This window comes from Photorhabdus stackebrandtii (assembly GCF_011189495.1).
Classification (GTDB): Bacteria; Pseudomonadota; Gammaproteobacteria; order Enterobacterales; family Enterobacteriaceae; genus Photorhabdus; species Photorhabdus khanii.
This window is the reverse complement of sequence record NZ_PUJV01000020.1, coordinates 1-55,808: the sequence shown is the minus strand read 5'-3', so window position 1 is coordinate 55,808 and position 55,808 is coordinate 1. Positions and strand designations below refer to the sequence as shown.

61 protein-coding genes and 2 pseudogenes (1 of these 63 running past the window's edge) are annotated in these 55,808 nt (G+C 43.3%); 36 read left to right on the top strand and 27 right to left on the bottom strand.

What is annotated here, in order from left to right:
• The 12 genes in view from vasI to tssB are tightly spaced (at most 23 nt apart) and all read right to left on the bottom strand, a layout consistent with a single transcriptional unit that may run on beyond the window.
• A protein-coding gene (gene vasI / locus C5470_RS15790) for a type VI secretion system-associated protein VasI (protein WP_036846003.1) crosses the window boundary here: on the bottom strand, positions 1-261 show its beginning. The gene continues 390 nt to the left of window position 1, outside the view; only the first 261 of its 651 coding nucleotides appear in the window; its start codon is at positions 259-261; the stop codon falls past the left edge of the window.
• Positions 258-1,058: a helix-turn-helix domain-containing protein gene (locus tag C5470_RS15785; protein ID WP_036846001.1), complete on the bottom strand. Its 801-nt coding sequence runs from the start codon at positions 1,056-1,058 to the stop codon at positions 258-260. The genes vasI and C5470_RS15785 overlap by 4 nt, the downstream gene beginning before the upstream one ends.
• The gene (tssH, locus tag C5470_RS15780; RefSeq protein ID WP_166290569.1) at positions 1,055-3,685 is read right to left on the bottom strand and encodes a type VI secretion system ATPase TssH; all 2,631 of its coding nucleotides are present in this window, start codon (positions 3,683-3,685) and stop codon (positions 1,055-1,057) included. The genes C5470_RS15785 and tssH overlap by 4 nt, the downstream gene beginning before the upstream one ends.
• 10 nt (positions 3,686-3,695) lie before the next feature.
• On the bottom strand, positions 3,696-4,466 hold the full coding sequence (gene icmH, locus C5470_RS15775; RefSeq protein ID WP_166290567.1) for a type IVB secretion system protein IcmH/DotU: 771 nt from the start codon (positions 4,464-4,466) through the stop codon (positions 3,696-3,698).
• Positions 4,466-5,818, bottom strand: coding sequence for a type VI secretion system baseplate subunit TssK (gene tssK, locus C5470_RS15770; protein WP_023043438.1), 1,353 nt, complete (start codon positions 5,816-5,818; stop codon positions 4,466-4,468). Before tssK ends, icmH begins: the two co-directional genes overlap by 1 nt.
• A gap of 2 nt (positions 5,819-5,820) precedes the next feature.
• Positions 5,821-6,387 carry a type VI secretion system lipoprotein TssJ gene (tssJ, locus tag C5470_RS15765; protein ID WP_166290565.1) on the bottom strand — a complete coding sequence of 189 codons (567 nt, stop codon included), beginning with the start codon at positions 6,385-6,387 and terminating at the stop codon, positions 5,821-5,823.
• Complete coding sequence (gene tagH, locus C5470_RS15760) at positions 6,387-7,673, bottom strand: type VI secretion system-associated FHA domain protein TagH (RefSeq protein ID WP_036836719.1); 1,287 nt, start codon at positions 7,671-7,673, stop codon at positions 6,387-6,389. The genes tssJ and tagH overlap by 1 nt, the downstream gene beginning before the upstream one ends.
• 5 nt (positions 7,674-7,678) lie before the next feature.
• Positions 7,679-8,731 carry a type VI secretion system baseplate subunit TssG gene (tssG, locus tag C5470_RS15755; protein ID WP_023043435.1) on the bottom strand — a complete coding sequence of 351 codons (1,053 nt, stop codon included), beginning with the start codon at positions 8,729-8,731 and terminating at the stop codon, positions 7,679-7,681.
• Positions 8,695-10,542, bottom strand: coding sequence for a type VI secretion system baseplate subunit TssF (gene tssF / locus C5470_RS15750; RefSeq protein WP_166290563.1), 1,848 nt, complete (start codon positions 10,540-10,542; stop codon positions 8,695-8,697). Before tssF ends, tssG begins: the two co-directional genes overlap by 37 nt.
• Before the next feature lie 2 nt (positions 10,543-10,544).
• On the bottom strand, positions 10,545-10,985 hold the full coding sequence (gene tssE / locus C5470_RS15745; RefSeq protein ID WP_166290561.1) for a type VI secretion system baseplate subunit TssE: 441 nt from the start codon (positions 10,983-10,985) through the stop codon (positions 10,545-10,547).
• 6 nt (positions 10,986-10,991) lie between these two features.
• A complete protein-coding gene (tssC, locus tag C5470_RS15740) occupies positions 10,992-12,470 on the bottom strand; it encodes a type VI secretion system contractile sheath large subunit (protein ID WP_036845982.1) in 1,479 nt (492 codons plus the stop codon).
• 23 nt (positions 12,471-12,493) lie between these two features.
• The gene (gene tssB / locus C5470_RS15735) at positions 12,494-12,991 is read right to left on the bottom strand and encodes a type VI secretion system contractile sheath small subunit (protein WP_046974843.1); all 498 of its coding nucleotides are present in this window, start codon (positions 12,989-12,991) and stop codon (positions 12,494-12,496) included.
• Positions 12,992-13,926: 935 nt separating this feature from the next.
• Between tssB and C5470_RS15730 the strand changes: the two genes are divergently transcribed.
• Positions 13,927-14,445 carry an Hcp family type VI secretion system effector gene (locus C5470_RS15730; RefSeq protein ID WP_021323277.1) on the top strand — a complete coding sequence of 173 codons (519 nt, stop codon included), beginning with the start codon at positions 13,927-13,929 and terminating at the stop codon, positions 14,443-14,445.
• Positions 14,446-14,654: 209 nt separating this feature from the next.
• Here C5470_RS15730 and C5470_RS23755 read toward each other — a convergent pair whose 3' ends face one another.
• The gene (locus C5470_RS23755; RefSeq protein WP_422631081.1) at positions 14,655-14,777 is read right to left on the bottom strand and encodes a DUF1090 family protein; all 123 of its coding nucleotides are present in this window, start codon (positions 14,775-14,777) and stop codon (positions 14,655-14,657) included.
• Positions 14,778-15,079: 302 nt separating this feature from the next.
• On the opposite strand from C5470_RS23755, the gene C5470_RS15720 reads away from it, so the two are divergent.
• From C5470_RS15720 to C5470_RS15710, 3 genes are all read left to right on the top strand, one after another.
• Positions 15,080-15,922, top strand: coding sequence for a 23S rRNA (adenine(2030)-N(6))-methyltransferase RlmJ (locus C5470_RS15720; RefSeq protein ID WP_166290559.1), 843 nt, complete (start codon positions 15,080-15,082; stop codon positions 15,920-15,922).
• A gap of 110 nt (positions 15,923-16,032) precedes the next feature.
• Positions 16,033-17,385: a glutathione-disulfide reductase gene (gene gorA, locus C5470_RS15715; RefSeq protein ID WP_207627015.1), complete on the top strand. Its 1,353-nt coding sequence runs from the start codon at positions 16,033-16,035 to the stop codon at positions 17,383-17,385.
• Between the two features lie 395 nt (positions 17,386-17,780).
• On the top strand, positions 17,781-19,172 hold the full coding sequence (locus C5470_RS15710; protein WP_166290555.1) for an amidohydrolase: 1,392 nt from the start codon (positions 17,781-17,783) through the stop codon (positions 19,170-19,172).
• Positions 19,173-19,283: 111 nt separating this feature from the next.
• Here C5470_RS15710 and mobB read toward each other — a convergent pair whose 3' ends face one another.
• Together mobB and mobA are read right to left on the bottom strand one after the other, a co-directional pair.
• Entirely contained in the window at positions 19,284-19,802 is a 519-nt protein-coding gene (gene mobB, locus C5470_RS15705) for a molybdopterin-guanine dinucleotide biosynthesis protein MobB (RefSeq protein WP_166290553.1), read from the bottom strand.
• Positions 19,799-20,389, bottom strand: coding sequence for a molybdenum cofactor guanylyltransferase MobA (gene mobA / locus C5470_RS15700; RefSeq protein WP_036845968.1), 591 nt, complete (start codon positions 20,387-20,389; stop codon positions 19,799-19,801). Before mobA ends, mobB begins: the two co-directional genes overlap by 4 nt.
• 228 nt (positions 20,390-20,617) lie before the next feature.
• Between mobA and C5470_RS15695 the strand changes: the two are divergent.
• The 5 genes and pseudogenes from C5470_RS15695 to spfP form a co-directional block, all read left to right on the top strand.
• Positions 20,618-20,809 (top strand): annotated as a pseudogene (locus C5470_RS15695) (DUF1040 family protein); the annotation flags it as partial.
• A 15-nt stretch (positions 20,810-20,824) separates the two neighbouring features.
• Complete coding sequence (locus tag C5470_RS15690) at positions 20,825-21,817, top strand: serine/threonine protein kinase (RefSeq protein ID WP_036845965.1); 993 nt, start codon at positions 20,825-20,827, stop codon at positions 21,815-21,817.
• 20 nt (positions 21,818-21,837) lie between these two features.
• Positions 21,838-22,461, top strand: coding sequence for a thiol:disulfide interchange protein DsbA (gene dsbA / locus C5470_RS15685; protein WP_166290551.1), 624 nt, complete (start codon positions 21,838-21,840; stop codon positions 22,459-22,461).
• Positions 22,462-22,840: 379 nt separating this feature from the next.
• Positions 22,841-25,630 (top strand): DNA polymerase I, encoded by a 2,790-nt coding sequence (gene polA / locus C5470_RS15680; RefSeq protein ID WP_166290549.1) that lies wholly within the window; start codon positions 22,841-22,843, stop codon positions 25,628-25,630.
• 520 nt (positions 25,631-26,150) lie between these two features.
• Complete coding sequence (spfP, locus tag C5470_RS23945; RefSeq protein ID WP_445375908.1) at positions 26,151-26,207, top strand: small protein SpfP; 57 nt, start codon at positions 26,151-26,153, stop codon at positions 26,205-26,207.
• Between the two features lie 70 nt (positions 26,208-26,277).
• Here the strand turns inward: spfP and yihA are convergent, their stop codons facing one another.
• Entirely contained in the window at positions 26,278-26,910 is a 633-nt protein-coding gene (gene yihA, locus C5470_RS15675) for a ribosome biogenesis GTP-binding protein YihA/YsxC (RefSeq protein ID WP_036846551.1), read from the bottom strand.
• A 306-nt stretch (positions 26,911-27,216) separates the two neighbouring features.
• Here yihA and ppiA point away from each other — a divergent pair, with 306 nt between their 5' ends.
• On the top strand, positions 27,217-27,786 hold the full coding sequence (ppiA, locus tag C5470_RS15670) for a peptidylprolyl isomerase A (protein WP_166290547.1): 570 nt from the start codon (positions 27,217-27,219) through the stop codon (positions 27,784-27,786).
• Between the two features lie 110 nt (positions 27,787-27,896).
• Here the strand turns inward: ppiA and C5470_RS15665 are convergent, their stop codons facing one another.
• Positions 27,897-28,247 (bottom strand): YcgJ family protein, encoded by a 351-nt coding sequence (locus C5470_RS15665; RefSeq protein WP_166290545.1) that lies wholly within the window; start codon positions 28,245-28,247, stop codon positions 27,897-27,899.
• A gap of 245 nt (positions 28,248-28,492) precedes the next feature.
• Here C5470_RS15665 and C5470_RS15660 point away from each other — a divergent pair, with 245 nt between their 5' ends.
• Together C5470_RS15660 and argD are read left to right on the top strand one after the other, a co-directional pair.
• On the top strand, positions 28,493-29,068 hold the full coding sequence (locus tag C5470_RS15660; protein ID WP_036845957.1) for an aminodeoxychorismate synthase component II: 576 nt from the start codon (positions 28,493-28,495) through the stop codon (positions 29,066-29,068).
• 122 nt (positions 29,069-29,190) lie between these two features.
• Positions 29,191-30,402 carry a bifunctional acetylornithine/succinyldiaminopimelate transaminase gene (gene argD / locus C5470_RS15655; protein ID WP_166290543.1) on the top strand — a complete coding sequence of 404 codons (1,212 nt, stop codon included), beginning with the start codon at positions 29,191-29,193 and terminating at the stop codon, positions 30,400-30,402.
• A 49-nt stretch (positions 30,403-30,451) separates the two neighbouring features.
• On the opposite strand, the gene crp is transcribed toward argD, so the two are convergent.
• Positions 30,452-31,084 (bottom strand): cAMP-activated global transcriptional regulator CRP, encoded by a 633-nt coding sequence (gene crp, locus C5470_RS15650; protein WP_004240730.1) that lies wholly within the window; start codon positions 31,082-31,084, stop codon positions 30,452-30,454.
• Positions 31,085-31,405: 321 nt separating this feature from the next.
• Between crp and C5470_RS15645 the strand changes: the two genes are divergently transcribed.
• Complete coding sequence (locus tag C5470_RS15645; protein ID WP_036845953.1) at positions 31,406-31,813, top strand: OsmC family protein; 408 nt, start codon at positions 31,406-31,408, stop codon at positions 31,811-31,813.
• Between the two features lie 121 nt (positions 31,814-31,934).
• Here C5470_RS15645 and C5470_RS15640 read toward each other — a convergent pair whose 3' ends face one another.
• Genes C5470_RS15640 through C5470_RS15630 form a run of 3 tightly spaced genes read right to left on the bottom strand, consistent with a single transcriptional unit; the run spans position 31,935 to position 34,020 of the window.
• Positions 31,935-32,804, bottom strand: a complete 870-nt coding sequence (locus C5470_RS15640) for a phosphoribulokinase (RefSeq protein ID WP_036845952.1) — start codon at positions 32,802-32,804, stop codon at positions 31,935-31,937.
• A 20-nt stretch (positions 32,805-32,824) separates the two neighbouring features.
• The gene (locus tag C5470_RS15635; RefSeq protein WP_036845946.1) at positions 32,825-33,043 is read right to left on the bottom strand and encodes a YheU family protein; all 219 of its coding nucleotides are present in this window, start codon (positions 33,041-33,043) and stop codon (positions 32,825-32,827) included.
• A complete protein-coding gene (locus tag C5470_RS15630) occupies positions 33,040-34,020 on the bottom strand; it encodes a hydrolase (RefSeq protein WP_132356121.1) in 981 nt (326 codons plus the stop codon). The genes C5470_RS15635 and C5470_RS15630 overlap by 4 nt, the downstream gene beginning before the upstream one ends.
• 104 nt (positions 34,021-34,124) lie before the next feature.
• Between C5470_RS15630 and C5470_RS15625 the strand changes: the two genes are divergently transcribed.
• Positions 34,125-34,733, top strand: a complete 609-nt coding sequence (locus tag C5470_RS15625; protein WP_166290541.1) for a LysE family translocator — start codon at positions 34,125-34,127, stop codon at positions 34,731-34,733.
• A 27-nt stretch (positions 34,734-34,760) separates the two neighbouring features.
• Here the strand turns inward: C5470_RS15625 and murP are convergent, their stop codons facing one another.
• Together murP and murQ are read right to left on the bottom strand one after the other, a co-directional pair.
• Positions 34,761-36,212, bottom strand: a complete 1,452-nt coding sequence (gene murP / locus C5470_RS15620; protein WP_166290539.1) for a PTS N-acetylmuramic acid transporter subunit IIBC — start codon at positions 36,210-36,212, stop codon at positions 34,761-34,763.
• Positions 36,213-36,245: 33 nt separating this feature from the next.
• Positions 36,246-37,151: an N-acetylmuramic acid 6-phosphate etherase gene (murQ, locus tag C5470_RS15615; RefSeq protein WP_152963705.1), complete on the bottom strand. Its 906-nt coding sequence runs from the start codon at positions 37,149-37,151 to the stop codon at positions 36,246-36,248.
• Between the two features lie 224 nt (positions 37,152-37,375).
• On the opposite strand from murQ, the gene C5470_RS15610 reads away from it, so the two are divergent.
• Positions 37,376-37,612 (top strand): hypothetical protein, encoded by a 237-nt coding sequence (locus tag C5470_RS15610; RefSeq protein ID WP_036845932.1) that lies wholly within the window; start codon positions 37,376-37,378, stop codon positions 37,610-37,612.
• A gap of 36 nt (positions 37,613-37,648) precedes the next feature.
• Here the strand turns inward: C5470_RS15610 and C5470_RS15605 are convergent, their stop codons facing one another.
• Positions 37,649-38,128 (bottom strand): Hcp family type VI secretion system effector, encoded by a 480-nt coding sequence (locus tag C5470_RS15605; RefSeq protein ID WP_036845929.1) that lies wholly within the window; start codon positions 38,126-38,128, stop codon positions 37,649-37,651.
• 452 nt (positions 38,129-38,580) lie between these two features.
• Between C5470_RS15605 and C5470_RS15600 the strand changes: the two genes are divergently transcribed.
• From C5470_RS15600 to C5470_RS15575, 7 genes are all read left to right on the top strand, one after another.
• Positions 38,581-38,787 carry a hypothetical protein gene (locus C5470_RS15600; protein WP_036845927.1) on the top strand — a complete coding sequence of 69 codons (207 nt, stop codon included), beginning with the start codon at positions 38,581-38,583 and terminating at the stop codon, positions 38,785-38,787.
• Between the two features lie 42 nt (positions 38,788-38,829).
• A complete protein-coding gene (locus tag C5470_RS15595) occupies positions 38,830-39,543 on the top strand; it encodes a hypothetical protein (RefSeq protein WP_036845924.1) in 714 nt (237 codons plus the stop codon).
• A gap of 8 nt (positions 39,544-39,551) precedes the next feature.
• Positions 39,552-39,761 (top strand): hypothetical protein, encoded by a 210-nt coding sequence (locus C5470_RS15590; RefSeq protein WP_070974822.1) that lies wholly within the window; start codon positions 39,552-39,554, stop codon positions 39,759-39,761.
• Between the two features lie 259 nt (positions 39,762-40,020).
• Positions 40,021-40,227, top strand: coding sequence for a hypothetical protein (locus C5470_RS15585; RefSeq protein WP_036845918.1), 207 nt, complete (start codon positions 40,021-40,023; stop codon positions 40,225-40,227).
• 43 nt (positions 40,228-40,270) lie between these two features.
• Complete coding sequence (locus tag C5470_RS23750) at positions 40,271-40,543, top strand: hypothetical protein (RefSeq protein ID WP_422631080.1); 273 nt, start codon at positions 40,271-40,273, stop codon at positions 40,541-40,543.
• Positions 40,544-40,765: 222 nt separating this feature from the next.
• The gene (locus C5470_RS23745; protein WP_422631079.1) at positions 40,766-41,077 is read left to right on the top strand and encodes a hypothetical protein; all 312 of its coding nucleotides are present in this window, start codon (positions 40,766-40,768) and stop codon (positions 41,075-41,077) included.
• Positions 41,074-41,499 carry a DUF1240 domain-containing protein gene (locus C5470_RS15575; protein ID WP_339916761.1) on the top strand — a complete coding sequence of 142 codons (426 nt, stop codon included), beginning with the start codon at positions 41,074-41,076 and terminating at the stop codon, positions 41,497-41,499. Before C5470_RS23745 ends, C5470_RS15575 begins: the two co-directional genes overlap by 4 nt.
• Before the next feature lie 143 nt (positions 41,500-41,642).
• Here C5470_RS15575 and C5470_RS23740 read toward each other — a convergent pair.
• Positions 41,643-41,990 (bottom strand): annotated as a pseudogene (locus tag C5470_RS23740) (IS30 family transposase); the annotation flags it as partial.
• A gap of 509 nt (positions 41,991-42,499) precedes the next feature.
• Between C5470_RS23740 and C5470_RS15570 the strand changes: the two are divergent.
• The gene (locus C5470_RS15570) at positions 42,500-43,390 is read left to right on the top strand and encodes a LysR family transcriptional regulator (RefSeq protein ID WP_166290537.1); all 891 of its coding nucleotides are present in this window, start codon (positions 42,500-42,502) and stop codon (positions 43,388-43,390) included.
• A gap of 189 nt (positions 43,391-43,579) precedes the next feature.
• On the opposite strand, the gene C5470_RS15565 is transcribed toward C5470_RS15570, so the two are convergent.
• Complete coding sequence (locus C5470_RS15565; RefSeq protein WP_166290535.1) at positions 43,580-45,505, bottom strand: ABC transporter ATP-binding protein; 1,926 nt, start codon at positions 45,503-45,505, stop codon at positions 43,580-43,582.
• A 127-nt stretch (positions 45,506-45,632) separates the two neighbouring features.
• On the opposite strand from C5470_RS15565, the gene kefG reads away from it, so the two are divergent.
• The 4 genes from kefG to slyD all read left to right on the top strand — a co-directional run bounded on the left by kefG (position 45,633) and on the right by slyD (position 48,879).
• Positions 45,633-46,184 carry a glutathione-regulated potassium-efflux system ancillary protein KefG gene (kefG, locus tag C5470_RS15560; protein WP_166290533.1) on the top strand — a complete coding sequence of 184 codons (552 nt, stop codon included), beginning with the start codon at positions 45,633-45,635 and terminating at the stop codon, positions 46,182-46,184.
• A 2-nt stretch (positions 46,185-46,186) separates the two neighbouring features.
• On the top strand, positions 46,187-48,031 hold the full coding sequence (kefB, locus tag C5470_RS15555; protein WP_166290531.1) for a glutathione-regulated potassium-efflux system protein KefB: 1,845 nt from the start codon (positions 46,187-46,189) through the stop codon (positions 48,029-48,031).
• Positions 48,015-48,218: a YheV family putative zinc ribbon protein gene (locus C5470_RS15550; protein WP_166290529.1), complete on the top strand. Its 204-nt coding sequence runs from the start codon at positions 48,015-48,017 to the stop codon at positions 48,216-48,218. Before kefB ends, C5470_RS15550 begins: the two co-directional genes overlap by 17 nt.
• 88 nt (positions 48,219-48,306) lie before the next feature.
• Positions 48,307-48,879 carry a peptidylprolyl isomerase gene (slyD, locus tag C5470_RS15545; RefSeq protein ID WP_166290527.1) on the top strand — a complete coding sequence of 191 codons (573 nt, stop codon included), beginning with the start codon at positions 48,307-48,309 and terminating at the stop codon, positions 48,877-48,879.
• Positions 48,880-48,997: 118 nt separating this feature from the next.
• Here the strand turns inward: slyD and C5470_RS15540 are convergent, their stop codons facing one another.
• Positions 48,998-49,216: a protein SlyX gene (locus C5470_RS15540; protein WP_166290525.1), complete on the bottom strand. Its 219-nt coding sequence runs from the start codon at positions 49,214-49,216 to the stop codon at positions 48,998-49,000.
• A 250-nt stretch (positions 49,217-49,466) separates the two neighbouring features.
• Here C5470_RS15540 and fkpA point away from each other — a divergent pair, with 250 nt between their 5' ends.
• The 9 genes from fkpA to C5470_RS15495 all read left to right on the top strand — a co-directional run.
• Complete coding sequence (gene fkpA / locus C5470_RS15535; protein ID WP_166290523.1) at positions 49,467-50,231, top strand: FKBP-type peptidyl-prolyl cis-trans isomerase; 765 nt, start codon at positions 49,467-49,469, stop codon at positions 50,229-50,231.
• Between the two features lie 285 nt (positions 50,232-50,516).
• Positions 50,517-51,242 (top strand): helix-turn-helix transcriptional regulator, encoded by a 726-nt coding sequence (locus C5470_RS15530; RefSeq protein WP_166290521.1) that lies wholly within the window; start codon positions 50,517-50,519, stop codon positions 51,240-51,242.
• Positions 51,242-51,637 (top strand): sulfurtransferase complex subunit TusD, encoded by a 396-nt coding sequence (gene tusD / locus C5470_RS15525; RefSeq protein ID WP_152963711.1) that lies wholly within the window; start codon positions 51,242-51,244, stop codon positions 51,635-51,637. The genes C5470_RS15530 and tusD overlap by 1 nt, the downstream gene beginning before the upstream one ends.
• Before the next feature lie 9 nt (positions 51,638-51,646).
• The gene (gene tusC / locus C5470_RS15520) at positions 51,647-52,006 is read left to right on the top strand and encodes a sulfurtransferase complex subunit TusC (RefSeq protein WP_166290519.1); all 360 of its coding nucleotides are present in this window, start codon (positions 51,647-51,649) and stop codon (positions 52,004-52,006) included.
• A gap of 20 nt (positions 52,007-52,026) precedes the next feature.
• Positions 52,027-52,314: a sulfurtransferase complex subunit TusB gene (gene tusB / locus C5470_RS15515; protein ID WP_166290517.1), complete on the top strand. Its 288-nt coding sequence runs from the start codon at positions 52,027-52,029 to the stop codon at positions 52,312-52,314.
• Between the two features lie 135 nt (positions 52,315-52,449).
• Positions 52,450-52,824: a 30S ribosomal protein S12 gene (gene rpsL, locus C5470_RS15510; RefSeq protein WP_011144815.1), complete on the top strand. Its 375-nt coding sequence runs from the start codon at positions 52,450-52,452 to the stop codon at positions 52,822-52,824.
• 96 nt (positions 52,825-52,920) lie between these two features.
• Positions 52,921-53,391: a 30S ribosomal protein S7 gene (rpsG, locus tag C5470_RS15505; protein ID WP_023044363.1), complete on the top strand. Its 471-nt coding sequence runs from the start codon at positions 52,921-52,923 to the stop codon at positions 53,389-53,391.
• Positions 53,392-53,471: 80 nt separating this feature from the next.
• A complete protein-coding gene (fusA, locus tag C5470_RS15500) occupies positions 53,472-55,580 on the top strand; it encodes an elongation factor G (protein WP_166290515.1) in 2,109 nt (702 codons plus the stop codon).
• 74 nt (positions 55,581-55,654) lie between these two features.
• Positions 55,655-55,808, top strand: a 154-nt coding sequence (locus C5470_RS15495) for a GTP-binding protein (RefSeq protein ID WP_242688278.1), incomplete at its 3' end; no start/stop codon positions are given.

The window sequence follows — 55,808 nt, the reverse complement described above, 5'->3', positions numbered from 1 at the left end:
ATGATCAGTTCGTTTCATTTCCTGTTCCATTGCCTGTCTCCAGGCTGGGCCGGTTTTTTCTAACGGTATAACGGCAATGTTATCCACTTTATCCAATAGACGGTCATAGCAATCGAGCCTGATCAGCGGTGAAGGCTCTGAGCGGCATTGCAACAAGGCCGAGAGTGGAGGCTCTGTTGTCGTTTCCTGAGCTGGCCGAATATCAGCAGGTGCGCCCGTCAGAGAGGCGATTAATGAACTGACAAGTAACAAGAAACTCATAATTTACACCTGTATTTTGCCAGTTTGTAAGTCAGTGTACGTGGTGCAATGCCCAAGCTTTCAGCAATCTGTTTGGTATTGTTGCCGTAGACATGCTGGCGTTGTATCAATACTGCACATTCAAACTCTTCGATTGCCTGAGACAAGTTGTCAATTTTGCTGTAATCGTGAGAGACGCTGGCCGATGTTTTGTTTTCTGCTGTGGTGCTCAATGAAACCAATAGTTCATCAAGCTGTCTTTCTTTCTGGCGTTGAGTCTGAAAGACTTGGCGGATCTGGCGCAGTTGTTCACGCAGCTGTTCCAATTCCTGCAATCTTTTCAGTCGGTGCTGCATGACATAGCAGTAGATGTAAAACATGTTGCTATCGTCAGCAAAACGACTGACATCTTCGGCGAAAACAGAAATGACACCACACGCCTGTCCGTTGCAGTTAAACAGCGGGATGGCATGCAAACCACAGCGGTGGGGCAGCTCTTCTATAAAGGTGCGAAAGTTTTGATTGTCTACTCGCACTCCTTGATTGAGTGATCTCCAGGTTGTGGGGGTGCCTTTGTACAGGATTTGTACCAGCGGGTGGTTGATATCGCCAATATTGACATCCAGTTGCAGGGCACTGATCTGGTTTGGGGCTGGTAGCCGGTAGCATTCCAGACGGCTTTCATTCACGTTAAGCAAAGAGACCAGCAAGGCGTCAAAACGCTGGCGTTGGTGATTCACTTGAAGAAAGTGATGAACCAGCTGCTCAATAGAGTCATTTTCCAATAACGCTAATGCGCTTTTCAGCCGTTGTTTCATGGTATCTCCTCAACTACCGCGTTGAATTCATGTGCATCAACAGTTAGCTGGATGGTACTGATCTGTTTTCCGGAAGCCATTTTTTGCAGTAGCAACAGGGATAGTGGCGGCAACAAAGCGCCATCAATGATCGATTCCAGCATACGTGCGCCGTTTTCCGCACGGGTTGCCCGTTGTAGTATCTCTTCAATAACCTCGTCACTGATGGTGACTTCGGCATGGAAACGTTGATGTAATAGGTTATCGAGGCGAGTCAGTTTGCCTTGGATAATGGTTTTCAGGGTGTCGTATCCCAGCGGTAGATAAGGCACTACTTCCATTCGCGCCAGTAACGCCGGTTTGAAGAAAGCCGCTAATTCAGGGTAGAGCAGGTCATTCATCTTTTCCGGTTTATCAGCGTTATCAACGATGGTTTGATAGCCCAGGTTAGAGGTCAGGAAGAAGACAACGTTTTTGCAATCAATCACCCGGCCTTCACCGTCGGCCAGTTCACCTTTGTCGAATGCCTGATAGAACAAGTTCAGTACATCTGGATGGGCTTTTTCCACTTCATCAAGCAGGACGACTGAGTAAGGTTTTTGACGAATAGCTTCGGTGAGTACGCCACCTTCACCATATCCCACATAGCCCGGAGGTGAGCCAATCAGGCGGGAAACTGTGTGTTTTTCCTGAAATTCAGACATATTGATGGTGGTCAGGTATTGACGGCCACCGAACATTAATTCCGCAATTTGCAAAACGGTTTCAGTTTTACCGACACCGCTTGGACCGACCAGCAGGAAAGCGCCCAGTGGGCGACCGGGGCGGCGCAAGTCGGCTCTGGCAGTCAACAGATGTTGGTGCAGACATTTGATGGCAAGATCCTGCCCCTTGATGCTTTGTCCCAGATGGGTTGGCAGTTCAGTGACAACGGAAAGCTCACTCTGCGATAGGCGGTTAAGGGGAACGCCAGTCCATTCGGCAATAACCGCCGCAATTTGGTTTTTATCCACATGAGGGGAAATGAGTGTTTGCTGTTGTTGTAACTGTTCTAATTGTTGGTTAAGTTCAGCCAGTTTTGCAATCAGCTCTTCAGTCACTATTTCCTCAGATGTTTCATGTTCATCGGTTGTTTCATCCGTTAATAGCTGACGGCGCAGTTTAATGATTTGTTGAACCAGTTGTTGCTGCTGCTGCCAACTGGCTTCCAGTTCAGCCAGTTTTTCTGCTGTTTCTTGCTGTTGCAGCCGTAATTCATCCAGTCTGTCAGTATGTTGGTTCAACCCCATCCGTTGTTCCCTTGCCAGCACATCCGATTCCATTTGCTGCTGGTGGTGCTGGTTTTTTAGTGCGGAAATCTGACGCGGAGGGGCAGTCAGATTAATGGCGACACGTGCACAAGCGGTATCCAGTACATCAATCGCTTTATCCGGTAATTGACGACCGGAGAGGTAACGGTCACTTAATACCGCAGAGGCTTTCAGCGCTTCGTCATCGATCAAGACGCCATGAGCCTGTTCATAAATTGCCCGCAGGCCACGCATGATGATAATGGCTTCTTCCGCTGTGGGTTCGGCCACCTTGACTAATTGGAAACGGCGGGAGAGGGCGGCATCTTTTTCGAAATATTTTTTGTATTCGCCCCAAGTGGTTGCGGCGATAGTTTTTAGTTCACCACGCGCCAGAGCGGGTTTCAATAAGTTGGAGATATCCAGTCCGCCCTGTTGATTGCCTGCGCCAATCAGCGTGTGGGCTTCATCAATGAACAGAATAACCGGTACGGATGACTGGCTGATTTCACTCATGATGCCTTTGAAGCGTTTTTCAAATTCACCTTTTACCGCGGCACCTGCTTGTAACGCGCCCAGATCCAGTGTCATCAGTTCACTGTTGTGCAATTTTTCCGGCACCTGGTTGTCAATAATGCGCAAAGCCAGCCCTTCAATCAGTGCGCTTTTACCCACGCCCGCTTCACCCACCACAATTGGGTTATTTTTACGGCGACGGCAAAGAATATCGATCATCAGGTCGATTTCGGTGTCACGGCACAGAACCGGATCGAGTTTTCCCTGACGGGCTTGTTCTGTCATATTCTGAGTAAAGCGGGCGAGTAGGCTGTCACTGTTGGCAACGGTTTTTCCTTGTCCATTTTTATCGTTCTCCACAACAGGTTGTTCGGCAGAGCCGGCAGTCCACTGGGTGAAATTCTGACGCAGCAATTCGCGATTTATTCTCGACAGAAGACGAGCGGATTGCGGTGTCAGATAGCGTAACGGGCTGAACAGCAATGTCATTAGCATGACACCGCTGCGTAATTCTTGATGCTGCATTTCGGTTGATGCTAACAGCCAGCTATCCTGTAACCACTCCACCAACATCGGGGAGAAGTTGGGGTAGGCTTGAACCATCGTTTGATGGTGAGGGATCATTTGATCAAGCTGTTCTTTCAGCAAGTCACTGTCTACCTCGGCTTGGCTGAAGATCGCTCTGACATCACTGAGAGGTGTGTTGATCATTTGCAGCAGTAGCTGAGAGACAGTGATCTCAGGTTGCTGCTGGCTGACACACTGCGCTGCCGCCGTTTCCAGAGCGTGCCGGGTCATCGGATTTAAGCGGTTAACTAATGTGGGTAGATCAATCTGGATCATCGGTTCTTTCCTAGCTCAGTAAATTATTTAGCTGTTGTAAGATGTTTTCGGTCTGGCTGTGTAGCCGGACAGCATAGAAGCCATAAACCACGGCGAGCAGCGCCGTGCCGCTCCAGAACAGGTGTTTGATGGTCAGACGTTTACCCAGTCGGTAGCGGCCATCACGCTCGTTAGCGTTACTGTGCAGAATGGTTGCTGGCGCTTCGCCCCGCAGCGTGTGCAGTTGTTGGTGTAACCGGCGGAATAAATGTTCAAAATCATCACCTTTCTGCGAAGCCACTTTGTAGCGGCCACGGTAGCCAAGGCAGAAGCAGAGATAGATAAATTCCAGCAGATGCTGATAGCGCTTAGGTTCACCCATTAGACGCTCCAGCAACTGAAAGACTTTTTCACCGCCCCAGGTTTCATTGTGAAATCTCACCAGCAGTGATTGTTGTAACCACTCATTTTTGCTGTTCCAGCCATGTCCCAGTGCGGTTTCGTCAATGAAGGTACAGAGCATGTAGCGGAAAGAGACAATCGCGCCCGGTTCATAACCTTTAGTTTGCAGAAATTGTTCGATTGCCTGAATATCGGTCACGACCTGTTGGTAAAGTTGGTCCGGCAGTGGCTGATCACCCATGTCTCTCATTCGCATTACCATGCCAAGCAGCGGTGTGGCGGCATCAATCATTGGATTTAGGCTTTCTCCGCGCAGCGGTAACTGATACTGACGATGCAAGACAGTATCAGTGACTTCCGGCGTTAGAGCCGGGTTGTCATTAATGGCTTCGGTTTTCATTAGTCACTCCCATTGCTGACTGCCCAGAATTGCATGTCTAATCCAGGGAAGTCCCCCGAGACATGGAAGGCAATGGTGGTGCCTTTCAGAATCTCTTGCCACGCCGTGCCTTGTTGATCAAAACGGAAATAGGTGTAGCCGGCGTGATAAGGCAACTGACGTGGAGCCGCAGGAAGCGCGACCAGTTTTACGCCAGGCAACTGGACGCTGACCCTTTCGCGGATTTTTTCCAACGATGTGACTTTAGTTTGCTGAGGGAATTGGCGGAGTAATTGATCCTGTGGCATCTGTGCGCGGATTGCCAGAATGAAATCCGCTTTGGTCAATACATCACGATCATAAATATTTGCCACCTGGATACCATTTGATTGATTTTGTAGTTTAATTGGGATCGCGCGCGGGGTCAGGACAACACCCAGTGCTTCGCGCATGGGGATCATGGTTTCCTTGAATGTCTTCGTGAGATTGTCATGAGTGTAATCCGGTACAATGCCAACCTGACGCGATGCAGCCGTGAATGTTCTTAGTTCACCACAGGTTTGGATCAACTGAGTAAAAAAATCTTGTGGGTGCAGAATGGATTGTCTGGCGTAGTGGTTAAACCATGGCTGAACCCGGTTAACTAACTGGAGCATCATAAATTCAGCAACATCAGCTACTCCTTGCTGACTAGGTGAACCAATCCGATCAGAGAGTGATCTGCCTCGTTCTATCAGTGCCATATTCACTTCATCCATGTAGATTTTTAACCGGCTGGAAACATTGATGGATGTACAGGTTGGCACGAATTCTTCATCCAGTATGAGAGTCCCAGTCGGCAACTTTTCTATTATCTGGCATAACGGCAGCAAAGAGAACGCGCTGAGATCCTCTGAGCCCTGTTTCAAAACCGGTGTCAGTTGTGCCAGCATGAGCTGGCTGACATCACCGCCATCAGTGTGCAGGTCACGGATATCTGCCGTATGTTCACGGTAGCGTACAGCCCCGGCCTGATCGGATTCCGAATGGGAGATTTCATTGAGGGTGTCGTTGGCTATTGGTAGCGCCAGGTAGATACTTTTGCTGTTGCTATCGTGAAGATTCTCTACATCAAGTGGCTGAGGCGTGACATCCTGATGCGGAATAGAGAACACGGTGCCATCCGGCATGATACCGCTGGCTTCGGTGATACCGATACGCCCCAGAGCGAGAAGATCCTTGTCAATAGTCAGGGAACTGAAACCGTAACCGTAACTGGTTAAGGTTGCCAGGCGGCTGTGAGCCAGATAGTCATTATGTTTTTGCTGTTGTTGGAAGTGTTGTGGCTTGATAAATAATCCTTCGCGCCAAATCACCCGATTTTTACCTGACATAATTATTGCTCCTCTTTTCTAAGTTCAACTTCGTTCGCTCTGATGTGCACCAAGATGTGGTATTGCTGTCCTGTGTCTTTTACTTTGATCACTTTTTTCCATTCAGATTGATTGATATCGGCATAACGAACGATGACGCCGATGTAACGGCTATTTTTTTCCAGTGGGATGACTGGCAACGGTTTGTACTGCCCCGGCAATAAGGTGTAATCCTGATGGTTGATGTAATTTTTCCCCAGCGCTTTATCCAGTTTGTCGCTCTCAAGCTGATCATAATCAGCGGCAAGCAGGCGGGAATCTTCACTGAGATAGATCAGATGCATTTCAACCGGCGTGGGTTCGCCATTTTTGTTGGGATTGATATCAGGCTCTGCCAGCAAAGTGATCGCGGCGGTGGAAGGTAAATCCGCAGGTTGACCGACCGGGGTCGATGGGTCCCAGACAACCTGTCCGACTTTCTTCGTAGCCTGCCATGCACCGCTGCAACCGCTTAACATCAGCGCTGCCAGCAATACAAACCATAAGGTGTGATTACTGAACCATGAGGTATTACCGCCGAAGCGTTTCATTACTGGCTATCCTCTAAACCCTGACGCAGAGCGCGGTCATAAGCTTGTTCATAGACTTCACTAAACAGTTTTTCGAATCCTTGCTGGCGGCTGGAAGCCAGTTCGCGGTAGTAACTGGTGTACATTTCCCACGCCCAGGTTGCGTCTTTCTCCTGCGTCTCATTACTGCGACGGTATTGAGCGAAACGGTTGAGTAGGTGTTCCGGTGAGAAAGCATCCAACATGGTGTTCAATGCGGCAGTGATCGCGATCCGGTTAGCCTGATAGTGCAGTTGCAGGTTGTGCAGGCTCTCAGCGACGGCGGATGGCGCAGAGAGATGTACCGGGCTTTTTTGATCCGCGAACATCACCTGCATGGTGGTGTCGTAATCCATATTGAGCCGCAGTGGGTTGTCTTCGATAGGGCGTAGTTGCTTATCACGCAAACCATGTTGTGCACGTTGCAATGCCAATAAGCCTTCAATCGCCGCTTTCATGGTTTTACCCATTTCTTCCAGAAAGTCGTTGGCCTGTTGGCTGTTATGCAAAGGTAATTGTGTGCTCAATCCTCGCATCAATGGTGTGATAGCGATGTGCTGCTGTTCCATGTCCTGATATTGTTCACTTAAAGGTGAAGAGATACTCGGTAAATCAACAAAATCCCGATCCATAGCATTGCCTCTGTTGTCTGAGAGGGGAGAGAAGAATAATGGGGTGTTGTAATGGCCTTGTTGCAGGCTCTGGTTTATTTCATTACTCACTGGGGTTTGGTCCAGTGTGGTCAGATTTTCGCTGTCGAGAACCTTAAGTGGGTCATGGCTAAAATCGTGGTTAATCGTTGGCGCCAAAGAACGATGATCGGTGAAAGTGGTATCTTGGACTGGGTCTTTTTCCATCATGGCATCCAGTGGATTGCTATAGCTGGAGACGAGTGATTCCGGTGATACCATCATGGGATCAATCCGATCTGCGTCGGAAAAACTGATATGGCTTTTGAGCACCAATTTGCCGACAGTAATTTCATCCCCTTGTTGCAATCGGATGAAGCCGGTACCCGAGGTCAGTGGTGATTGATTCACAAACAGAGGCCCGGCGATCATTTGCAGACAAAATGCGCCATCACGCCACTGAATAGTAAATTGTGATGGATTGATATTGCCTTTCTGATCTTGAACAGACCAAAGATGGCTTTCGCTGCTGCCGACGGTGCCGCCTTGAGTGGAGAACAGGCAACTGGCAGATTTGCCGCTTTCCAGTTGATCGCTGTTGATCACGCGTAATGAAAGGGTTGGCTGTTGTTTTTCCATCGTCTTTATCCACTAACTGAAATTGTGATAAAGGGTTTCTTTTCCGGCTCGCCGAGAAAGCTGGTCCACCCCAGGTTATTGTTTTGTTTCGTACCAAGAACCATGCCGCCCGCTTGGTTTTCGGCCAGTCCAAGACGCAGATCCCAAGCCAATTGATCGCGCAGGACAAAGCAGATAAACATCACCAGTGGCAGGAAATTTTTTCCGTCCGGTAGGAATGACAGGAAGTGTTCACGGGATAGGTCATTGATACATATCATAAATTTACTGTTGCAACTTCTCACCCATGAACCGAGGAAAAAGTTTTCTCCCATGATGGACTGTTCAATCTTTTTTTTCCGACCTTTTAATTTCAATTTTCCGCCCAGACGGTTTTGTTGTGATGGTCCAATGGCGATTTTCCTAATTTCCCAGCCATGCACGGTAACATCCGGCAGATCAAAGCAGTGTGAAATCAAACTGCGTATGACTTCTGGTGATCGACCGGGGCTGGCTAGCAGGCCGGCATAGGCCAGCATTTTGCTATGATTGATATTTAAATGAGCACGGTTCACATCACTGCCAAGCCCAACCAAAGCGAACATGCGCTGAGAAAAATCGTCCATTCCGTTTTTGTCAAAACAGATGTAATAACGATATTTCCGCCAGATTTGATAAAGCATGACGACTGAGCGGTGATTGAAAATATTCAGAAAATCAGTCAGCCGGTTTTCGCCTTGGGCTTCTTCCCATGCCAGTGAATCAAGGTAGTAACCAGGCATCGGTGACTGGCTACCATGTAATCCAAGAAAAGAGACTTCCATCTGAAAACGACCTTGCTCGGTACGTTTCACAGAGACAACATCTCTGGTCGGGAAAGCCAGGCTGGCACTGGATTTGAAACTGATTGCTTCCCGGTCAGGGCGATCGGTTTGCCCCGTTTTTTCCCACGCTACCGCCAATTGGTTGAGTAACTCGACCAATTGATAAAAATTGTATTTTGAGACATCCGGCACCAGATTTTCTGGCGAATTTTTTCCCGTTACATCAACGCGTGTTGACCTATTTGTTCCGGCCATTCATAGCATTCCTGATTATCTAAATTGATCACTTTCAGCATGTGGAAGGAATTAATGCTGGCATATAATGCGAAGAAACGTGACAGTATGTTGCAGAATAGGTAGAGCTCACCTTCAGAGCTGAAAGCCTGTTGCCGGATATACAATGTTGATTCCGAACCACGTACAGGAAGTCCTTTAAACAGGCGGTCTATTGGTTTCGTTTCGATCCGTTCAATCGCGTTCAGCCGTTTTTGTGATGACCGTGATGACTGCCTATTATATATGCTGGGGAGATCGTAGGTACTCAGTACCTGTTTCAGGGAGTCCTTATTCAGTAATGTCATATAATTCAGTGACATATTTGAGATGAGGGACCAGTGATATTCGCCGCTCATCAATGGATAAAGTGGAACGGATGGGCGGGTTATATTACGAAACGACGCAAATGACGGGCTGCCCAGTGAAGCGTAATTAATGTCACCCACCCGTAGTTGCAGTGGCAGTTCGCGGTTGGTGCAGGTCAATTTGACAGAAACATTTTCATGCCTTTCCAGTTTCAGTAGCTGTGATGCATCGCCACGTACGAAAGAGATATAGTGCTCAAGTCCTTTGCGGAAAGGGGATTCTTTGACCCTGATACGGAAATAGCGGGTGTTGAGTTCGCTTTCATGCTCGATTTGATGATGAAAACTTTCAAATGGTACATAGCTCCGCTCACTACCGCGCGTGAAGTCGGGTTTACCATCTGGACCAAGCAGATTGCTTTCCACTTTATCAATGGAAAAAATGTCGTAGCGATCAGGATGGCTATAGCTGGCTTTCAATGGATATTCCGCCTGGCTGCCATCCAATAGGATAGCTTCGCTATCCATTGGGAAGAGGTTGATTGCCGGTACACAATGCAGTCGGAAAGTATCTTGGCGGATTTTAACTTCCGGTGGAAGTGCTTCTGAAAAATAGAGATTCAGCGTAAAATCACTGGCTTTAAGATCTGCCGGTAACTTGGGGAAACCCGTGATATCAAAAAACAGAAACCCTTCAGAAAAGCAGAAGTATTCCTGCAAGATGCGATAACCCATATAGGAGTTTTTCGGGTAAGGCAACAGAGCATCTTCCCGGTTAAAACCAACCGGAACGACATCAAAATCCGGCAATGAAATGGTGGTATCGCCTACGATAAGTTTTGCGTCTTCAAGGTAGTAACTGAGCCAAAAATAGAGCTGTGTACTGCTGTAATCATCGCCGCTCAGATAAAAACGCAGCTTATCAAGTTGCAGCTCTTGTAAGCTGAGTTCTGTCTTTGAGGTAAAGTTCAGACCAATAACACCTTGCTCATTGCTGTTATTGACGGAAATGTCCCTGATCGACATTGGAAACAGCCAGACATCACGGCATAAAGTGAAAGTACAGCGGTTGTCTTTGTCTGATTTATTTGGGTCGGTACTGCTTGAGAAAATATTTTTATCGTCTTCGTCATCATCATTTGCTAGCTGGCAACTCTGGATTTGAGCTCCGCGCTTAATCTGTGTGGCTTGTGTGACGGTGCTTTCACCGGGTGTGTACTGGATAATGGTCATGCTGGGTGTTGGCCGCAGATAGTTTGGCCATAGCATATGCAGTAACCCATGAGTCAGTTCGGGGAACTGATCATCAATTTTTGCCCGTAAGTTACCGGCAAGGAATGCAAATCCTTCCAACAGACGCTCAACATCCGGGTCAGAGCCTTGTTCAGACAGAAATGAAGCGAGGTGAGGATGTTCAATTGCGGCTTGTTTCCCCAATTGTCTCAGGTAATCCAATTCCTCTCTGAAGTATTTTTCAAGTGACATATTTATTGAGTCCGCTCTAGGCAATAACGCCGGTTGTTATCCAGTTGAATGTTAAATTCAACGACATCATTAATATCATCCAGGGAAACCCGGGCACTGATCTGAAAACTCAACAGCAGCGGATCACTATCATCGTGGATTGCACTGACAGAGACTGATGATATTCTTGGTTCATAATTTCTAATGCAATGCTCTATTGCCTGTTCAATACTTTGCTTAAAGTCAGTTGCGGTAGTTGTGGCGTCATTGAGATCAATAACGCCAAGATCAACCGCACTCTGACAAGCCCCCGGATGGGTATTGAGAACATTATTCAGGTGCCGTCTGATGGAGTTGAGTAGCTCACGCATTCTTGACTGGCGGGAAGAACGGGAGTTCTTCCCCTGAATACGCTCAAACAAGCTGGCAGAGCCTTCTCTATTCCAACTGTACAGCGCAGCCATGACTAATTATTCCTTATCCAAACGCCCTACTAGTGACAACTCAAAGCTGGCTCCCATGTATTTGAAATGAGGGCGAACTTGCATTGCTACCTGATACCAGCCTGGATCTCCTTCCACATCCAAAACCTGAATTTGGGCGGAACGCAGAGGGCGACGGCTGCGGACATCTGTTGGTGGATTTTCCTGGTCGGCGATGTATTGTTTCAGCCAGGTGTTCAGTTCACGTTCCAGATCCTGACGCTCTTTCCAGGAACCAATCTGCTCGCGCTGCAACACTTTGATGTAGTGTGCAAGGCGGTTGATGATGAACATATAGGGCAGCTGAGTACCCAGTTTGTAGTTGGTTTCAGCCATTTTCCCTTCGCGGGTGTTCGGGAATACTTTTGGCTTCTGAACTGAGTTGGCAGAGAAGAATGCGGCGTTATCACTGCCTTTACGCATTGTCAGGGTGATAAAACCTTCTTCAGCCAATTCGAATTCACGGCGATCGGTAACCAGAACTTCTGTTGGGATCTTGGCCTGGATTTGTCCCATTGCTTCGAACAGGTGAACGGGTAGATCGCTGACAGTACCACCGCTTTGCGGGCCGATAATGTTTGGGCACCAGCGATATTTGGCGAAGCTGTCAGTCAGGCAGGATGCCAGCAGATACGCGGTGTTACCCCACAGGAAATGTTCGTGATCTTTGCTGACATCTTCCTGATAATTAAAGTTTTTAATTGGGTTTTCAATAGTTGAATATGGCAGACGCAGCAGGAATCGTGGTGTTGTCAAGCCGAGATAACGTGAATCCTCAGATTCGCGCAGAGCACGCCATTTTGTGTGAGCCGGGCCTTCAAAGACGGATTTCAGATCTTTGATTGCTGGCAGTTCGGTAAAGCTGCTAATGCCAAAGAAATCAGGCGCAACGGAAGAGAGGAATGGCGCGTGAGCCATTGCACCAACCGCGCTGACGTATTGCATCAGTTTGATATCGGGTGAACTATTGCTAAACGCATAGTTACCGATAACTGCGGCAACCGGCTCACCACCAAACTGGCCATAACCCGTTGAGTAAACATGCTTGTATAAGCCTGACTGGATGATTTCTGGTGAGAATTCAAAATCTTCCAGTAATTCGTCTTTGGTGGCATGGATGATGTTGATTTTGATGTTTTCACGGAAATCTGTGCGATCAACCAACAATTTCAGTGAACGCCATGATGATTCCAGCTCCTGGAACGCTTTGGCGTGCATGATTTCATCGACTTGAGTGCTCAGTGTCTTATCAAGTTCAACAATCATTCTATCAACGACGAGCTTGTTGATGGGTTCTTCGTTAGAACCTGTACCCAAGATGCTGCTGATAAAAGCCGCAACACCTTGTTTTGCTATATGGTAGCCGTCATTTTCCGGCGTCATTCTTGCCTGAGACATAATCTCGTCAAGCAAAGAGGTGGTAGACCCTGGGGCTAATGTTGTACTGCTCTCTTCATGCAAGGACATGTTAAAAACTCCTTTCCAGTCAATTACTTTTGATTGACGATTTCAAGTTCTTTTAGAAGTTGTTCGCGGACTTTCTCATCACCCAGTAATTCCTGTAAGCGGGTGCGGAATGCTGGAATATTTCCTAACGGTCCTTTTAGTGCGACAAGCGCTTCACGCAGCTCCAAAAGTTTGTTTAATTCAGGAACTTTTTTTGCCACGTTATCGGGTGAAAAATCGTTTAGTGATTTTATTTCCAGATTAATTGGCAGGTCATCTCCACTATCATCATTGAGACGATTAGGAACGCTAAACGTGAGATTGATGTTTGCTTCATTCATCACGGAATTAAAGTTATTTTTGTGCACAGAAACAGCCTGGCGTTCTTCAATTGGCGTATCTTCTTTCGTCCCTTTAAGATCACCGACAATAAGTAAATTAAGTGGTAATTCGATTTCAGCTACTTGATCACCGGTATTAGGAACATATTTGATATTAATCCTTTCCTTCGGTGCTACACTGCCTGGGCTATTTTTACTCATATTAAAATCCTTCGGGTAATACAATTTAGGCAATTAGGAATTATTTGATGGCAATATTGATGAGAGAGTTGCCCCTGCTACCTACCTATTATGTGATGGATAACATAAAAATCCCTCCTGATTTAAAGAACTGGAGGATTAACTGCATTGAATTGGGTAGTAAGTCGACTTGTATGAGTATATAGACAAATACAGATTCAGAATATTCTTACTCATCGAGCAATAGCATCAATATAGACAGCTCTGCAAAGTAGAGTGTCGCATTTTGTTTTTTTATTGTAAAGATAAAACATCGGCAGATATACCCTTCTATTCGGCCTTTTGATGATTTTATTATACTTTGCAATAATTTACGTTTTGATTTTTTCTTAAACCATTTCTTTGTCAATTCCCCCAATATAGTAATATTAGCAGCTATTTTTCTGGGTATTTATAAATTTTTGATTATTTTTTGTTTCATTGTGTAACAAAGTGTTTCTAAGTGTATTTTTTGTTTACATCTTAGAATTAATTTCATATTGGAAATATTATTCTCGTTATTAACCAGGTGGATAATTTAAATTTTTTGATCTACTTCTCAATTTTTAATTGATCAAAAGATAATTTTGCTTGATTTTATTTAAATCCTTATTTTTCATATACATTATGTGTTGTTTCTATTGGGGGAATTATTTATATTAGTTAATTGTTCTAATAATTTCGTTAATTTTGATATTATTTTTATTTTTTTGTGAAAATTATAATATTTTTATTTGTTGGTGATGGGAAAGCTATTTTGCAATTTAGATTTTATTTTGAAATGAGCTGTTTGATATTTATTATTCATTTCAGCGTCCATACATTCGTAAGTGATTTTTTCCAAGGTGAAATAGTTACTATTGAAAGTAATATGATTGCTACCTTAATGTTGACACAATTTCTTAAAGGATATTTTCATGCCAACTCCATGTTATATTTCCATCACTGGAAAAACCCAGGGTAATATTACCGCAGGTTCATTCACTGCTGAATCAGTAGGTAATATTTATGTTCAAGGGCACGAAGATGAAATGCTGGTTCAGGCATTTGATCATGTAGTTACCGTTCCAACTGATCCTCAATCAGGTCAGCCTTCTGGTCAGCGTGCTCATAAACCATTTCGTTTTACAGTTGCATTAAATAAATCTGTTCCATTGCTTTATAACGCATTGGCTTCTGGTGAAATGCTGACGAATGTGGAATTAAAATGGTACCGCACTTCTGTTGAAGGGAAACAAGAGCATTTCTTCACAACTCAGTTGGAAGATGCCACTATTATCGACATTGATTGCAAAATGCCTCATTGTCAGGACTCAACAAAATCTGAATTTACTCAGTTGGTTCGTGTTTCTCTGTCTTATCGTAAGATTAACTGGGAACATACAACCGCAGGTACTTCTGGCGCAGATGATTGGCGCGCACCTATTGTTGCCTGATAGGTAATATAATCATTCAGCCAATGGAATACTTTTCATTGGCTGAAAAGCTTAGTTGTTTTATTAAAATTGAAGATTATTAATAGCCACCTTCAATTTCTTTCAGTTTATTTTCTTCTTTTTCTTTTCTATTTTTTACACGTATTATTTAACGATTTTACTAAATGTTCCCGATAACACCCAGTCATCTTTTTATGATTTTACTTTAGCTATTTTTCCTGGTTACAGTGGATGTTAACATTTTTCAGTGCTTGTTCTAGGCTGGAGATTCGATATGCATCAACATGAAATCTCGCATATTTAAGTGATCGTTTAATGTCTTGTTTTTTGATTTTACAACTTTTGCTTATTTATGGTGTGTAAGTATTTTTTATGATTGACAATGAGAACGCAGGTAGCAGCACTTTCTTGAATATCATATTTTATCCTGACAAAATGTTTTACCTATCCTAAACGTTAATGAATATGACAAGATTGCTTTTCTGAGTTTGATATTCAGGATCCTGCCATTTTTATCGCTAATGGGGCTATAATGATGTCTTACCATCTATCTCATCTACTGGGATGGTTTTTTAGTTGTCAGGTATTCCATACTGGCAAGTAATCTATTCTCTGCTCTGGGATCTAAAACCTAATGCTAAGTTATCGTCACAGCTTTCACGCCGGTAGTCATGCCGATGTGCTGAAACACACTGTACAAAGCCTGATCATTGAATCTATTAAAGAAAAGGAAAAACCTTTTCTCTATTTGGATACTCATGCTGGTGCTGGTCGCTATCAACTCAGCGCTGAACGCGCTGAACGTACCGGTGAGTATCTGGAGGGGATTGCCCGCGTCTGGCAGCGTGAGGATTTACCACAAGAATTGAAAGTTTATATAAGTGCAGTGACTGCGCTGAATCAGAATGGCAATTTACGCTATTATCCGGGATCGCCTTTAATTGCCCGCCATTTGCTACGGCAGAACGATAAACTCGGACTGACCGAATTGCATCCGAGTGACTTTCCTTTATTACGTAATGAGTTCTCCCGTGATAACCGTTCCAGGGTTGTGCGTGAAGATGGTTATCAGCAATTAAAATCACAATTGCCACCTCAGAGCCGTCGTGGATTTATCCTTATTGATCCTCCTTATGAGCTGAAATCTGATTATCAGGCGGTTGTTCAGGCAATTCAGGAAGGTTATAAACGTTTTGCGACCGGTGTTTATGCGTTGTGGTATCCGGTGGTATTACGCCAGCAGATCAAACGCTTGGTTAGAGATTTGGAAGCAACCGGTATTCGCCGAATTTTGCAAATTGAGCTGGCTGTCCGGCCTGATAGTGATCAACGGGGAATGACCGCCTCTGGCATGATCGTAATTAATCCTCCCTGGAAGCTGGAACAGCAGATGAAATCGGTATTGCCGTGGTTACATAAGGCTCTGGTGCCGGAAGGAACGGGCCACACATTGGTTAAATGGATTGCACCAGAATAACTTTCAGCAATGGCAGTGAGAGCCAGAACCATCACAACTGATTGATACTTTTTGCCATAATAGGCTTTCGGGTATTGACCCTTTACACTAATTAGATGGAAACGATCCAAATGAGCAAACATTACAACTATATAGCAATTGGTGGTGGCAGCGGTGGTATTGCATCAATTAACCGTGCGGCTATGTATGGACAGAAATGCGCCCTGATTGAGGCTAAAGCATTGGGAGGAACTTGCGTTAATGTGGGATGTGTGCCGAAAAAGGTGATGTGGCATGCGGCGCAAATTGCTGAGTCTATCCACCAGTACGGGCCGGATTACGGCTTTGATACCACCGTCAACCGCTTTGATTGGAAGACACTGATTGTTAGTCGTACTGCTTATATTGATCGTATCCATCAATCTTATGAACGTGGTTTGGGTAATAATAAAGTTGATGTGATCCAGGGTTTCGCCCATTTTGTTGATGCACACACCGTTGAAGTGAATGGCGAGAAAATAACCGCAGATCATATTCTGATTGCAACAGGTGGCCGTCCTGTACGTCCTGATGTACCAGGAGCAGAATATGGTATTGATTCTGATGGTTTTTTTGAATTGGGAGAGATGCCAAAACGGGTTGCGGTTGTTGGTGCGGGTTATATTGCGGTGGAAATCGCAGGCGTATTGCACGCACTTGGCAGTGAAACCCATCTATTTGTGCGTCAGCATGCACCTCTGCGTACTTTCGATCCGATGATTGTTGAAACACTGCTGGAAGTTATCAATACCGAAGGGCCCACTTTGCATACTGAATCTGTGCCGAAAGCAGTGATTAAAAATGTGGATGGTAGCCTGACTTTGCAACTGCAAAATGGCAAAGAACAAACCGTTGATACCTTGATTTGGGCTATTGGTCGTGAACCGGCAACGGATAATCTGAATCTGTCTGTAACCGGTGTTGAACTGAATGAAAAAGGCTACATCGAGGTTGATAAGTACCAGAACACCAATGTGAAAAGTATTTATGCAGTAGGTGATAACACTGGTGCGGTGGAATTAACGCCTGTTGCAGTTGCAGCTGGTCGTCGTTTGTCTGAACGCTTGTTTAATAATAAGCCGGAAGAATATCTGGATTACACTAATATTCCAACTGTCGTATTCAGCCATCCGCCGATTGGTACTGTAGGACTGACTGAACCTCAGGCAAAAGAGCAGTTTGGTGAAGATCAGGTGAAAACTTATCACTCTTCTTTCACTGCAATGTATACCGCTGTCACTCAACATCGTCAGCCATGCCGGATGAAACTGGTGTGTGTCGGGCCGGAAGAGAAGATTGTCGGCATTCATGGTATTGGCTTTGGAATGGATGAAATGCTGCAAGGTTTCGTTGTTGCATTGAAGATGGGAGCAACTAAGAAAGATTTTGATAACACGGTTGCAATTCATCCGACTGCGGCGGAAGAGTTTGTAACGATGCGGTAATAATATTGTCAAAAATCCACCTATGCATCTTTTCTCTCTGAAAAATACGTTTAAAGGCCGGTTTTATCCGGCCTTTTGCTTAAAGGGGAGCGGGGAGGTGATTGGGTTACCAAAAGGTGGGATTGGAAAACCTTATCAAACTCCTGGGATCGTCTCGGCGTAAATTTAGAAGCTTCCTTTAGAAAATCTCAGCAAAACTGTTATGAAATCTATCCCTTCTATGACTTATCTGGCTTTCTATAATTTCTACAGAACAATTTCCCGAGAGTAAGCTGTGATAATGCGGTGATGTTGTTGAAAACCTTCTTATATATGTTCTAAATTCTGGGCAATATTCCTCAGAAGGTTAGATTTAGCCAATTTTTTTCAGGTGGATCAAATAAAAGGGATTGAATGTGAAAAAACTTCAACAACAAAGCCGTAGGGCTTTTCTCAGTCAAACTGGTAAGCTCACCACTGTTTGCACGGCGATTTCCCTGACCGGCGGGATCGCACAGGCGGTGCGGTCAACCGTCGTAGCCGAGGTATCACAGATGCGGACTACTCTTACTGATCGTCATTACTACCTAAGTGATGTGCTGCTGGAAGAGGGATTTGAGTATGACGGCGATACGGTGATTGGCACCCGTACTGCATTATATACGTTGGAAATCAAAGATGGCAGGATCGTTGCTATCCATGTTTCCGGTATGCCGCTTAACACGAATCAGCCATGCTATCAGGCACAGGATCAGTTGCTGTTGCCCGCTTTCCGCGATATGCACATCCATTTGGATAAAACTTTCTACAGTGGCCCGTGGCAGGCACCGAGGCCGCGCCAGGGTAAAACTATCATGGATATGATTGCCCTGGAGCAGACTCTGATCCCCAAACTGCTACCCACTTCGCAGCAGCGGGCAGAGAGCTTGATTGCCCTGTTGCAATCTAAAGGCAGTACGGTGGCACGCAGCCATTGCAATATCGATCCGGTTAGTGGTCTGAAAAGCCTGGAACATTTACAGTATGCTTTGGAAAATCACCGTGATGATTTCACTTGCGAAATTGTTGCCTTCCCGCAGCACGGTTTACTGCATTCCAAAGTGGAAGGGCTGATGCGCGAGGCGATCCAGATGGGCGTGCAATACGTTGGCGGGCTGGACCCTACTAACGTGGATGCTGCGATGGAAAAATCACTGGATACTATGTTCCAGATTGCGCTTGATAATAACGTCGGTGTAGATATTCATCTGCATGAGATAAGCCCGGAGGGCGTTGCTGCTATCAACTACATGATTGATACGGTGGAGAATATACCGGCCTTGCGAGGTAAGGTTACTATTAGCCACGCTTTCGCCTTGACCACGTTGGACGAGGGCACACTGGCAGAAACCGCTTCCCGTTTAGCGGAGCAGCAGATCACTATTGCCTCCACAGTCCCGATCGGCAGCCTGATGATGCCGTTACCGCAACTCAGAGCCAAAGGGGTGTTTATCATGACGGGTACTGACAGTGTGATTGATCACTGGTCGCCATTCGGCACTGGTGACATGTTGGAGAAGGCTAATTTGTATGCGCAATTGTACCGTGGTTCAGATGAATTTCATCTTTCCCGCTCTATGGCTATTGCTACAGGAGGTGTGTTGCCGCTTAACGACCAAGGACAGCGTATTTGGCCTCAAGTGGGTGATAAAGCTGACTTTGTCCTGGTGGCTGCGAGTTGTTCTGCTGAGGCGGTGGCACGTTTGCCTACCCGTCAGGCAACGTTCCATCAGGGGCGACTGGTGGCTGGTTCGGTGGTTAGGGTCTGATCCAGAAAAGAGTACAGCCGGTTGGTCATTCCCTTATTAAAAGTTGTTTTTGATCTTTTGCCTGTGTTCCAGTTGTCTTCACATTCGTGATGGATCATAGGCAGAAATGACTTAGTGTTCCATATTCAGCCACGCCACAATAAAGTCAGCCACTTGTTCAGGTTGATTGATATTCAGTTGTGGTAAAAGAGTCTCTACTTTTTCATCACTGGCAACAGCAATGACATATTGATCAAGAAGATCACTTAATGGATGGTTAAGAATACGGCGGTATAGAGCAATCTTATTGATTGGATCATTCTTAAAGCCCTCTACCAGAATTAGATCCAGTGAATCTGGATCAAAGCGACTGGCAAGATAGCTCAAATCTAATTCCTGTGAATCTGGCGTTTCTGCTATTAATGCCCATCGTTGTTGGCTGGCGACCAGTGTTTGCTCTGCGCCAGCTTTGCGCAGTTCATAACTGTCTTTGCCCGGTTTATCTACATCCATATCGTGATGAGTGTGTTTTATCAGACCAACCCGAATTTGCCGTTGGCGCAATAATGGGATCACTTTTTTGAGAAGCGTGGTTTTTCCTGTACTGCTGTATGCCGTGATGCCAAGCAGTGGAAGAGGTCTTGTACTCATTTTTTGGTCTCTTGCATATATTCCCAATTCCGGCAATCCTCTGGTGTGTTCAGATTGGCAAAAGTAGCTGGATTATTGTCAAATTGAACGGCTATTGCGCCAACCTTATGCATAAACAGCATCAGTTTGCGATCACCATTAGCCAGATAATTTTCCAATTGACAGAACAGACTACAGTGCAGCAAAGCGAGAGTAGGATGAGCACGATTGCCATCATCTGCATAGGCTGCCAATGCCTGTTGTTTTCCCTGCCATAAACGAGTAACTAAATTAGGGGGAAAGTCCGGTACATCACAAGGAACAAACACAACCCAATCGTGACTGGCTGATTTTAGGGTTGCCAGCATTCCAGACAGTGGTCCAGAGAAATCTGGTGTCAAATCAGGAACAACTTGATCACAACTTTGTCGGTAAATATCCAGATTACGGTTGGCGTTGATGATTAATTCATCTACCTGTGGCAACAGCTTATTCGCAATATGCTGGTACAGCGGTATTCTATTTAAGAGAATTAACCCCTTATCATGGCCGCCCATGCGGGTAGCACGGCCTCCTGCGAGGATCGCACCGCTTATTTTTGGTTGCATAATGTTCAATCTATCAGCTAAGACGGTTATTGCCCGCTAATATAACCTTTTTTAGCTTGGTAATTTGGGCTTCACCAAACGTTTTTCAGATAAGATCACCGGATAACTCGCTGATAAAATAACAATCTTTACGCTTATTGACAGAGCAATTCTTTCTCTGTGCGGCTATCCCTGTTAATTTGTATAGGATTTTGTTTATAAGGAATTTGGTATGAAATATCACCGGCTGAATTTTTGCAGAAGTTGGCGAAAGAAGCGGGCTTTTTTGGTGAATTATCTAAGTTGACCGATGATATTTTGATTTATCACTTGAAAATGCGTGATGCTGAGGCAACAGGAGAAATTCCGGGGCTGAAAAAGGATCACGAAGCAGATTTTAAAACTGCGTTATTGTGCGCCCGTGGCGTTATTACAGATTAATCAAGAGAATAGAATGTGCTAACAAACCAGTCTGCTTTTAATTTCCGGGAATTAACACCGGATTTGATTATGGATGCATTGGTGCAGACCGGACTATACATAGATTCTGGGCTGACAGAATTAAACAGTTATGAGAACCGTGTTTATCAGTTTACAGATGAAGATCGTAAACGTTATGTCGTAAAATTTTATCGGCCACAGCGCTGGGATCGGCAACAGATTCAGGAAGAGCATGATTTTTCCCTGGCGCTGCAACAGGCTGATTTGCCGGTGGCCGCGCCTCTGGTGTTTGATCAGCAAACTTTATTGACTTTTAAGGATTTCTTTTTTGCTGTTTTCCCAAGTATCGGTGGCCGCCAATATGAATCTGATAATCTCTTTCAGTTAGAAGATGTGGGTCGTTTGCTAGGTAGAATTCATCAGATTGGTCGTCGGCAAAAATTTACCTCTCGCCCAACTATTGGGTTAAATGAGTATTTGCACCAGCCGCGACAGTTTTTGGCTGCATGTGAGTTAGTTCCTTCAGTACAGAAAGTGCAATTTTTGGCTGTATTGGATGATCTGATAAACGCTGTAGAATCCAATTGGCGCGACGATTGGCAAATATTGAGGCTTCATGGTGACTGCCACCCAGGTAATATCCTGTGGCGTGACGAAGCCTGGTTTGTTGATCTTGATGATGCGCGTAATGGTCCGGCAGTTCAGGATTTATGGATGTTGCTTCATGGCTCCCGTCAAGAGCAGCTATTACAGTTGGATACTCTGTTGGAAGCTTATGGTGAGTTTACGGATTTTGACCTTGGGGAGTTGTCATTAATAGAATCATTGCGTGCTATGCGGATGGTCTATTATTTGGCATGGGTTGCCCGACGTTGGCAAGATCCTGCTTTTCCCAGAGCGTTCCCCTGGATGACAGATGCCGATTTTTGGTTAAAACAGACGTCACTTTTTGCTGGGCAGATTAAGCTGTTACAAGAATCCCCTTTGCAGCTTAACCCCATGTATTAATGTTTATCATGGAGATATTTATGAAAAAGTTTTGGTTAGCTTTAGTCGGAATGATGATGGCATTTGGTGCCTCTGCTGCTAGTTTTACCGAAGGAACACAGTATGTTGAACTGAAATCACCTGTGGCAAATCAACCACAGGTGCTGGAGTTCTTCTCGTTCTATTGTCCTCATTGCTATCAGTTTGAAGAGAGTTTTAAAGTTCCGCAGACTGTGAAACAGAATTTACCGGAAGGAACAAATTTCGTTCGTTATCATGTGGAGTTCCTAGGGCCACTGGGTAAAGATTTGACTGTGGCTTGGGCAGTGGCAATGGCGATGGGTGTTGAAGATAAAGTGACTCCGCTACTGTTTGAGGGCCTTCAGAAAACACAGACTATTAATACCCCGGCCGATATTCGCAATACCTTTATCAAAGCTGGAGTAACCGGTGAAGATTATGATGCTGCAATGAATAGTTTTGTTGTGAAATCCTTAGTTGTTAAGCAGCAAAAAGCCGCTCAGGACTTGCAACTGCGTGGTGTACCAGCCATGTTTGTTAACGGCAAATATATGGTGAGAAATAATGGCATTGATGCAACTTCTGCTGATACCTATGCGAAATCATATTCAGACGTTGTTAACTTCCTGTTAAAGCAGAAGTAAGGATGGTTCCTGAAATAGAATGATATGAGCATGTGCCGGAGTGAGAGGCTTTGGCACAATGCGCGCCTGAAAGAATTTCTTGTGAGACAAACTTCGGTTATATCCACAACTCTGTGATCTATAAGGTAATATGACAGTTTAATGACTAGGATTATAAGTCATTGATTTTTTACCTACCGTTGATAAACTTTTTTTATCAACGGTCTATGCCAGAATGAAACCCGTAATATCTATACACAAAGTTATCCACAGAATTTATAGCAAAGTGTGAATATTTGGATCTGGCTTTAGCAAAGAAAATTCACACAAAATTCGTTTCCTGCTTCTTGCTGTGGCATCCTATTCCTATTACACCCGTAACAGATAATGAAGAAGACTTATGGCTCAGATAGCAGACAATCCCCTGATTTTGGTTGATGGTTCCTCATACCTTTATCGTGCTTATCATGCTTTTCCCCCGCTGACTAACAGCGCTGGAGAACCGACCGGAGCCATGTATGGCGTATTGAATATGCTGCGCAGTTTGGTAATGCAGTACAAACCGAGTCATGTAGCGGTAGTATTCGATGCCAAAGGTAAAACTTTCCGTGATGAATTGTTTGCTGAGTATAAGTCTCATCGTCCTCCGATGCCGGATGACCTGCGTGCGCAGATAGAACCGTTACATCAAATGGTAGAAGCTATGGGGTTGCCATTGCTGGTGGTTTCGGGAGTAGAAGCCGATGACGTTATTGGTACTCTGGCGTTACAGGCGGAAAAAGAGGGACGTGCGGTACTTATCAGCACGGGTGATAAGGATATGGCGCAATTGGTAACACCAAATATCACGCTTATCAATACAATGAATAATACCATTCTGGGGCCGGAAGAAGTGGTTGAAAAGTATGGTGTGCCGCCAGATCTGATTATCGATTTTCTGGCATTGATGGGAGACTCTTCTGACAACATTCCTGGCGTACCTGGCGTGGGAGAAAAAACCGCACTGGGATTACTGCAAGGGATTGGTGGCATGGATAATATCTTTGCCAATCTGGATAAAATTGCCGGGCTCAGTTTCCGTGGTGCGAAAACGCTGGCAGATAAGATGGCGCAGCATAAAGATGTCGCTTATCTCTCCTATAAACTGGCAACCATTAAAACCGATGTTGAGTTGGATAAAACCTGTGTTGCTTTGTCAGTCAAAGAGCCTGATACGGAGAAACTGCATCAGTTATTTTCTCGTTATGAGTTCAAACGCTGGTTGAGTGATGTGGCAAACGGCGATTGGCTGGCAGAGAAAGGCAAAAAACCGGCATCCACTGGTAATGATGAATCATCTCCGACGGAAGATAAATCTGTTTCGGCCACACTCTCTTCTGATAATTATCAGACTATTCTTGATCAAAAAAGCTTTGATGAGTGGATTGAGAAGTTGAAAAAAGCGCTGGTTTTTGCTTTTGATACCGAAACTGACAGCCTTGATACTTTAACTGCTAATTTGGTGGGTATGTCATTCGCAATTTCTGCCGGAGATGCGGCCTATCTACCTCTAGGCCATGACTATCTGGGCGCGCCGGAACAACTTGACAGAGAGGCAGTGTTGGCGGCATTAAAACCGCTGCTTGAAGACAGCAACCTGTTGAAAATTGGTCAAAATATTAAGTTTGATCGCGGTGTGCTGGCTCGCTATGGCATTGAACTGCAAGGCATTGCTTACGATACCATGCTGGAATCTTATGTACTTAATAGCGTTGCAGGTATGGGGCGGCATGATATGGATAGCTTGGCTGAACGTCATCTGAATCATAAGACCACGACGTTTGAAGAGATTGCTGGTAAAGGTAAAAATCAGCTCACCTTTAATCAAGTTCCGGTGGAACAAGCTGCAATGTACGCCGCAGAGGATGCAGATGTCACTTTGCTGCTACATCAAACTATGTGGCCGCAGTTGGAAAAAACACCAGCGCTGAAAAAAGTATTCCTGAATACAGAAATGCCATTGGTCATGGTGCTTTCCCGTATGGAGCGTACAGGCGTACTAATTGATGCAAATATTCTGGCTGAGCATTCAAAAGAAATTACCACCCGTCTGGATGAGTTGGAAAAAGAAGCTCATGAACTGGCTGGTGAGGCTTTCAATCTGGCTTCGCCAAAACAGTTGCAGGCGATATTGTTTGAAAAATTGCAATTGCCGGTAGTAAAGAAAACGCCGGGTGGTGCGCCATCCACTAATGAAGAGGTATTGGAAGAGTTGGCGGATACCCATGCGTTGCCGAAAGTGATCTTAGAGCATCGTGGGTTGGCAAAATTGAAATCCACTTACACCGATAAACTACCACAGATGGTCCATCCGCTGACCAAACGGGTGCATACTTCCTATCATCAGGCGGTAACGGCAACAGGACGTCTCTCTTCACGTGATCCTAATCTGCAAAATATTCCTGTCCGTAATGAAGAGGGCCGCCGCATTCGTCAGGCATTTGTGGCACCTGAAAGTTACCGGATTATGGCCGCTGACTATTCTCAGATTGAGTTGCGGATAATGGCTCATTTGTCTCAGGATCAAGGGTTGTTGAAGGCTTTTGCCGAAGGGCAAGATATTCACCGGGCAACGGCGGCAGAAGTCTTTGGTTTGCCACTGGAACAGGTAACCAGTGAGCAGCGCCGTAGTGCTAAGGCGATTAACTTTGGTTTGATCTATGGTATGAGTGCATTTGGTCTTTCCCGTCAGTTAGGTATTCCTCGCGGTGAAGCTCAACGCTATATGGATCTCTATTTTGAGCGCTATCCGGGGGTATTGGCATATATGGAGCGTACTCGTAAACAAGCGGAAGAGCAGGGTTACGTTGAAACGCTGGATGGCCGTCGTCTTTATCTGCCAGATATCAAATCTCGCAGTGGTATGCGCCGTAAGGCAGCAGAACGTGAAGCTATTAACGCGCCAATGCAGGGAACTGCGGCGGATATCATCAAAAAAGCAATGATTGCGGTGGATGACTGGATTATCAGTGAAGCGCCGAAAGTTCGCATGATTATGCAGGTTCACGATGAGCTGGTATTCGAGGTTCATGAGTCACAACTTGAACATGCAGAACAGAAAATTCGTGAATTGATGGAGAAGAGTTTGGTGCTTGATGTTCCGTTGAAAGTGGATGTGGGTATTGGTGACAGTTGGGATCAGGCGCACTGATATGCCAGATTAATAAGCGATAGGCTGAACTGAGGTATTTGGTTCAGCCTTTTTTAATGGCCCTGTTAATCATAGTCACCATGTTTTTTCCATCCTAAGGCTGACGAAGAATTGTTATGTTGATTCATATTATTATCCTGATCAGGTCATATTCAATAGACTGTTTTCCATAGGGAATTTGTGCTGCAAAATCCCACGATAATGGGAGATTGGGCAGGATCTTTAATTTCACTAGATAATATTAGTAGTGAACTCAGTGTTGATGTAGCAGAAAAAAGTGATCAAATAGTTGTGTCGATCTGTTTTGCTGTAAAGAAAATACTAATAATGTAATATTTTTTGTACTGTTCGAGTATATTAGATCCAGATCGCATAAATATGTAATTAAACTACATTTAGTGGTGGATAAACAAACAAAACCCTAAGCTGAATCGAGATAATCATTGAAAATAAATTACAAAAAGGCTTTTTCTGAGAAATAAAATAGGGTAGAGTTATTGGCGTAGGGTACAGAGGTAAGATGTTCTATCTTTCAGACCTTTTACTTCACGTAATCGGATTTATAGCTGAATATTAGCTGCCCCAGTCAGTTTTGACTGGGGCATTTTTTTATTTGAATTTAGTGGGTAGGAATAAAAAAAGCGGTATTAACTATTGTCTTCAATTTGAACGGTTGGCTGGCTGAACCATATGTCCAGTTTCTGTTGTAATTTATCGATCCCGATTTTTTTCAGGGCGGAGAAATATTCCACTTGAATATCTCCATCGAGAGCTGCTAACTCTTCACGTACTTTATTCAACTGGTTTTTACGGGCACCGGATGTCAGTTTATCGGCTTTAGTCAGCAATGCCATAACGGGTACATGCATTGCCACCGCCCATTGGATCATCTGTTGATCAAGGTCTTTCAATGGATGACGGATATCCATCAGCACCACTAGCCCAAGCAGGCATTCACGTTTTTGCAAATATTCACCCAGTGCTTTTTGCCATTTACGTTTTATCTCTTCCGGTACTTCGGCATAGCCATAGCCGGGTAAGTCAACCAGACGAATACCTTCTTCTACTTCGAATAAATTGATGAGCTGTGTGCGGCCTGGTGTTTTACTGGTACGGGCGAGACTTTTCTGTTTCGTCAGGGCATTTAGCGCGCTGGATTTACCCGCGTTTGAACGGCCGGCAAACGCGACTTCAATGCCCAGTTCTTGAGGCAGATGGCGAATATCAGGTGCGCTCGTGATAAAACGGGTCATATGATAGTTGTGGTTTTTGATGGTCAAAATGATTATCTCCCTGAGAAATGCACTGAATATATGCCAAAGGAGATTATACCGATAGCCACTGTTGGTTGACAGGATTAAAAATAATGACATATTTCTGATGAGTTAAGCCAAACTTGCTATTTTGCCATCAATTACTGCCTTATTTGTGAAATAAAATTTGATCTATTGTGAGAGGATAAATTTTTATCCAAAGCACCAACCGATTGATAGCGTAAATGTAAGTAAATATTGAGCACTATGCTGAGGAGATTATTAGAATTGATTTCAGCTTGTGTTGTTGACCTTAATATATAGGAATCCAGAATGTTTAAACGTATTTTAGTAACGCTTGTAACTGCATGTTCTCTGAGCGCAATGGCACCTTTGGCTCTGGCTGCGGGTGAGACCCATGTGAAGCTGATGACAACAGAGGGTAATATTGAACTGGAATTAAATAGCCAGAAAGCGCCGATTACAACCAAAAACTTTATTGAATACGTCAATGAGGGTTATTATAACAACACAATTTTTCATCGGGTAATCCCTGGATTTATGGTTCAGGGGGGCGGTTTTACCAAAGATTTGCAGCAGAAAGTGACTAAAGAAGCCATTAAAAATGAAGCGGATAATGGGCTGCGTAATGTACGCGGAACTATTTCTATGGCGCGTACCGCTGATAAAGACAGTGCTACTAGTCAATTCTTTATCAACGTAGCAGATAATGCTTTCCTTGATCATGGTCAGCGTGACTTTGGCTATGCAGTATTTGGTAAAGTCGTAAAAGGTATGGATGTCGTAGATAAAATTTCTCAAGTAAAAACTGAAAATGTTGGTCCATATCAGAATGTACCGGTGAAACCCGTGGTTATCCTGTCTGCTAAGATTATCCCTTAACTTTTTTTGAGACATTAATGATCACTGCGACTATGGCAGTTTCTGGTCTCTTGGTGAATTTGCATCTGACTAACAATCAGGCCTCCATTTAATGAAGGCCTGATTCGTGGTTATTCATACATCTTCTTGGTGAATTCTTTATTTTCTTCGGTTCGTGGATAATATCTGTCTTTGTAGCACTTTTTCTCTTTACTCTCGCAGTGAACACCATTACTCAAAGTGTAGGATGAAAGATCAAAATCTTTCCCATCACCAATCATCTCTTTCAGACGTTTCGAGGCTTTTTTTCCTAAATATTTTTCGGTGAATTTTAACGATAAGCCTTGCTGATCAGCGCAGTATTTTCCTTTTTTATCACAAATAACCCCTTTTTCCGGGAAGAAAATATTTGCCGCTTTAGTTGCAGCCAGCGTGGGGAAGGACAGCAAAAAAAGAGATGCTATGATCAGTTTTGTCTTCATAACAATTACCTTACTTATTGAATATCAAAATAGAGCCTATGTTTTGTAAAGGTATGAGAGTAAGTTGATTGAGGAAAAAGTAGTCATTGATTTTGTTACACTATGCTACAAGTGCTTATGTGCTATGATAGCCGCCCCGTTGTCGTTAGGCCGTTTTACCTGAAATCATGTTGTTCATGATAAAACAAGTTGCAGGATTGGCAGGACAACAAATACAGCGATAAAAATGGGTAGGATAGACTCCTATGTTATTAATAATAGATAACTATGATTCTTTTACGTATAACTTATATCAATATTTTTGTGAATTGGGAACAGATGTTTTAGTCAAGCGCAATGATGAATTACAGCTTGAAGATATTGAGCGATTGGCGCCTACACATCTGGTTATTTCCCCAGGCCCTTGTACCCCAAATGAAGCAGGAATTTCTCTGGTTGCGATTTCTCATTTTGCGGATAAATTGCCGATTCTGGGTGTTTGTCTTGGGCATCAGGCAATTGGGCAGGCATTCGGTGCCAGTGTGGTAAAAGCCAGGGAAGTGATGCATGGGAAAACTTCGGCCATTCATCATAATCAGCAAGGTGTGTTCAAAGGGCTAAATCGGCCATTAACGGTTACCCGTTACCATTCATTGGTGATTGCCGCAGAGACTTTACCCGCCGCTTTTGAAGTCACTGCATGGAGTCAGCATAACGGCAATGTAGATGAGATTATGGGAATTCGTCATCGTACTTTGCCCTTGGAAGGTGTGCAGTTCCATCCTGAAAGTATTCTCAGTGAACAAGGGCACCAGCTACTGAGTAACTTTCTTAGATATTAACCCGATACCCATAATTTCTTCATTTATTCATCTTTTTCATTTGCCCATCTTTGATTTTTTATGCATATTTAATGATTATAATTTCATTTTTGAATGACGATATATAAAAAACGGGTGGGAAAATGATGGAGCATGCCGCAGTAAACAGAAATACATACGATCAAGTCATGTTGCCAATTTATTCACCGGCACAGTTTATACCGGTGAAAGGGCAAGGTAGTCGTGTATGGGATCAGCAAGGGAAAGAATATATTGATTTTGCCGGTGGTATTGCTGTTATGGCTTTGGGGCATTGTCACCCTGCGTTAGTGGATGTTTTAAAGCAGCAAGGGGAGAAACTTTGGCATATCAGTAATATTTTCACCAGTGAACCGGCTTTGATACTCGCGCAGAAACTGATTGATGCAACTTTTGCGGAGCGGGTATTTTTTGCCAATTCCGGAGCGGAAGCGAATGAAGCCGCATTTAAGCTAGCGCGTCACTATGCCATTACTCGTTACCATCCATATAAAACCAAAATCATCGCATTCCATCAGGGTTTTCATGGTCGTACTCTGTTTACTGTTTCTGTTGGTGGTCAACCAAAATACGCTGATGGTTTTGGGCCAAAACCCGCAGATATTATTCATGTGCCTTTTAATGACTTAGATGCAGTAAAGGCGGTCATGGATGATCATACTTGCGCTGTTGTATTAGAACCTGTTCAGGGTGAAGGGGGAGTCACGCCGGCGACACCCGCATTTATTCATGGGTTGCGTGAGCTTTGCGATAAGTATCAGGTACTGCTGGTATTTGATGAAGTACAAAGTGGGATGGGCCGTACCGGTAAGTTATTTTCTTATATGTATTATGATGTTGTGCCGGACATTATCACCACAGCGAAAGCATTGGGAAGTGGTTTCCCTGTTAGCGCTATGCTGACTACGGCGAATATCGCTTCGGCGATGGTGCCGGGAACTCACGGCACAACTTATGGTGGTAATCCGCTGGCTTGCGCGGTTGCAAATGCCGCTTTTGACATTATCAATACGCCAGAGGTCTTGGAGGGCGTTGAAAAACGTCATCATTTGATTGTGAATTTTCTGAACGATATCAATCAGAAATATTCGATATTTGGTGAAATCCGTGGCAAGGGATTGCTGATTGGTGCGGAACTAAAAGCGCAGTATCAGGGAAAATCTAAAGAGATCCTGCAACTGGCGGCTGAAAATGGTTTGATGTTATTGAGTGCCGGTAGTGATGTACTGCGTTTCACGCCTTCGCTGATTATCAGTGAAGAGGAGATAACCCAGGGGATGGAACGGCTGGATAAGGCAATTAGCCAGTTGGTGTAAATAAGAGTGAGAAAAATCAGCGCAATATCATGCGCTGATTAATCAGGAATTAACGTGTACCGTAAACAACAATTGTTTTGCCGTGTGCGGAGATCAGATTTTGATCTTCCAGCATTTTTAGAATACGGCCAACCGTTTCACGGGAACAGCCAACAATCTGACCAATTTCCTGACGAGTGATTTTGATTTGCATCCCGTCCGGGTGAGTCATTGCATCGGGTTGTTTCGCCAGATTCAGTAAAGTCTGAGCAATCCGGCCGGTCACATCCAGGAAAGCCAGGTTACCGACTTTCTCAGAAGTTGTTTGCAAACGGCTTGCCATTTGGGCAGATAAACGCATTAAAATATCCGGGTTTACCTGAATCAGTTGACGGAATTTTTTATAGGAAATTTCCGCTACTTCACAGGCACTTTTGGCCCGTACCCAGGCTGTACGCTCTTGTCCTTCTTCAAATAATCCAAGTTCGCCAATGAAATCTCCCTGGTTTAAATAGGAAAGGATCATCTCTTTGCCTTCTTCATCTTTAATCAAAACCGCAACAGAACCTTTTACGATGTAGTAAAGCGTCTCTGCTTTTTCGCCTTGATGAATAAGCGTGCTTTTGGATGGATATTTATGAATATGGCAGTGTGACAAAAACCATTCAAGAGTGGGGTCTGTTTGTGGCTTGCCGAGAACCATTCGCTTCATCCTCTGTTGTTATCGCTGCCTAAATAACACGAGAACCTAAAAGTTTCTCGTCAGGCTGGCTTATAAAGACACTAGCTTAACATATTAGTTTGCTGAAAAACCGACAGGTAAGGGTTTTATATAGGTTATCTGAAATTTGAAACTTGAGTATTGATCTTAACCCACATATACCCGGACCTGCTTCTGTTTTTAACACAGGAAAAGGATTCTGTCTTGTCTTGTATTGTTTCAGCATAATAAACCGCTCATTAGATTGCCAGTTTAATACTGAAAGAGTAGGCTTTGATGCAAAAAATGACTTAAGAGGTACTTATGCAAGCGCGGGTAAAATGGGTTGAAGGGTTGTCTCTTTTGGGGGAATCGTCTTCGGGTCATCAGATAATGATGGATGGAAATGCCGGTGATAAGGCACCAAGCCCAATGGAAATGGTATTAATGGCAGTTGGCGGTTGCAGCACGATTGATGTTATTTCTATTTTGCAGAAAGGCAGATATGACATAAGAAATTGTGAAGTGAAATTAACTTCCCGCCGTCGTGAAGAGGCACCACGCTTGTTTACTTCTATTAATCTGCATTTTATTGTTACCGGCAGGGATTTAACAGAGAAAGCGGTTGAACGTGCCGTCACGCTTTCCGCAGAGAAATATTGTTCTGTTTCGTTGATGCTGGGTAAATCAGTTGAACTTACCCACAGCTTTGAAATTAAAGAGACAGATTAAGATATTATTTCCTGATTAAAAATAACGACAGGTAACTAATATCAGTTACCTGCTTTTCTAACTGAATAAATTAAGAAGTGGATTCAAACGCTGGGTTTTCTAGATTTATCCCAGGTTTTGATCAACAAATTTTTTCCCCTTCCAGTAATCGTTGTACCAATGGCGTCATAATTAATTCCATTGCCAGTCCCATTTTTCCACCGGGAACCACGATGGTATTAATACTTGAAACGAATGAGCCCTGTAACATGGATAACAAATACGGGAAATCAATTTGAGTCAGATCACGGAAACGGATGACGATAAAACTTTCATCCAGGGATGGAATGGCTTTGGCTGAAAATGGATTGGACGTATCAACAGTCGGGACGCGCTGGAAATTTATATGTGTCCGGGAAAATTGGGGGGTAATGTAGTTAATATAATCATCCATCGAACGAACAACGGAATCCATCACCGCTTCCTGTGAGTGTCCCCGTTCTCCGGTATCGCGGATAAGTTTCTGTATCCATTCAAGGTTGACAATCGGCACCACCCCCACCAGCAGATCGACATGACTGGCAACATTATGTTGCGGTGTGACTACGCCACCATGCAGGCCTTCATAAAACAGTACATCGGTCTGCTTTGGTAAGGCTTCCCACGGAGTAAATGTACCGGGGAGCTGGTTGTAAGGCACCGCGTCATCATAGGTGTGAAGGTACTTACGGCAACGGCCTTCACCGGTCTCACCATAGTCAATCATGGTTTTCTCCAGCATGCCAAAATCATTGGCTTCTGGCCCAAAATAACTGATATGTCTGCCTTGTTCCTTGGCTTTACGGATTGCCGCGTCCATTTCAGGACGGGTATAACGGTGGAAACTGTCCCCCTCTATCTGTGCTGCGCTGATGTTAAGTTGCTGGAAAATCTTACGAAAAGCTAAACTGGTTGTTGTTGTTCCGGCACCGCTGGAGCCGGTAATCGCAATAATCGGATGTTTGGCGGACATAAGCAGTAAACTCCATAATGTTAAGAATGGAACATTTCTTTTGGCATAATATTGATGCTCTCATGCAGTTCAGACCACACCAGAATAACATCCCCCCGTTCCAACTGACGACGTATGTCAGCGACTTTCTGCTCAAGGGATTTTTCATGTTCACCGTAGTCAGTGCCTTCCCGCAGGATAAAGCTCTCTATCAAATTTAGCAGAGTTTCTGGCTCCAGTTGTTGCCATGGAATAATCATTGTTGTTGCTCCAGATAAGATGACAGCCAGCCTGGAATACGTTGTTCCAGCCACATTTGTGGTTTCTTCAGTGAACCACTGACAAAGCCGACATGTCCACCATGTTCTGTCAATTGGTATTCAATATTTTTGGGTAACGTGTTGAGATCAGGAATGACTTCCGGTGCCATAAAGGGATCGTCTTTGGCATGAATAATCAACAGTGGCACGGTAATATCAGGCAGGCGTGGCAGAGCGCTGCACTGGCGGTAGTAGTCCGCTGCATCTTTAAAACAGTGGATTTTTGCGGTCACAATTTCATCAAATTCCCGAATGTGTTTCAATCTCTTCACCTGAGACAGATTGATAGGTAGCGAACCCGGGTAGCGTAGCAATTTGCGGGTCGCATTACGTTTCAGATTATTAAGCAGATAGCGCTCATAAACCTGAGAAAATCCTTTTTCTATCCGGTGGGAACAGGCTGCTAACATCAAAGGGGCGGAAACAATGACCGCCGCATTGACTTGGGCCTGTGTTTTTTCTTCTGCCAGATAGCAGGCCAGCATATTACCGCCGACGGAATAACCCACGGCTGAGGTGGGTACATCACCGTAAGTCTGTTTTAACCAGTTCAGAAAATAACGGGCATCGCCTGTTTCGCCAGAATGATAGAGACGTTTTTGGCGGTTTGGTTCACCACTGCATCCACGGAAATGCATGACAACGCCAAGCCAGCCTTTCTTCTGACAGATATGAAGTAAACCGTGGGCATAAGGGCTGTGGAAACTGCCTTCCAGACCATGAAACAGGATCAGCCGTGGCTTATGTGCTGCGGCTGCTGGATCTTCACTCCATGCCAGGTCAACAAAATCGTTATCCGGTAAATCAAGTCGTTGCCAATAGGGTTGCAATTCAGGATACCGCCGCACCAGACGTGGGAGTAGTGTCTGCAAATGCGGATTACTGGCTCCGGTTAGAGGACGAAAGATATCAGTCATAATGATTTCGAGTTAAATTGATTAGTTATATTGTATGGTTAATAACATACTGATATTTTCTGTGAAAGGGAAACATCATTGTTCAGGATGAAAGGAAACGATTCATGACAGCAAGCCTGATTTTTTCATTAACAACTTTTTTGTTTATTTCTGCCATTACACCGGGTCCAAACAATATGTTACTGACCTCATCTGGCGCTAACTTTGGGTTTATCCGTTCTTTGGGATTGATATTTGGCATTCTTCTGGGAATGCAGACGATTTTATATCTGTCCGCTTTCGGTGTGGCGGCATTACTGCTGGTTTATCCTACTATTCACACGATAATGAAAATAGCGGGTAGTTTCTATTTACTGTGGTTAGCATGGAAAACGGCAACGGCCAGTTATCGGCGTTTGGATACTAAAGGCAGCGCTGTCATAAAGCCAGTGCGCTGGTACCAGGGCTGGTTACTACAGTTCCTGAATCCGAAAGCCTGGCTGATGGGATTAGGATCAGTTGGCAGTTACAGTATTGCAGGTGAACAGTATCTCTATTCCATTATCATTATTAGTGTCGCAACGATATTGATAAGTTTTTTGAGTAGTATCGTTTGGGCTGGTTTTGGTTCGTTGATTGGAACGCTGCTCCGTAGTCGCAATGCCTGGTTTATTTTCAATATCATAATGGGAATATTAACGGCAACCTGTGTGCCATTAATTTGGGTTGGATAGTTTAATTCATTAATTTCATTTTGGTTATCAAGTCAAATCGACATTTTTATTGCCGAACAGCAGAGTCAGGACAAAACCGCTGATATAAGCAACCACCAATCCGGTGGCATAAACTGCCATCCCGATAAAAATACCGCTGTTGGAGGTCATCAGTGGCAGTGCGATTAATCCTGATGGACCGAAAACCGTATTCAATCCAACAGGTAAACCTAAATAAGCTACCAGACCGATAAAGAACCCCCCGGCGGCCCCGCCCAGACAGGCGGTGATAAAGGGTTTTATTCGTGGCAAGGTTACCCCGTAAATCAAAGGTTCACCGATACCGAGAAAGCCCGGAATAATGGCGCCTTTTATCTGAGTACGCAGCAGAGAGTTTTTATTCGCTTTGACATACAGCGCCAGTGCTGCACCAACTTGCCCGCCTCCAGCCATAGCGAGGATTGGGAACAGAGAGTTAAAGCCTTGTGCGTCCATCAATGCGAAATAGACCGGAACAAACCCCTGATGCACACCAAACATAACGGCGAGTAGAAATAGTCCTGCCAATATTGCCGTACCAAAAGGATTGCCGTTAAGATTAAGGAATAACCATGACATGCCGCTAAACAGATAGCTTCCCAGTGGCATGATAATAATAAAGGTGATAGCTCCCATGATCAGCAGGGTAATCGCTGAAGTGAGGATCATATCCAGATTGTCCGGAATGATCTTACGAACCTGTCGTTCTACCCATGCTCCCAGAATAGCGGCGATCAGAACGCCGATAATATTGCCGCGTGGATCGATATTGTAACCAAAGAAAGTGGAGATACCGGAGTAGAAACCGCTGGTGGCATCCGGGTTATAACCCAGTACAAACAGCGAGGCGATAATTGCGCCGTTTATACCTGATCCACCAAAGGCTTTTTGCGCGTTATAACCAATCAAGATACTTAAAAAGCTGAACATTCCTTTACTGAATACTTTCATATAACCAATGACTTCAACCAATACAGCATTAGGGTGTGCAACGCCCTGAATGGCGATCTGTTCAAGTAAAGTGGCGAAGCCCAGCAGTAGACCAACGGCAATAAAGCCGGGGATCAGCGGTGTAAAAATAGTAGCGAATTTCGTTAGAAATTTATGTACTGCACTGACCTGTTTCTCTTTAAGCTGCTTTTTATTGGCGGAGGCTATATTGGTTAAATCAGTGCCGCTTTGTGCCGGTTGTTCTGCATGAGCAGAAGAATCCAGCAATTGACTCATTATTTCAGCCGCAGCCTGGGCTTTTCCCGGTCCAAGGACAATCTGCAACTGGTTATCGCTTTCAATAATACCTAACACACTGGGGATCTGTTTCAGTGCGGCTTTATCCACCTTAGTATTATCATGCAGTGTCAGTCGCAGGCGGGTCATACAATTACCACATTGAGCCACATTACCCGCATTGCCGATAGCTGTAAGGATCTGAATAATTATTGCCTGATTAATCTTAGCCATCTTATTTTTATTCCTGTTCAGAAGAAGAAACTATTACCGAACTGTTGATATTGCCGGGCGAATAAAACCGTGATTCTTTTCCAGTAAAGCCTTTGCCTGTTGAGCATCTATTCCTGCCAGAATCATCACAATGGCTGTTTTGCAATGTCCATCACATGCAGCCAGTGCTTGTTCAGCTTGTATCTGGTCGCATTCTGTGGCAGCCATCACGATATTTTTCTGCCTTTCAACCAGCTTGGCATTTGTCGCTTCTACATCCACCATCAGGTTGCCATAAACTTTTCCTATGCGGATCATGGCACCGGTAGTGAGCATATTGAGGATCAATTTCTGTGCTGTACCTGCTTTCATTCGTGATGAACCGGTGACGATTTCCGGCCCAACGACGGGTGTCATGGCAATATCGGCTGCTTGTGTCATCGGGCTGTCAGGATTACAACTGATACAGGCGACGGTGGCACCCACTGATTTTGCATACTCCATGGCACCCAGAACATAAGGTGTACGGCCACTGGCGGCAATACCAACCAATACATCTTTAGAGTTAAAGTGTAGCGCTTGAAGATCATTTGTGCCTAATTGCCGGTTATCTTCTGCATTTTCAACGGCTCTCAAAATAGCTTGATGTCCTCCTGCAATTAATCCAATTACCTGTTCCGGTTTAGTGCCATAAGTTGGAGAGCATTCACTGGCATCCAGAATCCCTAATCGGCCAGATGTGCCAGCACCGATATAGATTAAACGACCTCCCTGACGGAATGCTTCGGCAATTTTATCCACGGTTTCAGCGACTTGAGGTAAAGTTTGTTCTACAGCCAATGCGACTTTTTTATCTTCATTATTAATGAGTTGTAGCATTTCAAGGGTTGGTAAAGTATCAATATAAGTACTGGCAGGATTGCGGCTTTCGGTAACCATATTGTTGAGATTAATTTTCATATTGCTTTCCTGATGGGAATATTCTTGAATTGATAAATAGTTATTTACTCTTCTTTGTTAAAAAGGGCAAATTTGGTCAGTGTTTCGACAAAAGCGATAGTTTTGTGAATGTGATTTTTAGCTGAACCCATATTGTCAAAAGGCGTTGGCCTTATTAGAACAAAAAGCAGTGAAAACGATGTTGTTTCTGTAGTTGTTAAAGTAATTAGTGTGTGAGAGTGAATATGAGTAAGAAACTTTTTAGCAAAGAGTGGTTTAAGGCGCTTTTTTTCATATGGTTTAAGGATCTTTTGTGGTCAACTATACCTGTAATAGTTATTCTTGTTTGGTCAATGATGGCTGTAGTCTTTTTTCCCGATATATGGGGATGGTTAGCATTGTTTGGTGTTGTTGTTTTTATTTGTCTTTTTGTTTTCTCATATATAAGTGAGAAGCGTATAAACGATAAGCGTAAAAGTTAAGCATATATCTTTATATATGCTTAACTTGGTTTGTTGTTAATAGATTCTATCATCCCATATACTATAGGCTGATGTGCCTGCCGTCACGTGATTCCAGGTTATGGATCTGTATTTGAGAAGGACTTTCTCATACGGCATCATTTCATTATTATTTATCGAATTCGGGTAGGTGCAAGAAACGTCAACAATACTCGCTTCTGTTAATTTAACCTCATAAAAAAGCTCTAACTGCCCAGCGGTGTTTGTTCTATAAAAGAGAAAAACTGCATTCAGCAGCTCGTTTGAAGAGATTGCCATTGCTAATAATGGCGATGATTTATCTATTGGCTTGAGGAATTGTACTGGGTGATGCTCTACATTTTGTTCGCGAGTCATCATATGACTTAAACTCAATACCTGTATTTGATCTTCGTGCCCCTTCTGGTATCGATTTCCTATAGAGTCTAGTGTTGAACAACCGGCAGAAATTAAACCTTGTTTCTTACCATTTAGTGATAAGTAAATGATATGTGACATAAGTAATTACCATATGAGTTCTTTGTTTAAATGACCTAAAACTGTATGCCTTAGGCTGTAGAAGTACAACCTTAGCATTAAAATATAAAAAAATTAATAGTTCAATACCGAATTTATTTCCTGAAAGGTATTAATTAACACCTAATTTACTTATTGTATGAAGTAACTTTTGTTTTAATGATCTGTCCTTATCATTTTCATTCCAGTTTCGTCAGGTTAAATCGGATCTGGATATCAGGGCTTTACCCTTTTATTAAATTCTTATAAGTTCGAATGATAGTGCTTTGGTCATAATGATATAGGCACGTATATATTATATGAGCTCCACTCTTTATATAGAGCTTTACTATTACATCATTTACATCATTGATATGATTATTGCGTGATCCGTGTGGCTATTTTTTATATAACGGTGTTATACTCTAATTTTAATTGTGAATGGGTTTAGTTGTATGGATGATAGAGGTAGAGAACAGTTATTACAACAACTAAGTGATGCGTTAGAGAATAGCTCGTTAGTTTCAGAGGAGAAACTGGTATTGGTGATGATGCTATGCTTTCAGCTGTTATCGTCAATTGAAGCTGATCTAATTAATATGAGAGTTTCGGATGGTCGTATTCTTTCACTCAAACTAGAAACGCCATCCGTTAAACACTAGTGTGGCGATTTTTGATTAATTCATTTTTTAGGGAAACTAAGAATGGCAGACTATATTGAACATTATATGAGAATGAAACTGGAGGCTGACCGAATTCTGGCTTTAAGGGCAGAAAAGGCAGTTGATGGAGTAAGAGAAGTAGCAGAAGATACAGTAAATACAATGGAGGGTGGGTTCAATCGATTAGTCAGGCGCGGGTCATATTTCTTCGATGATTATCGTGATGTAAATGAACAAATAAATAGTGAGGATGGAAGGTTTTTTTCAGCTCTATGGAGTGTAACCAAAGGACGAAATCCTATAAAGGAAATAACGGAAGTGTTTTCTAAAGAATTATTAAAGAATCAAAGTGATGAAGCTAAAAAAAGGATATATACTAAATTAGTAGAGAAATTATTGGAGATTTCATCAACATTCGTAGCATCTAGAACTACAAAAAATTCTATATCTACTGCGGTAGCTGAGATTATATATCAATCTTTAATTATGAATATGATTATAAGAGAAGGCATTAAAAAATATGGTAATATTATTTTGACGGCTTTTCAATCATATGGTCTCTTTGAAAAAGCTGCTGTGTCAGCAGATAAGTTAAAAAGAGAGCACCCGTATTTTTACTGGGCTTTATACAGCAAGAAACTGGAAATGCTGTATTTTTTAGTTGAACCCGCATTGTCAAAAGGCGTTGGCCTTATTGGAACAAAAAGCAGTGAAGACGATATTGTTTCTACAATTGTTAAAGTAATTAGTGTGTGAGAGTGAATATGAGTAAGAAAATTTTCAGTAAGGCGTGGTTCAAAGAGCTTTTTTTCATATGGTTTAAAGATCTTTTGTGGGAGGTCATTCCTTTTGGGATTATTGTTATTTGGGCATTTGTAGCTAATATCTTTTTTCCAGACATATGGTTTAGTTTAACCTTGGTTGGTATTTTTGTTGTTTTTATTGCTATGTGGTTTATTGGTAAACGTTGTTAAGCATATTTATATATCCATTCCAGTTTCGTCAAATTAAACCAGATTTGAATATCAGGACCACTCTCTTATCGAATTCTTTAAGGGGATTGAATTATATTGCTTTTAGTCATGATGATATAAAGATTTTGATATTAGAAGCGCTACTCTTTTGCAACCCTTTGCTATTATATCATCGATATGATTATTGTATAATTGATGTGGCTATTTTTTATATAGTGGTGTTATACTCGAATTTTTAATTGTTAATGGGTTTAGCCGTATGGACGATAGAGATAGAGAACAGTTATTGCAACAGCTCAGTGATGTATTAGTGAATAGTCCGTTAATTCCGGAGGAGAAATTGGCAATGATGATGATGCTGTGTTTTCGGCTGTTGTCATCAACTCAAGCCAGTGCGATTGATATGAAGATTTCAGATGGTAGTATTCTTTCGCTAAAATTGGAAACTCCGCCCGTTAAACACTAATGTGACGATTGTTGATGTTAATAATATTAAAGGAAGTTTCACGATGACATATAAAAAATACACCCCCTCTTGGGGAGGTTATATGGGGGATTATCTAAGAGGTCATGTTGGGATTGATCAATTAAAGCCTCAGCATGAGTTCTTTGATGCTATTGGTCTTGAAAAGCAGTTAAGGGAGAATACAACGTATATTGCACTGCTATCATTAGAAGAAGCGAAAAGTGTTTTAGAGGATATTGATTCCCCAAAACCAAAAAGGCCATTTATGAAGAAGGTGTTTTTGGTTGCCGATCCAATATCACCTTATTGCAGGTAATATACATGATGCTTTTGACTTTACAAATGTAGTAAGTGAATTTAAACGATTAGGGATTAAAGCCACAGAGTATGTTGGCAAGAATGGTGAAAAATATATTAAAATCTCAGGTTATGCCGGAGTTAGAAATTTATTACTGCTTCAAGATATGGTGCTTCTAACATGAAGATGATATCTATGGGGATAGGGTAGCAGGGAATAAATAGTGGCATAGTTAAGGGAATGAAATTCTGTATATTATTTTCTGCGGCTTATAGAACGGTTGAATATATATTTAAGGACGAATACACACTGGCTGATTTCTTAGGTAATATCGCCGTAGATATGGCTAAAACAGCAGTGGCTGCCTTTGCTTCTTGGGCTATAGGAACTGTTCTTTCATCTTTCTTTGTGGCGGGTGCCAGTGTCGCTGGTATAGTTGTTTTGGCAGGTTTAGCTGCTGCTATTGTACTAAATTACCTAGATAATAAATATCAAATAAGCGAAAAGGTTATTAAATTAATAAAAGAAGTGTATAATAGAGAGAGCCCATGAAGCTGACTTTAATAATTTTCTTCATGATTGGGGGCGATATAGTTGTGGGTAATAAAAGAAAAATAATGCATATTATTTTGGCGATTTTTATATTGTCTTTGATGTGTTTTGCTATGTTCATCGCAAGTGAAAGTTTATTTTCATTGATTGCAATGGCTGATAAAATTACATTTTCCGGAAGAATGGTAATTATGTTTATTTCCTTTCCTTTGGGTAGTTATGCTTCTATTTTTCCTATTTACTTTCTTTTAACATCGCGTATCCAAAAATATCATGACGCCTATATGAAATATTTTGGCATGATGTTTTTGGTTTCAGTTTTTTTGAGTTTTCCTGTCTCTTTCTCTGTGGATTATAATATGAAGAGTGATAACTATTTGGTATGTGAAAAATATCCTGGATGTCAGATAATATCTATGTAAAAGATATTAAGTTATGTGGTTGTTTCGCATAGTAAGTGCAACATAATTACTCTGTGAGTAAACAAGTTCATATTCCTTTAAATATCTGTCCATTTTGGAAAGTATTGTCTGATTAAACCATTTATATTCTCATTTATCCCTCAATCCCAGGATGCATAAGGATTAGCAAAGTAAATTTTTGTTTTCGGTTTTTCACTGATAACTTCAATGGTACGAAAATTCTAAATCGTTATTAGAGTTTGTTTTAACTGTTTGTTTTGACAATAATAATTCCTTAACTGTCGTTTCTGTTATTTATGATTACAGCTTTCTACTAAGTTTTATTATTATTGTATATAGCGTTTCACGTTTAGCTAATGTTAATAATATACTTTTTTATTTTCTCCGATCACCATATTACCTTCCCAGTTGTCAATTCGCTATTTTTTATCAACAATTTCTGGGTGCTCATTGATATTCAGTCTGTTTTTAATTTCTCCTCTTCTTTCATATAATTAATTATATAGAGGAGATGGATATTTAATTCCATAGATATTGGATTTTATTGGAATATAGTGAGTTTATTTTATATGTTTTCTAAAGGTAAAATTAATCCAAGGATAGAAACCAATATATTTATGAATTGGATGACAATATTTAAAGATCAAGATTAATAATGGTATTTTAGAAATAGCATACGCCAGGTAAGTTACGTTATCCGGTATAGTAGGAATTACATGTCACAGGGTGCCTAGTCATTGATATAGGGAAATTCCTAAAAATGGAAAAATTATCATTTTCTAAAGCGTTTTATTTAATTGAATTACTTACTTGTTTGTCTAGAAAACATGCGTAAATCGTTGTGAAAAATGTCGTGATATATATCGCCAGTTTTTTTAGAATAAGTTAATTGATCATCGCATAGTTGTTGTCTAATCTTTATTTAATTAATTTAAATAAAGTTTACTATAGAAATAGTAACCTAAAGAAAGTATATAAGATAAACCTGAGTGGTGAAAATGTGGATATACGTAATCTAAAAGCTTTTATCGTGTTAGCTGAAACACTTAATTATCATAAGGCTTCTCAAATACTACATATTTCACAACCTGCGCTGACAAAGAAAATTAATGCACTGGAAGCATCTTTAGGAGCACTACCTTTTTTCAGAGGGCCAAATGGGACCAGATTGACTGATTTTGGGCAAAAAACACTAGAGAATGCTCAGAAATTACTGGGGCATTTTGAGCAATTTCAGATTCAGGTTCATCATGATTTACAAGACGACTCACCAAATTATCTTTATGTAAGTTCTTGTTTTCCTATTTATGATTCTGGAAAAATGAAAGAGCGGCTTTTTCTGGGTAGGAAGGGAAAAGTCGTGCTTGTACTAATTACTGGTTTGACATTTGAGCAGCAAATGAATCTATTAAACTCTGGTTTATTACATATTACCATTGTTCCTCTACCATTAACTTCATCACTTATGCCCAGGAAGGTTTTTACTGAAAAACTGGTTTACCTTTTTAAAAAAGGCAATGATTGGTTCCAGAATTTTACAGAATTAAGTGCTGGAATGGCATCGTTGTATCAGCTTATTGGCATGGATGAGAATGATATACCAATTGATTTTACTGATGGTATTAACGTATTTTCTATTTATGATAATAGTATGAATTTAATGTTAAAAACGAATGATGTCATGGTAATGATTGAACTGATAATTAAATGTAATGGTTTTTCTTTAGTTCCGCAAAAAGTTATTCGCTCAATCCCAGTACAATATCTGGATTTATTAGAAGTGTTAAAAACCGATATGGAGATTGATTTTGGTATCTTATGCAGCCCAGTTATAGATTATGATTTAATAAATGCAGTAGAGTTGTTTCTTTTATTGTTTGATAATATGTGAATCTACCTGTCATTTTATATGAAAATAAATTTCATATAGTTCTTGAATTAAAAGTATAATTTCACGATAATAATGTTCATTTTTTCGGATGGATGAATGTTATTAATGAAAATTTTTGATGTAAATATTATTAAGAATAAAGCGGATTTTTTTTCCGCTTTATTTCTTTAATGTAATTTATGAAAGCATTTATCCTTCAAATTCTTGCGTCATTTGTTCAAGTTGCTCCTGAATTTCCATCCATTCTAATTCAATTTCTTCCAGTTTTGATTTAGTCTGATTTTGTTTTTGCAGATATTCAGTCAATTCGGTTTTACGGCTACTATCGTAGACAGCGCTGTCTGACAGCTGTTTTTCTAATATGGTCAGTTCATTACCCAGTTTATCCATTTGTTTTTCCAGCTGGGTAAGCTGTTTGCGCAATGGCTGCGTTTGGTTACGGAAGTCAGCTTGACGCCGTTTTTGATCTTTTCTTTCCTGAGCGCTTTGACTGGAAGCCTCTTTTTCCTTATCGCTATTCTCACGTGATTGTTGATTTTGTTGACGCTGCTGATCTGTCAGCCATTGTTGATAATCTTCTAAATCGCCATTGAAAGGTTCTACCCGGCCATCGTGAACCAGATACAGCTCATCGGTTGTTGAACGCAGTAGATGCCTGTCATGGGAAACTACAACCAGTGCGCCATCAAAGTCGATCAAAGCTTCTGTCAATGCTTGGCGCATATCAAGGTCGAGGTGGTTTGTTGGTTCATCAAGCAGCAAAAGGTTAGGGCGTTGCCAAACCGTCAAGGCCAAAACCAGACGTGCTTTTTCTCCCCCGGAAAAACGTCCGCTTGGGTCAGTGACTTGATCACCTTTGAAACCAAAACCACCCAGATAATCCCTGAGTTGCTGCTCTGTTTCCTGTGGCGTAAGACGTGCTATATGCTGTAATGGTGATTCATCAACACGCAGATATTCCAATTGATGCTGGGCGAAATATCCCAGTTTGATCCCTTTGGCTAATTCCACGTCTCCACTCTGAGATTGCAGCTCACCAGCCAGTAATTTGATCAACGTGGATTTACCTGCGCCATTACGGCCAAGCAGGCCTATGCGGGAGCCGGGAACTAAATTCAGTTTGATGGAGCCTAAAACCGTCCGCTCGCTATAGCCTGCGCTGACTTTTTCCATTTTCAGTAGCGGATTTGGCAGACTTTCCGGTTTACGGAAACTGAAATGGAACGGGTTATCAACATGGGCAGGCGCTATCAACTCCATCCGCTCCAGCATCTTGATACGGCTCTGAGCTTGTTTGGCTTTACTGGCCTTGGCCCGGAAACGGTCAATATAACTTTGCAGATGTGCCACTTTTTCCTGCTGACTTTTATAGAGCGCCTGTTGTTGTGCCAGTTTGGTCGTGCGCTGACGTTCGAAAGAGGAGTAGTTGCCACTGTATTCAAACAGGGATTGCTGTTCGATATGCAGGATCTTATCGGCAATCGGGTCCAGAAAATCCCGATCATGGGAGATAAGGATTAATGTACCTGAGTAGTTTTTCAGCCATTTTTCCAGCCAGATCACTGCGTCGAGATCAAGATGGTTGGTCGGTTCATCAAGCAACAACAAATCAGAACGGCAGAGCAAGGCTTGTGCCAGATTGAGGCGCATACGCCATCCACCGGAAAACGCACGCACTGGTTGATCCAGTTGATCCGGAGAAAAGCCCAGACCATGCAGCAAACTTGATGCTCTTGAACGGATGGTCCAGGCTTGAATTGTGTCCAGTTGGTTGTGTAGATGAGCGATCAGATTGCCGTCATTTTTTTCATTGGCTATCTGTAGTCGCCGTTCTAGTTCACGGAATTCACGATCACCATCAATGACATATTCCAGAGCAGGTATTTCCAATGCCGGTGTTTCTTGATTCACCCAGGCCAGCGCCCAGTTACCGGGAAAAGTGAATGTTCCTGCTTCAGCTTGAAGCTCATTTTTTAATAGTGCAAGTAAGGTAGATTTACCACAGCCATTTTTCCCTACCAGACCCACTTTCTGCCCGGGATTGATAGTGGCGCTGGCATTATCCAGCAAGACACGGGTTCCGCGACGAATTTGTAATGAAGAGAAAACAATCATAGGTGTCGTTTGTATAGAGTATGTTAAATTATTAGAAAGTAATGGGACAATAAGCGCCCTAATTTTGTCACTTTGTATGCATGGTAACGGAAAATACGTGTCCTGACACGTTCTTGAGGAGGGAACGATGTTACAGCCGCCTAAAGTCTTGCTGCTGTATGCCCATCCTGAGCCACAGGATTCAGTAGCAAATCGCGTTTTGTTGCAACCTGTGCTGGATTTAGAGCATGTTACGGTTCACGACTTATATAGAGCTTATCCAGATTTTTTTATTGATGTTCACCATGAGCAACAACTGCTTCGTGAACATCAGGTGATTGTCTTTCAACATCCATTATATACCTACAGTTGTCCAGCTTTATTAAAGGAGTGGATGGATCGCGTGCTGACGCGGGGGTTTGCCAGTGGTACCACCGGGTTGGCATTACAGGGGAAATATTGGCGTTCAGTGATCACAACCGGAGAGCCGGAAGGCGCTTTCCGGGCTGATGGTTATAACTTCTATCCGATGGAAGAGATTCTTCGCCCTTTTGAACTGGCAGCATCCATGTGCCGTATGCATTGGTTATCACCGATGATTATTTATTGGGCACGTCGTCAAAAACCTGAACTTCTTGCCATCCATGCTAATGCTTATCGTGAGTGGCTCAAATCGCCATTATCACTAGGAGGGCTATAGCTATGGAGCATTCAACGCAACTCAGCGCCGGGGTATTATTTTTATTTGCAGCTGTAGTGGCAGTACCGATCGCACAGAAATTCAGGATTGGGGCAGTATTAGGTTATTTGTTAGCCGGGATTGTCCTTGGTCCGTGGGGGCTCAGTTTTATCAGGGATGTTGATGATATTCTTCATTTCTCTGAACTGGGGATCGTTTTCCTGATGTTTATCATCGGTCTTGAACTTAACCCTTCTAAACTCTGGCAACTTAGGCGATCGATTTTTGGTGTCGGTGCGGCTCAGGTTATTCTTACCGCAAGTGTGCTGGCTGGGTTGTTATATCTGACAGATTTTTCATGGCAGGCGGCGGTTATCGGTGGTATCGGTATGGCGATGTCCTCAACAGCAATGGCTCTGCAATTGATGAAAGAGAAGGGCATGAACCGTAATGAAGGCGGGCAGCTTGGTTTCTCTGTTTTGTTATTTCAGGATATGGCTGTAATCCCAGCGTTGGCGTTGATCCCGCTTCTGGCAGGTGAAACAGCATCCAGTGACTGGTATCGGATAGCGTTAAAAATAGCCGCTTTTGCCGTTATGTTGCTGGGAGGCCGTTATCTATTACGTCCGTTGTTTCGTTTGGTCGTCAGAGCTGGAGTACGTGAGGTGTTTACTGCGGCGGCGTTATTGGTGGTGCTCAGTTCGGCGCTGTTTATGGAAGCACTGGGTTTTTCTATGGCGCTGGGAACCTTTATCGCCGGGGTATTGCTGGCAGATAGTGAATATCGTCATGAACTGGAAATATCCATAGAACCGTTCAAGGGATTACTGTTAGGGCTATTTTTTATTTCGGTAGGTATGTCCCTGAATCTGGGGGTGCTACTGATACATTTATCTGATGTATTACTTGGTGTACTAGCTTTAGTCATTGTGAAAGGTGTTGTTCTTTATCTCATCGCATGGACTGCGGGCTTACGGGGTTCATCTTGCTTGCAATTTTCTGGCGTTCTCAGCCAGGGCGGAGAGTTTGCCTTTGTTCTGTTTTCTGCCGCACTGAGCCAGAATGTGCTCAATAGCGGACAGATGGCTTTGTTACTGGTTGTGGTGACAATATCAATGATGACAACGCCGCTTGTGATGCAATTGATAGATGCTATTTTGGCACGCCGTTATAATGCCCCAGATGAGACGGAAGAACAGCCATTTGTGGAAGATAATGATCCGCAAGTGATTTTAGTTGGTTTTGGCCGGTTTGGGCAGGTAATAGGCCGTCTTCTGATGGTGAATAAAATCCATATAACGGTACTGGAGCGTGATGTCAGTGTTGTTAGTACCATGCGGCGTTATGGCTACAAGGTTTATTATGGTGATGCGGTTGAGTTGGAATTGCTCCGTTCGGCAGGGGCGGATAAAGCTAAAGCGATTGTTATTACCTGTAATGAGCCGGAAGATACCATGATGATCGTTCATTTATGCCAAAAACATTTCCCGAATCTGCATATTATGGCGCGGGCCAGAGGGCGCCTGGAAGCGCATGAATTGTTACAGAATGGTGTAGAAAATTTCACCCGTGAAACTTTCTCCAGTGCATTGGAATTGGGCCGTAAAACGTTGGTCGGATTGGGAATGCATCCGCATAAGGCTTATCGTGCAAAATATCATTTTCATCGGTTGGATATGCGGATGCTGAGAGAATTGATGCCACATCTACAGGGTGATGTGGCTCACATATCTCGTATAAAAGAGGCGCGACGGGAATTGGAAGAGTTGTTTGAGCGGGAAATGCAGAATGAGCGTCTCCAACCGGATGGTTGGAATGAACATGAACATATGAATAGTCGCGGAGCAAACGATGACAGTAAGCCGTAAAAGATTTATTGCTGGTGCTGTTTGCCCTGCGTGTCACTTCCAGGACACGCTGGCAATGTGGCGGGAAGATCAGGTGGATGTGGTGGAATGTGTCCATTGTGGTCATCAACAACGCCAAACTGATGATAAAGTGGCCTCTCATGTGAGAAAACAGGAGCAGGTTATTGGTATTTTTACACCACAATAATTGTGTGAATTTTAATGCGGGTGGGTACAGAGGCTTAGAATTCCGTTACAATCGGTAAAAATTTTTAGGCCCACGGGTAGGAGATGTCATGAAAGTAGCAAAAGACTTGGTAGTTAGCCTGGCTTATCAAGTAAGAACAGAAGATGGTGTTTTAGTTGATGAGTCACCGGTGAGTGCGCCGTTGGACTATCTGCATGGCCGTGGTTCATTGATCAGCGGTTTGGAAAAAGCGCTGGAAGGCCGTGAGGCTGGTGAGAGTTTTGATGTTAGCGTACAGGCTGATGATGCCTATGGTCAGTATGATGATAATCTGGTTCAGCGTGTGCCAAAAGATGTATTTGTGGGTGTCGATGAACTGGAAGTGGGGATGCGTTTCCTGGCTGACACCGATATGGGACCGGTACCCGTAGAAATCACCGCGGTTGAAGATGAGCATGTTGTGGTTGATGGTAACCATATGCTGGCTGGTCAGAATCTGAAATTCAATGTTGAAGTTATTGCTATCCGCGAAGCGACCGAAGAAGAACTGGCTCATGGTCATGTTCACGGCGCGCATGGTCACGAACATGGCGAGGGTGGTTGCTGCGGTGGTCACGGCCATGATGATGGTCACCACCACAATGAAGGGAACGGATGCTGCGGTGGCGGTAGCTGCCATTGATAGATTAAAGCGGATTGTCAGGCTTTAATATTCAAAAAAGCGGGGCAAGCTTGAGATAGTCGATTTCTCTTACTTGCCCTGTGTATAGTGACTGGGTTGTTTTTTTACTTAGTCAAAATTAATAATGAGGCGGTGGTGTTTCTTCAGACTGTGAAGCGACCATCGATGGTTGAGTGGCTTTCAATCGCTCTGTCATCAACCGCAAATGCTCTCTTAATTTAGCCAACTCCATTTGCTGCTCAGTTACCACCTCATTCAACTCTTCGATAGTTATTTCCTGAAAGGCAACTCGGCTTTCCAAATGTTCAAGCCGTTGCTCAAATTCTGACAGATCCATGATTTCCTCCCGTTTCAGGTTGTGTTGACCTGTGTTAGACGCCTCATATTAATTAAGAGTAACCCATTATGCCCGGAATATTCTGTGAAATATGGTTGTTATGAAACCTCTTTTCATTCATGTTGTCTCAACAATTTTGGGGCACTAAAAAGCAGCAAATATTGTGTTGTGCTCCTGTAGACAGTTATAGTGACTTGATTGCATAACTTTTGCTGACGGTAAATATCCCCCAAAGCTATTGGAGAAACAGATGAAATTATTGTTTAAAGTTACCCTGCTTGCTACCACATTGGCGATGGCTTTCAGCGCTCCTCAGGCGTTGGCTGCTAAAGCGGATAGTCAGAGCAGTACAGAATTGAACAGCGCATTTAAAACAGAAGATCAGCAAAATGCTTATGCTCTGGGTGCATCTTTAGGGCGTTATATGGAAAACACCCTGAAAGAGCAAAAATCTCTGGGTATCCCATTGGATAAAGATCAATTGTTGGCGGGTGTACAGGATGCTTTTAATAACAAGAGCAAACTGAATGACAGCGAAATTGAAAATACTTTGCGTGCATTTGAAGGCAAAGTGAAGTCTGCGGCTGAAGCTAAGATGGAGAAAGAAGCCAGCGATAATGAAGCTAAAGGGGCTAAATATCGTGAAGCTTTTGCTAAGGAAAAAGGCGTCGTTAAGAGCAAAACCGGCCTTTTGTATAAAATAGAAAAGGAAGGGAGTGGTAAAAAGCCTGCGGCAAGTGACACTGTCGTCGTAAACTATAAGGGAACATTGATTGACGGCAAAGAGTTCGACAGTTCATATAAGCGTAATGAACCACTTTCTATTCGTCTGGACGGTGTTATCCCTGGTTGGACAGAAGGTTTGCAAAATGTGAAAAAAGGCGGAAAAATCAAACTGGTTATTCCACCAGAGCTGGCCTATGGTAAAGCGGGTGTTCCAGGTATTCCTGCAAATTCTACATTAGTGTTTGATATTGAGTTGCTGGATGTGAAAGCAGATACCAAAGCTAAGTAATCCATTCACTAAATATCTTTGATGAATGTGGATAAAACCGTTGGTAGAGATTCTGTCAACGGTTTTTTGTTACTGAAAGCTGTGATATAGGCCAAATGTCTGAGTAGCTATGGCTTGACGATGATGTAATGTGGTTTTAACGTCAATATCTGATGTGAATGAAAAGATCTTTGACTGAGATCTCTGTTAAGCTGCGATAGTTGAATTTCCACAAGAAATTTTTATATGTTTATCACGTTGTGTTTTTAGCAAGACGTTGTCTGCGTTTGAAGGATGGTGTATTTAATGTCTAACCCGTTAATATCTGGTGATATCAATGATATCGATTTACTGGAAAACCAACCGTTTACTGAAACGGATCACGAAATTTTAAAATCTTATGAAGCCGCAGTTGATGGTTTGGCTATGCTGATTGGTGGGCATTGCGAGATTGTCCTTCATTCACTGGAAGATCTTAAATGTTCAGCGGTCAGAATAGCTAATGGAGAACATACAGGTCGTAAAATAGGTTCACCTATCACTGATCTCGCGTTGCGTATGTTACATGACATTACAGATGAAGACTGTAGTGTATCCAAAGCCTATTTTACCCGAGCAAAAAGCGGCTCATTGATGAAGTCAGTCACTATTGCAATCCGCAACCGGAATCGCAGGGTGATCGGCCTCTTGTGCATTAATATGAATCTTGATGTCCCTTTCTCTGAAATAATTCAGACATTTATTCCAGAGGAAACCCATGACGTTGCACCAACAAATGTAAACTTTGCATCATCCGTGGATGATTTGGTTGCGCAAACTCTGGAATATACTATTGAAGAAGTCAATATTGATCGCAATGTATCTAATAATGCGAAGAACAGGCAGGTGGTTCTGAATCTCTATGAGAAAGGCATTTTTGATATTAAAGATGCAATTAATCAGGTTGCTGAGCGTTTAAATATTTCTAAACATACTGTTTACCTCTATATTCGCCAATTTAAAAATGGGGAATGCTTAGGGCCCGAACGGTAATGTCTTCGCTGTCTTATTGTCTGCTGGTGACGGGGCCTGCGTATGGTACTCAGCAAGCCAGCAGTGCTTACCAATTCGCGCAAGCTTTGGTTGCGATGGGACATAAACTGAATACCGTATTTTTTTATCGGGAAGGGGTTTATAACGGTAATCAACTGACCACACCAGCCAGTGATGAGTTTAATTTGGTTAACGAGTGGCAGATGATGGCAACAGAGCATCGGTTTGGCATGCATATTTGTATTGCCGCCGCTCTTCGCCGTGGTGTCCTTGATGCGCAACAGGCGAATGAATTGAATTTACCTGTTGCAAACCTGGCGGAGGGGTTTGAATTAAGTGGATTGGGAACGCTTGCTGAAGCCATGCTGACTTGCGATCGTGTGGTGCAATTCTGAGAGGCAAAAATGAAAAGAATTGCTTTTGTCTTTACAAAAGCACCTCATGGTGATTCTGGTGGCAGAGAAGGTCTGGATGCATTATTGGCAACCTCGGCGTTAACAGAAGAGATTGGGATATTTTTCATTTCTGATGGTGTGCTGCAACTCCTGCCGGATCAGCAACCTGATAGGATCCTCGCCAGAAACTATATCACTACGTTTAAGGTCTTGCCTTTGTACGATATTAAAAAATATTATTTGTGCCAGGAAGATCTTATCATGCGTGGGTTAAGCTCAGTCCGCAATTTTATTCTGGATGCGGAAGTGATACCTGCAAAAGTTATTCGTGAAAAATTGGCTGACTATGATGTGGTGCTGACATTTTGAGCGATTGGAAGGACGATGATATGCTATATACTGTTGGCCGATCCCCTTATCAGTGTGATTTCAATATGATATTCAATTTGCTCGCCAGTGGTGATGACATACTGTTTATTCAGGATGGTGTATTGGCAGGCATTGATGGTAATGGCTATCTTCCGGCTTTAATTAGTCATGGCGTTACATTGTATGTTCTGAAAGAAGATATTGAGGCGCGGGGATTGGCAGGTCGGATTTCGGACAAAGTGCAAGTTATCGACTATACTGACTTTGTTAACCTGACGGTAAAACACCATCAACAATTCGCTTGGTAGGTCAGAGAAAATGTATATTTCTTGACACCCTGGCGAGTCAGCCATAAAATTCCGCGTCCTCGTGTTTTGCCGTCAGGGCAGACAAGAGATTTTATCCGTGTTTACGAAGCAAAAAAACCAGGAGTTTTTTTAATAATGGCAACTATTAACCAGCTGGTGCGCAAACCCCGCAGCATGAAGGTTGCAAAAAGCAACGTTCCTGCTCTGGAAGCTTGCCCACAGAAGCGTGGCGTATGTACTCGCGTATATACCACCACTCCTAAAAAACCAAACTCCGCACTGCGTAAAGTATGTCGTGTGCGTTTGACTAACGGTTACGAAGTTTCTTCCTATATTGGTGGTGAAGGCCACAACTTGCAGGAACACTCCGTAATTCTGATCCGTGGCGGTCGTGTTAAAGACTTGCCAGGTGTGCGTTACCACACTGTGCGCGGTGCACTGGACTGTTCCGGTGTTAAAGACCGTAAACAAGGTCGTTCTAAGTACGGTGTGAAGAAGCCAAAGGCTTAATGGTTCTCCGTTAAGTAAGGCCAAACATTTTCACTTTAATGTCAAAATAAACTCGTAGAGTTTTGGACAACCCTGAATTCGAAACGGAGTATTTCCATGCCACGTCGTCGTGTAATTGGTCAGCGTAAAATTTTGCCAGATCCAAAGTTCGGATCTGAATTACTGGCCAAATTTGTTAATATCCTGATGGTAGATGGTAAAAAATCTACTGCGGAAGCAATTGTATATAGTGCGCTTGAGACCCTGGCTCAGCGTTCTGGTAAAGAACATCTGGAAGCGTTTGAACTCGCACTGGATAACGTGCGTCCAACCGTGGAAGTTAAATCCCGCCGTGTTGGTGGTTCTACTTATCAGGTTCCAGTTGAAGTTCGTCCGGTTCGTCGTAATGCTCTGGCAATGCGCTGGATCGTTGAAGCTGCTCGTAAACGCGGTGATAAGTCTATGGCCCTGCGCCTGGCGAACGAACTCTCTGACGCAGCCGAGAATAAAGGCTCTGCTGTTAAGAAACGTGAAGACGTTCACCGTATGGCAGAAGCTAACAAGGCGTTCGCTCACTACCGTTGGTAATTCCATTGTAGTGATGATGCCCTGGGTGGCAGCTCTGCCACCCAGATTTAAATTGAACGTCCTAGGAATAGAGGAATCAAATGGCTCGTACAACACCCATTGCACGCTACCGTAACATCGGTATCAGTGCACACATCGACGCCGGTAAAACCACCACTACCGAACGTATTCTGTTCTACACTGGTGTAAACCATAAGATCGGTGAAGTTCATGATGGCGCTGCTACTATGGACTGGATGGAACAGGAGCAGGAGCGTGGTATTACCATCACCTCTGCAGCAACAACTGCTTTCTGGTCAGGTATGGCTAAGCAGTTTGACGCGCACCGTATTAACATCATTGACACCCCAGGGCACGTTGACTTCACTATCGAAGTAGAACGTTCCATGCGTGTTCTTGACGGTGCGGTCATGGTTTATTGTGCGGTTGGTGGTGTTCAGCCACAGTCTGAAACCGTATGGCGTCAGGCGAATAAATATAAAGTTCCACGTATCGCGTTCGTTAACAAAATGGACCGTATGGGCGCGAATTTCTTACGCGTTGTTGAGCAGATCAAAACGCGTTTGGCTGCAAACCCAGTACCTCTGCAATTAGCCATTGGTGCAGAAGATGGTTTCACCGGTGTTGTTGACCTGGTGAAAATGAAAGCTATCAACTGGAATGATGAAGATCAGGGCACTACCTTCACTTATGAAGATGTTCCAGCTGATATGCAGGATCTGGCTGAAGAATGGCGTAACAACCTGGTTGAAGCCGCTGCGGAAGCATCAGAAGAGCTGATGGAAAAATATCTCGGTGGTGAAGAGCTGACTGAAGAAGAGATCAAAGTTGGTCTGCGTCATCGTGTTATGACTAACGAAATCATCCTGGTTACCTGTGGTTCTGCATTTAAGAACAAAGGTGTTCAGGCAATGCTGGATGCTGTTATTGAGTACCTGCCGGCACCAACTGACGTTGAATCCATTAAAGGTCTTCTGCCAGATGGTAAAGATACCCCGGCAGAGCGTCATTCTGACGATAGCGAACCGTTCTCGGCATTGGCGTTTAAAATCGCTACTGACCCATTCGTTGGTAACCTGACCTTCTTCCGTGTCTACTCTGGCGTGGTTAATTCCGGTGATACCGTTCTTAACCCAGTGAAAGACAAAAAAGAGCGTTTTGGTCGTATTGTTCAGATGCATGCTAACAAGCGTGAAGAAATCAAAGAAGTTCGCGCAGGCGATATTGCAGCTGCGATCGGTCTGAAAGACGTGACTACGGGTGATACTCTGTGTGATATCAGTGCTCCAATCATTCTGGAGCGTATGGAATTCCCAGAGCCGGTAATCTCTGTTGCGATTGAGCCAAAAACTAAAGCTGACCAGGAAAAAATGGGCATCGCTTTAGGTCGTCTGGCTCAGGAAGACCCATCATTCCGCGTGTCTACCGATGAAGAATCCGGCCAGACTATTATCGCGGGCATGGGTGAGCTTCACCTGGACGTTCTGGTTGACCGTATGCGTCGTGAGTTCAAAGTTGAAGCGAACGTCGGTAAACCTCAGGTTGCTTACCGTGAAACCATCCGTACTACTGTTGAACAAGAAGGTAAATTTGTTCGTCAGTCTGGTGGTCGTGGTCAGTTTGGTCACGTATGGCTGCGTATTGAGCCAATGGAAGCAGGTGGCCCAGGCTACCAATTCGCTAACGAAATCGTTGGCGGTGTTGTTCCTAAAGAATATATCCCTGCGGTAGATAAGGGTATTCAGGAACAAATGAAAAATGGTGTTCTGGCCGGTTACCCGATTGTTGACGTTAAAGTGGCACTGTTCGATGGTTCTTACCACGAAGTTGACTCCTCTGAAATGGCGTTCAAAATCGCAGGTTCTATGGGTTTCAAAGAAGGTTTCATGAAAGCGAAACCAGTTCTGCTGGAACCTATCATGAAAGTTGAAGTTGAAACTCCAGAAGACTACATGGGTGACGTTATCGGTGACCTGAACCGTCGCCGTGGTATGATCGACGGTATGGAAGATCTTACTACCGGTAAAATCGTACGTGCTCAGGTACCATTATCTGAAATGTTTGGTTATGCTACTGACCTGCGTTCTCAGACCCAAGGTCGTGCTTCTTACTCCATGGAGTTCCTGAAGTACAATGAAGCGCCGAGCAACGTCGCTCAGGCTATTATCGAAGCTCGTAAGGCTAAATAAAAGCTTTTCGGGTTTAATATCTAGATTTAGCTCCCTCCCCATATAACGAGGGAGCGATATTAAGGAATAGAGTCGTGTCTAAAGAAAAATTTGAACGTAAGAAACCGCACGTTAACGTTGGTACTATCGGCCACGTTGACCATGGTAAAACTACCCTGACTGCTGCCATCACTACTGTATTGGCTAAAACCTACGGTGGTAACGCTCGTGCATTCGACCAGATCGATA

What these genes read in the sequence shown, in the direction of transcription:
- C5470_RS15565 (WP_166290535.1), bottom strand. Translation starts at nt 45,505, where the DNA reads ATGATTGTTTTCTCTTCATTACAAATTCGTCGCGGAACCCGTGTCTTG.
- kefG (WP_166290533.1), top strand. Translation starts at nt 45,633, where the DNA reads ATGTTACAGCCGCCTAAAGTCTTGCTGCTGTATGCCCATCCTGAGCCA.
- slyD (WP_166290527.1), top strand. Translation starts at nt 48,307, where the DNA reads ATGAAAGTAGCAAAAGACTTGGTAGTTAGCCTGGCTTATCAAGTAAGA.
- C5470_RS15665 (WP_166290545.1), bottom strand. Translation starts at nt 28,247, where the DNA reads ATGAAGACAAAACTGATCATAGCATCTCTTTTTTTGCTGTCCTTCCCC.
- C5470_RS15640 (WP_036845952.1), bottom strand. Translation starts at nt 32,804, where the DNA reads ATGTCCGCCAAACATCCGATTATTGCGATTACCGGCTCCAGCGGTGCC.
- dsbA (WP_166290551.1), top strand. Translation starts at nt 21,838, where the DNA reads ATGAAAAAGTTTTGGTTAGCTTTAGTCGGAATGATGATGGCATTTGGT.
- tagH (WP_036836719.1), bottom strand. Translation starts at nt 7,673, where the DNA reads ATGGAAAAACAACAGCCAACCCTTTCATTACGCGTGATCAACAGCGAT.
- fkpA (WP_166290523.1), top strand. Translation starts at nt 49,467, where the DNA reads ATGAAATTATTGTTTAAAGTTACCCTGCTTGCTACCACATTGGCGATG.
- rpsG (WP_023044363.1), top strand. Translation starts at nt 52,921, where the DNA reads ATGCCACGTCGTCGTGTAATTGGTCAGCGTAAAATTTTGCCAGATCCA.
- C5470_RS15645 (WP_036845953.1), top strand. Translation starts at nt 31,406, where the DNA reads ATGCAAGCGCGGGTAAAATGGGTTGAAGGGTTGTCTCTTTTGGGGGAA.
- tusC (WP_166290519.1), top strand. Translation starts at nt 51,647, where the DNA reads ATGAAAAGAATTGCTTTTGTCTTTACAAAAGCACCTCATGGTGATTCT.
- C5470_RS15600 (WP_036845927.1), top strand. Translation starts at nt 38,581, where the DNA reads ATGGATGATAGAGGTAGAGAACAGTTATTACAACAACTAAGTGATGCG.
- C5470_RS15720 (WP_166290559.1), top strand. Translation starts at nt 15,080, where the DNA reads ATGCTAAGTTATCGTCACAGCTTTCACGCCGGTAGTCATGCCGATGTG.
- tssC (WP_036845982.1), bottom strand. Translation starts at nt 12,470, where the DNA reads ATGTCCTTGCATGAAGAGAGCAGTACAACATTAGCCCCAGGGTCTACC.
- tssB (WP_046974843.1), bottom strand. Translation starts at nt 12,991, where the DNA reads ATGAGTAAAAATAGCCCAGGCAGTGTAGCACCGAAGGAAAGGATTAAT.
- tusB (WP_166290517.1), top strand. Translation starts at nt 52,027, where the DNA reads ATGCTATATACTGTTGGCCGATCCCCTTATCAGTGTGATTTCAATATG.
- kefB (WP_166290531.1), top strand. Translation starts at nt 46,187, where the DNA reads ATGGAGCATTCAACGCAACTCAGCGCCGGGGTATTATTTTTATTTGCA.
- C5470_RS15605 (WP_036845929.1), bottom strand. Translation starts at nt 38,128, where the DNA reads ATGTCACATATCATTTACTTATCACTAAATGGTAAGAAACAAGGTTTA.
- tusD (WP_152963711.1), top strand. Translation starts at nt 51,242, where the DNA reads ATGTCTTCGCTGTCTTATTGTCTGCTGGTGACGGGGCCTGCGTATGGT.
- murP (WP_166290539.1), bottom strand. Translation starts at nt 36,212, where the DNA reads ATGGCTAAGATTAATCAGGCAATAATTATTCAGATCCTTACAGCTATC.
- C5470_RS15610 (WP_036845932.1), top strand. Translation starts at nt 37,376, where the DNA reads ATGAGTAAGAAACTTTTTAGCAAAGAGTGGTTTAAGGCGCTTTTTTTC.
- polA (WP_166290549.1), top strand. Translation starts at nt 22,841, where the DNA reads ATGGCTCAGATAGCAGACAATCCCCTGATTTTGGTTGATGGTTCCTCA.
- C5470_RS15575 (WP_339916761.1), top strand. Translation starts at nt 41,074, where the DNA reads ATGAAGCTGACTTTAATAATTTTCTTCATGATTGGGGGCGATATAGTT.
- rpsL (WP_011144815.1), top strand. Translation starts at nt 52,450, where the DNA reads ATGGCAACTATTAACCAGCTGGTGCGCAAACCCCGCAGCATGAAGGTT.
- C5470_RS15635 (WP_036845946.1), bottom strand. Translation starts at nt 33,043, where the DNA reads ATGATTATTCCATGGCAACAACTGGAGCCAGAAACTCTGCTAAATTTG.
- fusA (WP_166290515.1), top strand. Translation starts at nt 53,472, where the DNA reads ATGGCTCGTACAACACCCATTGCACGCTACCGTAACATCGGTATCAGT.
- argD (WP_166290543.1), top strand. Translation starts at nt 29,191, where the DNA reads ATGATGGAGCATGCCGCAGTAAACAGAAATACATACGATCAAGTCATG.
- C5470_RS15540 (WP_166290525.1), bottom strand. Translation starts at nt 49,216, where the DNA reads ATGGATCTGTCAGAATTTGAGCAACGGCTTGAACATTTGGAAAGCCGA.
- C5470_RS15660 (WP_036845957.1), top strand. Translation starts at nt 28,493, where the DNA reads ATGTTATTAATAATAGATAACTATGATTCTTTTACGTATAACTTATAT.
- tssK (WP_023043438.1), bottom strand. Translation starts at nt 5,818, where the DNA reads ATGTCAGGTAAAAATCGGGTGATTTGGCGCGAAGGATTATTTATCAAG.
- C5470_RS15730 (WP_021323277.1), top strand. Translation starts at nt 13,927, where the DNA reads ATGCCAACTCCATGTTATATTTCCATCACTGGAAAAACCCAGGGTAAT.
- tssJ (WP_166290565.1), bottom strand. Translation starts at nt 6,387, where the DNA reads ATGAAACGCTTCGGCGGTAATACCTCATGGTTCAGTAATCACACCTTA.
- tssF (WP_166290563.1), bottom strand. Translation starts at nt 10,542, where the DNA reads ATGTCACTTGAAAAATACTTCAGAGAGGAATTGGATTACCTGAGACAA.
- crp (WP_004240730.1), bottom strand. Translation starts at nt 31,084, where the DNA reads ATGGTTCTCGGCAAGCCACAAACAGACCCCACTCTTGAATGGTTTTTG.
- tssG (WP_023043435.1), bottom strand. Translation starts at nt 8,731, where the DNA reads ATGGCCGGAACAAATAGGTCAACACGCGTTGATGTAACGGGAAAAAAT.
- C5470_RS15785 (WP_036846001.1), bottom strand. Translation starts at nt 1,058, where the DNA reads ATGAAACAACGGCTGAAAAGCGCATTAGCGTTATTGGAAAATGACTCT.
- murQ (WP_152963705.1), bottom strand. Translation starts at nt 37,151, where the DNA reads ATGAAAATTAATCTCAACAATATGGTTACCGAAAGCCGCAATCCTGCC.
- icmH (WP_166290567.1), bottom strand. Translation starts at nt 4,466, where the DNA reads ATGAAAACCGAAGCCATTAATGACAACCCGGCTCTAACGCCGGAAGTC.
- C5470_RS15585 (WP_036845918.1), top strand. Translation starts at nt 40,021, where the DNA reads ATGGACGATAGAGATAGAGAACAGTTATTGCAACAGCTCAGTGATGTA.
- C5470_RS15595 (WP_036845924.1), top strand. Translation starts at nt 38,830, where the DNA reads ATGGCAGACTATATTGAACATTATATGAGAATGAAACTGGAGGCTGAC.
- gorA (WP_207627015.1), top strand. Translation starts at nt 16,033, where the DNA reads ATGAGCAAACATTACAACTATATAGCAATTGGTGGTGGCAGCGGTGGT.
- mobA (WP_036845968.1), bottom strand. Translation starts at nt 20,389, where the DNA reads ATGCAACCAAAAATAAGCGGTGCGATCCTCGCAGGAGGCCGTGCTACC.
- C5470_RS15630 (WP_132356121.1), bottom strand. Translation starts at nt 34,020, where the DNA reads ATGACTGATATCTTTCGTCCTCTAACCGGAGCCAGTAATCCGCATTTG.
- C5470_RS15530 (WP_166290521.1), top strand. Translation starts at nt 50,517, where the DNA reads ATGTCTAACCCGTTAATATCTGGTGATATCAATGATATCGATTTACTG.
- C5470_RS15590 (WP_070974822.1), top strand. Translation starts at nt 39,552, where the DNA reads ATGAGTAAGAAAATTTTCAGTAAGGCGTGGTTCAAAGAGCTTTTTTTC.
- ppiA (WP_166290547.1), top strand. Translation starts at nt 27,217, where the DNA reads ATGTTTAAACGTATTTTAGTAACGCTTGTAACTGCATGTTCTCTGAGC.
- C5470_RS23750 (WP_422631080.1), top strand. Translation starts at nt 40,271, where the DNA reads ATGACATATAAAAAATACACCCCCTCTTGGGGAGGTTATATGGGGGAT.
- mobB (WP_166290553.1), bottom strand. Translation starts at nt 19,802, where the DNA reads ATGAGTACAAGACCTCTTCCACTGCTTGGCATCACGGCATACAGCAGT.
- tssE (WP_166290561.1), bottom strand. Translation starts at nt 10,985, where the DNA reads ATGGCTGCGCTGTACAGTTGGAATAGAGAAGGCTCTGCCAGCTTGTTT.
- C5470_RS23745 (WP_422631079.1), top strand. Translation starts at nt 40,766, where the DNA reads ATGAAATTCTGTATATTATTTTCTGCGGCTTATAGAACGGTTGAATAT.
- tssH (WP_166290569.1), bottom strand. Translation starts at nt 3,685, where the DNA reads ATGATCCAGATTGATCTACCCACATTAGTTAACCGCTTAAATCCGATG.
- C5470_RS15550 (WP_166290529.1), top strand. Translation starts at nt 48,015, where the DNA reads ATGACAGTAAGCCGTAAAAGATTTATTGCTGGTGCTGTTTGCCCTGCG.
- C5470_RS15625 (WP_166290541.1), top strand. Translation starts at nt 34,125, where the DNA reads ATGACAGCAAGCCTGATTTTTTCATTAACAACTTTTTTGTTTATTTCT.